The organism is uncultured Victivallis sp. (assembly GCF_944391105.1).
Lineage (GTDB): Bacteria > Verrucomicrobiota > Lentisphaeria > Victivallales > Victivallaceae > Victivallis.
This window is the reverse complement of record NZ_CALXSK010000034.1, coordinates 1-42,650: the sequence shown is the minus strand read 5'-3', so window position 1 is coordinate 42,650 and position 42,650 is coordinate 1. Positions and strand designations below refer to the sequence as shown.

General features: G+C 58.8%; 33 protein-coding genes and 1 tRNA gene. 14 read left to right on the top strand and 20 right to left on the bottom strand.

All coding sequences use genetic code 11. The features are described from left to right. The 3 genes from Q0K10_RS10965 to Q0K10_RS10955 all read left to right on the top strand — a co-directional run. A partial coding sequence (locus tag Q0K10_RS10965) for a terminase gpA endonuclease subunit (RefSeq protein ID WP_294506911.1) occupies positions 1-2,270 on the top strand: 2,270 nt, incomplete at its 5' end. 138 nt (positions 2,271-2,408) lie between these two features. Further along, entirely contained in the window at positions 2,409-2,834 is a 426-nt protein-coding gene (locus tag Q0K10_RS10960; RefSeq protein ID WP_294506909.1) for a DUF2924 domain-containing protein, read from the top strand. Further along, a complete protein-coding gene (locus Q0K10_RS10955; protein ID WP_294506907.1) occupies positions 2,834-4,756 on the top strand; it encodes a recombinase family protein in 1,923 nt (640 codons plus the stop codon). The genes Q0K10_RS10960 and Q0K10_RS10955 overlap by 1 nt, the downstream gene beginning before the upstream one ends. Before the next feature lie 360 nt (positions 4,757-5,116). On the opposite strand, the gene tnpA is transcribed toward Q0K10_RS10955, so the two are convergent. Further along, entirely contained in the window at positions 5,117-5,584 is a 468-nt protein-coding gene (gene tnpA, locus Q0K10_RS10950) for an IS200/IS605 family transposase (RefSeq protein WP_294506905.1), read from the bottom strand. Between the two features lie 66 nt (positions 5,585-5,650). On the opposite strand from tnpA, the gene Q0K10_RS10945 reads away from it, so the two are divergent. After that, positions 5,651-6,313: a DUF2971 domain-containing protein gene (locus Q0K10_RS10945; protein WP_294506903.1), complete on the top strand. Its 663-nt coding sequence runs from the start codon at positions 5,651-5,653 to the stop codon at positions 6,311-6,313. Between the two features lie 706 nt (positions 6,314-7,019). Here Q0K10_RS10945 and Q0K10_RS10940 read toward each other — a convergent pair. Both Q0K10_RS10940 and htpG read right to left on the bottom strand, forming a co-directional pair. Further along, positions 7,020-7,107 (bottom strand) — tRNA-Ser (locus Q0K10_RS10940). Between the two features lie 51 nt (positions 7,108-7,158). After that, a complete protein-coding gene (gene htpG / locus Q0K10_RS10935; RefSeq protein WP_294506901.1) occupies positions 7,159-9,066 on the bottom strand; it encodes a molecular chaperone HtpG in 1,908 nt (635 codons plus the stop codon). Between the two features lie 267 nt (positions 9,067-9,333). On the opposite strand from htpG, the gene Q0K10_RS10930 reads away from it, so the two are divergent. The 5 genes from Q0K10_RS10930 to Q0K10_RS10910 all read left to right on the top strand — a co-directional run bounded on the left by Q0K10_RS10930 (position 9,334) and on the right by Q0K10_RS10910 (position 15,601). Beyond that, positions 9,334-11,424, top strand: coding sequence for a DUF349 domain-containing protein (locus Q0K10_RS10930; protein ID WP_294506899.1), 2,091 nt, complete (start codon positions 9,334-9,336; stop codon positions 11,422-11,424). 77 nt (positions 11,425-11,501) lie between these two features. Beyond that, positions 11,502-12,527 (top strand): N-acetyl-gamma-glutamyl-phosphate reductase, encoded by a 1,026-nt coding sequence (gene argC, locus Q0K10_RS10925; protein ID WP_294506897.1) that lies wholly within the window; start codon positions 11,502-11,504, stop codon positions 12,525-12,527. Between the two features lie 51 nt (positions 12,528-12,578). Beyond that, positions 12,579-13,454: a sugar phosphate isomerase/epimerase gene (locus Q0K10_RS10920; protein WP_294506895.1), complete on the top strand. Its 876-nt coding sequence runs from the start codon at positions 12,579-12,581 to the stop codon at positions 13,452-13,454. 263 nt (positions 13,455-13,717) lie between these two features. Beyond that, the gene (locus Q0K10_RS10915; RefSeq protein WP_294506893.1) at positions 13,718-15,133 is read left to right on the top strand and encodes an MATE family efflux transporter; all 1,416 of its coding nucleotides are present in this window, start codon (positions 13,718-13,720) and stop codon (positions 15,131-15,133) included. A gap of 6 nt (positions 15,134-15,139) precedes the next feature. Beyond that, the gene (locus tag Q0K10_RS10910; protein ID WP_294506891.1) at positions 15,140-15,601 is read left to right on the top strand and encodes a MarR family transcriptional regulator; all 462 of its coding nucleotides are present in this window, start codon (positions 15,140-15,142) and stop codon (positions 15,599-15,601) included. 54 nt (positions 15,602-15,655) lie between these two features. Here the strand turns inward: Q0K10_RS10910 and Q0K10_RS10905 are convergent, their stop codons facing one another. The 6 genes from Q0K10_RS10905 to adhE form a co-directional block, all read right to left on the bottom strand. Next, complete coding sequence (locus tag Q0K10_RS10905; RefSeq protein ID WP_294506889.1) at positions 15,656-17,047, bottom strand: monomeric [FeFe] hydrogenase; 1,392 nt, start codon at positions 17,045-17,047, stop codon at positions 15,656-15,658. Continuing rightward, positions 17,044-17,316, bottom strand: a complete 273-nt coding sequence (locus tag Q0K10_RS10900) for a (2Fe-2S) ferredoxin domain-containing protein (protein ID WP_294506886.1) — start codon at positions 17,314-17,316, stop codon at positions 17,044-17,046. The genes Q0K10_RS10905 and Q0K10_RS10900 overlap by 4 nt, the downstream gene beginning before the upstream one ends. 13 nt (positions 17,317-17,329) lie before the next feature. Continuing rightward, complete coding sequence (locus Q0K10_RS10895) at positions 17,330-18,517, bottom strand: SpoIIE family protein phosphatase (RefSeq protein ID WP_294506884.1); 1,188 nt, start codon at positions 18,515-18,517, stop codon at positions 17,330-17,332. A gap of 8 nt (positions 18,518-18,525) precedes the next feature. Then, positions 18,526-20,241 (bottom strand): [Fe-Fe] hydrogenase large subunit C-terminal domain-containing protein, encoded by a 1,716-nt coding sequence (locus tag Q0K10_RS10890; protein WP_294506882.1) that lies wholly within the window; start codon positions 20,239-20,241, stop codon positions 18,526-18,528. A 65-nt stretch (positions 20,242-20,306) separates the two neighbouring features. Beyond that, positions 20,307-20,564, bottom strand: a complete 258-nt coding sequence (locus tag Q0K10_RS10885) for an NAD(P)H-dependent oxidoreductase subunit E (protein ID WP_294506880.1) — start codon at positions 20,562-20,564, stop codon at positions 20,307-20,309. A 160-nt stretch (positions 20,565-20,724) separates the two neighbouring features. Continuing rightward, positions 20,725-23,379, bottom strand: a complete 2,655-nt coding sequence (gene adhE, locus Q0K10_RS10880; RefSeq protein ID WP_366942997.1) for a bifunctional acetaldehyde-CoA/alcohol dehydrogenase — start codon at positions 23,377-23,379, stop codon at positions 20,725-20,727. 245 nt (positions 23,380-23,624) lie between these two features. Between adhE and Q0K10_RS10875 the strand changes: the two genes are divergently transcribed. Further along, positions 23,625-23,984: a hypothetical protein gene (locus Q0K10_RS10875; RefSeq protein WP_294506875.1), complete on the top strand. Its 360-nt coding sequence runs from the start codon at positions 23,625-23,627 to the stop codon at positions 23,982-23,984. 12 nt (positions 23,985-23,996) lie between these two features. On the opposite strand, the gene Q0K10_RS10870 is transcribed toward Q0K10_RS10875, so the two are convergent. From Q0K10_RS10870 to Q0K10_RS10830, 9 genes are read right to left on the bottom strand one after another with little or no spacing between them, the layout of a single operon-like run. Further along, positions 23,997-25,748 carry an AarF/ABC1/UbiB kinase family protein gene (locus Q0K10_RS10870; RefSeq protein WP_294506873.1) on the bottom strand — a complete coding sequence of 584 codons (1,752 nt, stop codon included), beginning with the start codon at positions 25,746-25,748 and terminating at the stop codon, positions 23,997-23,999. Further along, the gene (locus tag Q0K10_RS10865; protein WP_294506871.1) at positions 25,742-27,859 is read right to left on the bottom strand and encodes a DUF4962 domain-containing protein; all 2,118 of its coding nucleotides are present in this window, start codon (positions 27,857-27,859) and stop codon (positions 25,742-25,744) included. The genes Q0K10_RS10870 and Q0K10_RS10865 overlap by 7 nt, the downstream gene beginning before the upstream one ends. Then, positions 27,856-28,413: an acyltransferase gene (locus tag Q0K10_RS10860; RefSeq protein WP_294506869.1), complete on the bottom strand. Its 558-nt coding sequence runs from the start codon at positions 28,411-28,413 to the stop codon at positions 27,856-27,858. Before Q0K10_RS10860 ends, Q0K10_RS10865 begins: the two co-directional genes overlap by 4 nt. Positions 28,414-28,447: 34 nt before the next feature. Continuing rightward, complete coding sequence (locus tag Q0K10_RS10855; protein ID WP_294506867.1) at positions 28,448-29,089, bottom strand: hypothetical protein; 642 nt, start codon at positions 29,087-29,089, stop codon at positions 28,448-28,450. A gap of 19 nt (positions 29,090-29,108) precedes the next feature. Then, entirely contained in the window at positions 29,109-30,944 is a 1,836-nt protein-coding gene (gene dnaG, locus Q0K10_RS10850) for a DNA primase (RefSeq protein WP_294506865.1), read from the bottom strand. Between the two features lie 20 nt (positions 30,945-30,964). Next, a complete protein-coding gene (locus Q0K10_RS10845; RefSeq protein ID WP_294506863.1) occupies positions 30,965-31,729 on the bottom strand; it encodes a hypothetical protein in 765 nt (254 codons plus the stop codon). Between the two features lie 27 nt (positions 31,730-31,756). Next, positions 31,757-32,596: a metal ABC transporter permease gene (locus Q0K10_RS10840; protein WP_294506862.1), complete on the bottom strand. Its 840-nt coding sequence runs from the start codon at positions 32,594-32,596 to the stop codon at positions 31,757-31,759. Next, on the bottom strand, positions 32,593-33,405 hold the full coding sequence (locus Q0K10_RS10835; protein WP_294506861.1) for an ABC transporter ATP-binding protein: 813 nt from the start codon (positions 33,403-33,405) through the stop codon (positions 32,593-32,595). The genes Q0K10_RS10840 and Q0K10_RS10835 overlap by 4 nt, the downstream gene beginning before the upstream one ends. Further along, positions 33,402-34,421, bottom strand: coding sequence for a zinc ABC transporter substrate-binding protein (locus tag Q0K10_RS10830; RefSeq protein WP_294506860.1), 1,020 nt, complete (start codon positions 34,419-34,421; stop codon positions 33,402-33,404). The genes Q0K10_RS10835 and Q0K10_RS10830 overlap by 4 nt, the downstream gene beginning before the upstream one ends. Positions 34,422-34,612: 191 nt before the next feature. Between Q0K10_RS10830 and Q0K10_RS10825 the strand changes: the two genes are divergently transcribed. From Q0K10_RS10825 to Q0K10_RS10810, 4 genes are all read left to right on the top strand, one after another. Then, positions 34,613-35,776, top strand: coding sequence for an SDR family oxidoreductase (locus Q0K10_RS10825; RefSeq protein WP_294506858.1), 1,164 nt, complete (start codon positions 34,613-34,615; stop codon positions 35,774-35,776). Next, positions 35,725-36,654, top strand: a complete 930-nt coding sequence (locus Q0K10_RS10820; protein WP_294506856.1) for an amidohydrolase family protein — start codon at positions 35,725-35,727, stop codon at positions 36,652-36,654. Before Q0K10_RS10825 ends, Q0K10_RS10820 begins: the two co-directional genes overlap by 52 nt. Further along, complete coding sequence (locus tag Q0K10_RS10815) at positions 36,651-37,610, top strand: hypothetical protein (RefSeq protein WP_294506854.1); 960 nt, start codon at positions 36,651-36,653, stop codon at positions 37,608-37,610. The genes Q0K10_RS10820 and Q0K10_RS10815 overlap by 4 nt, the downstream gene beginning before the upstream one ends. An 87-nt stretch (positions 37,611-37,697) precedes the next feature. Then, entirely contained in the window at positions 37,698-37,940 is a 243-nt protein-coding gene (locus Q0K10_RS10810; protein ID WP_294506852.1) for a hypothetical protein, read from the top strand. Positions 37,941-38,338: 398 nt separating this feature from the next. On the opposite strand, the gene Q0K10_RS10805 is transcribed toward Q0K10_RS10810, so the two are convergent. Beyond that, complete coding sequence (locus Q0K10_RS10805; RefSeq protein WP_294506850.1) at positions 38,339-41,773, bottom strand: sugar-binding protein; 3,435 nt, start codon at positions 41,771-41,773, stop codon at positions 38,339-38,341. Between the two features lie 10 nt (positions 41,774-41,783). After that, the gene (locus tag Q0K10_RS10800; protein ID WP_294506848.1) at positions 41,784-42,569 is read right to left on the bottom strand and encodes a prepilin-type N-terminal cleavage/methylation domain-containing protein; all 786 of its coding nucleotides are present in this window, start codon (positions 42,567-42,569) and stop codon (positions 41,784-41,786) included. Between the last annotated feature and the right edge of the window lie 81 nt (positions 42,570-42,650).

Below are 42,650 nucleotides of genomic sequence, written 5' to 3'. Positions count from 1 at the left end.
TTCTGGCGCAGGCGCGGCTTTACCGCGAGTTCAACCGCGTCGGCTTCCGGATCGGCTCCTCGGAGAATCCGCGCAACGTCAACCTCCTGAAATACATTGCCTGGATGTTCGACCGGAAACACACTCTGGAGGAGACGTCCGGCGCGCGCAGCTATGAGGATCGGCGCAATGCCGAGCGCGACCGTCAGGCGGAACAGTCGCTCGCCGGACGCGACATCGGCCAGCTCCCGGAGGTCGTGAATCCCAACAGGAAAGCCGCCTGCGAACGCAATTTCCAGCTTTTCTGCGAGAGTTACTTCCCGGAGACTTATTCTCTGGAATGGTCGCCGGACCACCTGAAGGTCATTGAGCGGATCGAAACGGCCGTGCTGTCGGGCGGACTGTTCGCTCTGGCGATGCCGCGCGGTTCGGGCAAGAGCACGCTCGCTGAAACTGCCGCCATCTGGTCGATGGTTTACGGCCATCGCGAGTTCGTTACGCTGATCGGCGCGACGGAATCCGCCGCGCTGGAAATGCTCGACTCCATCAAAACCGAACTGGAGGTCAACGAGAACCTCGCCGCAGACTTCCCGGAAGTGTGTTATCCCATCGAACAGCTCGACGGAATCGCAAACCGCTGCGCCGGTCAACTCTTCCACGGCGAGCGCACACGAATCACGTGGACCAGTAACGAGATCGTGCTGCCCACGATCAAGGACAGCCGGGCTTCGGGAATCATCGTCCGGGTAGCGGGAATAACCGGTCGAGTTCGCGGCATGAAATACAAACGGGCGGACGGGCGGAGTGTGCGGCCGAGCCTCGTCATCATCGACGACCCGCAGACCTCGGAGTCGGCCGGTTCCCTGGAACAGACCCGGAAACGGGTGCGTGTTCTTGCCGGGGATATCCTCGGTCTGGCCGGACCGGGGCAGAAGATTTCCGGCATTATGCCGTGCACCATTATTCGGCCCGGAGATATGGCAGACATTATCCTGAATAGAAACACACATCCGGACTGGAATGGCGAGCGAACCAAGATGGTATATAAGTTCCCGAAGAATATGAAGCTCTGGGAGGAATACGCAGACATTCGCTCGGAAGCGCTCCGGACAGATGGAAACTTTGAAGCCGCCACCGAGTTCTACCGGGCGCATCGCGCTGAAATGGACGAGGGCGCGGTCGTGAGCTGGGAGGCGCGTTACAATCACGACGAGATTTCCGCGCTCCAGCACGCGATGAACCTCAAACTTCAGGACGAGGCGGCGTTCCAGTCGGAATATCAGAACGACCCGCTCCCGGAGGACACACAAGATGACGGTATTCTGTCTGTGGACGAGATCGCCGGGAAAGTCAACGGTCTGGCGCATGAAAAAGTGCCGATTGCCTGCGACAAGCTCACGATGTTCATCGACGTCCAGAAGGCGCTCCTGTTCTATGTAGTAGTTGCATGGGCGGACGACTTCACCGGCGCTGTGATCGATTACGGCGCGTGGCCGGATCAACATCGGCGGCAGTTCTCGCTCGCGGACGCAAGTCCGACCATTCAGTCCAAGTTCCCGAAAGCGGGCTTCGAAGGGGCGCTTTACGCGGCGCTGGATGCGCTGACGAAAGAGTATCTCTCCCGCGAGTGGGAGCGCGAAGACGGCGCGGTTCTCAAAATTGAAAAAGCGCTGATCGACGCAAACTGGGGTCAGTCCACCGACATCATCTATCAGTTCTGCCGACAGAATGTTCACGCCGGAGTTCTGCTGCCATCGCACGGGCGATATGTCGGCGCGAGTTCGAAGCCGATGACCGAATACCGAAAGCAGCCCGGCGACCGGCTGGGTCTGAACTGGATGATGCCCAACGTGGCAGGCAAACGCGCGATCCGGCACGTCATCTATGACTCGAACTACTGGAAGAGCTTCATTCACGCCCGGCTCGCGGTCCCGCTCGGCGACAAGGGCAGCCTCTCACTCTACGGCAGGCTCCCCGGCATCCATCAGCTTTTCGCCGAACATCTCACGGCCGAATACCGGGTGAAGACCCAGGGGCGCGGCCGGTGGGTGGACGAGTGGAAGCTGAAGCCGGAGCGGAGCGATAACCACTGGCTGGACTGCACGGCCGGGTGCGCGGTCTGTGCTTCTATGCTGGGCGCGACGCTCCCGGAACTCCCCAGCACGGCGCGGCCCGCCCCCAGACCGAGGATCAAACTCTCCGACCGGGTCAGCGGCGCTCCCGCGCAGGAGAGCGTCCCGCATACCGGCAGGATCAAACTTTCCGAACTCAGGAGCAGGAAAAATGGATAATGAGACCATCAGACAGATCGCGGCGATTCTGGCCGCCGCGATTATGCAAAAAAAGTTGCAAAATTGAGCTCAGAATGAGTTGCTATCCCGCTCGACAAGAGCTTATATATAGCGCAAGATTCTGAGCAGGAGATCATTATGGCGAAAGCGACTCAAAAGAAAAACAATATCCGCGTGGAACTCGCCCGTCTTCAGGTCATGGAGCTGGACGAGCTGCGGACCAAATGGCGTGAGCTGTATGGAAAGGAGCCGCCCGACTGCGGCAAACTTTTAATGCGCCGCCAGCTGGCATTCCGAATACAGGAGATGCAATACGGCGGCATCAGTGAATCGGCGCAGACGGCGCTGACCGAGATCGGCAACACGCCGAAGCCGCGCAAGAATGCGGGCGGCATCCTCCCCGGAACCCGCTTCGAACGGAACTGGAAGGGCAAGGTCTGCGTGGTCGTGGCGACTGCGGAGGGCTTTGAATATAACGGACAGCTTTACAAATCCCTTTCCGGGGCGGCCTTCGCTATCACGGGGACGCAATGGAACGGGAAGAAATTTTTCGGGGTGAAATAATGCAAGAAATCATCAGATGCGCGTGCTACACGCGGAAATCCGTCGAAGACGCGACCCTTGACCGCGACTTCAATTCGCTGACCTCGCAACGGGAAGCCTGCGAGAATTACATCAACAGTCAGAAAAGCAAGGGCTGGGTCTGCCTGCCGGAACATTACGATGACGGCGGCTTTTCGGGCGGCAACATGAACCGGCCCGCGATGACCCGCCTGAAAGCGGACATCGAGGCCGGGAAAATCGACATGGTCATCTGCTATAAGATAGACCGGCTTTCTCGCTCAATTATCGACTTCGCCGAGCTCCAAAAATTCTTCGAGGAACACAACGTCCACTTCGTCAGCGTCACGCAGGACATCAACACATCCAACAGCTCCGGACGGATGCTGCTGAATATTCTGATCACATTCGCGGCATTCGAGCGGGACCTGATTATAGACCGAGTTCGCTCGGCCATTGAGGGCGGCAAGAAGCGCGGAAAATTCTGTGGCGGCGTCCCGATGCTGGGCTACCGTTCCGATCCGTTCACCAAGAAACTGCTCATCGACGAGGAAGAAGCGAAAACCGTCCGGCTGATCTTCGAGAAATACATGGCGCTTGAATCCATTCAGGCGACAGTCTCCGAGATCAACCGGCTCGGCCTGAAAACCCGCGAATGGGTGTCGGTCAGCACCGGCAAGAAGCATACGGCGAAACCGTGGAACAGCACATCCATCCACCGGATTCTCACAAGCCCGATTTACGCCGGGTATGTTTCGCATTACGATACCAACTATGAGGGCGAGCACGAGGCCATCATCCCCCGGCCGCAATGGGAGAAGGTCCAGCAGATGCTCACCGCCCGCAGCCCGTATCCGCGCGGGCAGAAGCACCAGCGGCATTTCCATCCATTCGACGGCCACGTCATCTGCGGCCACTGCAACTGCGCTCTGACCCCGACTTACACCCGGAAGAAGGGCAAGAGATACTGCTACTACATCTGCTCGGAATTCAACAAGAATTCGGATCATTTCTGCCCGGTGAAGCGGATTCCGGCCGGGGATCTGGAGCAGGCCGTGATTTCCCAGCTCGCGGGGCTGTTCCAGGCTCCCGCAATCCTGCGGGAGACCCTGAAGGCCGTCCGGCAGAAGGAGGAACTCCTGCGGAAAAACTGCGACCGCGACTGCGAGATGCTGCAGGCCCATCTGGACGAGCTGAAACAGAAGTCGCTGAAAGAGGAAATCGACTACGACGAGGTGAAGAAGACCGCGACCTTACTGACGGAGGCGCGGCACAAACGCTCGCTTCTGCGCGAGCCCACGACCGAGGACGAGATCATCGCCGCGCTGGGCGACGCGGCCGGGCTGTGGGAGTTCATGTTCCCCGGAGCGCGGCAGGAGCTCATCCAGCTGGTGGTCGGCGAAATCGTGGTCTTCCCGGATCGGATCAGTTTCGTGTTGAAAGTGGACGGACTGAAAGACCTGGCTTCCGAGATGGCGGTCGGCGGTTACTTCAACCAGCCCCACGGCAATCCCGCCGAGATCCCGGAGAGTCGGCAGGATATTTTGGACGACGGTTCCATCCGGATCACCATGAAACTGGAACTGAAACGGGTCGAGGGGCATCGCCGGGTGGTGATCCCGGCTCCCGGCGCGGAACGCCTGAAGCAGACCTCGCTCCTCCGGGCGATCAACAACGCGCGTCTCTGGATGGACAAGCTGATCAACGGCGAGGCCCAGAACGTGACCGATCTGGCAAAGCAGCTCAGCCTGAAAAACGGCTACGTTACCCGCATTCTTTCCCTGAACAGCCTTGCCCCGGACATCGTCGAGGCGATCCTCGCCGGGATCGAACCTGATGGGCTGTCCATCGCAAAGCTCACCGAGCAGCCGATCCCGGAGGACTGGAACGAACAACGGCGGCTTTACGGCTTTCCGGAACGGTGATAGCGGGAACCGCTTGGCGGCAGGAGAAATCTTGCCGCCTTTTTGCGTTTCTGGGGGCCTGCCGCGCGAGTTGGCCCGAGAAGGGGATGACGGGAGGGGGAGCAGGAAACGAGGCCGAGTGGAGCCGGGTGACAGGAACACAATCACAGAATCCATCGAAGAAAAGGATTAAAACTCTGGGGGCTCACCCAGTTAATTTGATTTGGGGCTTTGATTTTATGGAAGAAAGAATCAAAACCACCGGCTGAGCCGGTGGTATGCACCACGCCTTCAAGGCGTTTGTACCGGCAGCCCGACACGGGCGTTGAGCGATTCGCCAATCGCAACAATTCTACTGGCTTCCGCTAAAGCGGTTTTTAGTTATGCCTTGGGGGTCTTGCTACCCGTAAACGGGTCTATGTATTCTCGGAATGTCAGTTGTTCCAGTGCCTGATCTTCTGCCAACTGGTTTTGGATATATGCTGTTATTGCATGGGTATCGGCTCCAGCGGTATTTACGTAATAGTCTCGACACCCAAAATGGCGATTTCCATACTTGTATTTCAAATTCGCATGACGATCAAATATCATCAGCGAACTTTTCCCTTTCAGATATCCCATAAATTGCGATACGCTGATATTGGGCGGAATACTCACCAACATGTGAATGTGGTCTGGGCATGCTTCTGCTGCGTGAATTTCTACTTTCTTCAATTCACACAATTGTCGCAATATTTTTCCTATATCCGCTTTAATTTGGTTATATACCACTTGACGGCGATATTTCGGGGCAAATACAATATGATATTTGCATTTCCAACTTGTGTGTGATAAATTGTCACTCTTCATAACCAAAATGCTAATATAAAAATGGTAAAGTCTCATTCGAAGATTTTCAAATTTAGGAGAGGTTAAATGCCACAGAAATTCCCTTTTACATTGTATTGGTATCGCTCAAGCAATAACTTCGCAAAATACATTGATAGTTATCTTCAAGGAAAGATTCATTTTTCTTCGTGGAAAGCTGTCAATGATCCAATGGAAGGGTATTTCCTATATTGTCCTCACCGCGATAGTATTTCAACACTAATTGGCGAGAAGAGCAAGATTAAGATCTGCTGTTTTTCAAAGTGTTACTCAAATTATCTATTATGGTCTTACTATGCCGAAGATCATTCTGGTGTATGCATAGAATATGAAGTCAATGAACTACCAGAAAATGTATTTAAAAGATGTGTGAAATACAGGAAAACCATACCAACATTCGACCGCACTAAAACGGATAAAATGCAGGCAATTGATTGTTTGATTCATAAGTTATCTTTCTGGAGAATGGAAGAGGAAATTAGACTCCTATCATATGATATTCCCTGCTCTGATATGAAAATAGGCGAAATGAAAAGTATAACCATCGGCAGGCGATTTTTTGATCGAATTGGAGATCAAGATCACAGCAAGATTTGTAACCATTTACGCGACTTTATGAGAGATAATCCTGATTTTCCAATTTATCAAATTATGGACATAAGTTCCGATGGGACAATGGAAAGAGCAATAACGACGAACTTTTCGCTGTAAGGAAGGTTCAAGTGTCACAGAATAGATCACTCGTGGGGAAAAACTCGACCGTGTTTTATTTTTCCCACGTCCCAGAGATGCTTTTTTTTGCTTTGGGGCCGTTTGGCCGCGATCCATCCGCGCCAGCGGCCATCGCCGGGTCCGGCCGCAGGCCGCCGACTGCGGCCCCGCTAGGGGCTTTTTCTTCAGATTTTTTGTTAGACTCCGAAAAATGGTAGGAGAGTTTTTTCCTGCCACCCTTTGGGTAGTGATAATACAGCCGATTTTGAGGTCAGCGGGGCGCTATTATCACCAGTTAGACCGTGGGTGGCGGTTCCAAACACGACCGTGTTTCAAACCGCACCCCGCCAATTTCCGCGCAACTGGGTAGGATTGCTGACCTCAAAACTCGGCCGCATCCAACCCCGAGTTCGAATCCCTCGCGGGCGAGTTTTTAACCGCCACCCGGCTAGGTATAATTCAAAACAGAATTATTGTTGATTATGAACAACTTACATAAAAGCACCAGTTTTTGAGGGGGCGGCAGGAATTCTCAGAATTCAGACTGAAAGAGGGCAAAAAACTGGAGAAAACACTCTGATTTTGCGGTCTGAGTGTGTTTCAAGCACACGGGGATATATTTTGTAAAACCCTTTGACTAAGCGGGTTTTAGCGATTACGGGACAAACTGACTCTGATTTAAAGAATCTTGAGGGTACAAAAAAAATGGCGGAGAAAGAGGGATTCGAACCCTCGGTGACTTGCGCCACGGCGGTTTTCAAGACCGCTGCCTTAAACCACTCGACCATTTCTCCGAGTTTGCATAATATGCGCCCGAAAAATCGATTTTTCAAGCGCATCAGCAATTATTTCGCCGAAGATTCCTCCTCCTTGCCGCCGCCAAGACCGCGCAGAAGCAGATTCGTCACCTCCTTCGCAAACGCCGCCGGATCCGGAAGCGGACTGCCTTCCGTCAGCAGCGACTGGTCAAACAGCAGCCGCGCATAGGTCTTGAGCTCCGGCGCATTCTCATTGGCGGTGTACACCTTGAACAACGCCTCAATGAGCGGATGTTTCGGATTCAACTCAAGAATCCGCTTGCTCTCCGGAATCTCCTGGTGCATCGCCTTGAAAAGCCGCTCCAGATGCGGAGAGAGCGCATTCCCTTCCGTAATCAGACAGCACGGGCTGTCCGTCAGCCGCGCCGAAAAACGCACCTCGCTGACCTTGTCCCCGAGCGTGGTCTTCAGGAACTCCAGCAGCTTCGCAAACTTCTCCTGCGCCGTCTTGAGCAGATCCGCCGCTCCCTCGACTTCGAAATCACCCTTCGCGACCGACTTGAAGTTCTTCTTCCGGTACTGGAACATCTGCTGCATGATCCAGTCGTCGATCGGGTCGGTCATGAACAGCACGTCGTATCCCTGCGACCGGAAGTACTCCAGCGCCGGCGACGAAGCGACCGATTCGCGCTTCTCTCCGGTGATGTAATAAATCTCCTTCTGGCTCTCCGGCATCGCCGCGACATACTCGCCGAGCGTGATCATCTTGCCGGGCTCCGTGTTCATCGACTCGTACATCACGAGATCCTTGAGTTTCTCGGCATTCGCGTAGTCGGTATGCAGCCCCTCCTTCAGGATCCGGCCGAATTCACGGAAGAATCCCGCGTACGCCTCGCGCTCGTTCTCCAGCATCTTCTTGAGTTCCGAGAGCAGCCGGCTCACAATCGCCTTCTCGATCCGGCGCAGCTGCGGATTCTCCTGCAGGATTTCCCGCGAAACATTCAACGGCAGATCACTCGAATCAACGACGCCCGCCACGAACCGCATGTAGTCCGGAATCAGCTCCTTGCACTCGTCCGTGATGAACACGCGCTTCACATAGAGCTGCAAGCCGCGCTTCTGGATCTCCGGCATCAGGAGATTGAACGGCGCCTCCTTCGGCAGGAACAGCAGAGCCTTGAATTCGCTCGTACCTTCCGCCGCGATATGAATCGCCTTCAGATAATCACCGCCCATATGCGAGAGATGGCTGTAGAAGCTCTTGTACTCCTCCTCGGTGATCTCCGACGGCTTGCGCAGCCAGATCGCCTTCTGGGAGTTCAGCACCTTGTCCTCGACGGTTTCGCTCTTGTCTTCGTTGATCTTCTTCGTCGGCAAGACGATCGGATAAGCGATGAAGTCCGAGTAACGGCGCACGACTTCGCCGATCTTCCAGCTGTCGAGATACTGAAGCGCATCATCCTTCAGGAAGAGCGTGATGGTCGTGCCCTGATCGTCGCGGGTCGCGGCATCGATCTCGTAAGTGCCCTCCCCCGTGCTCGACCACTTTACGGCCGGGAGGTCGCTGCCGGCCTTCTTCGTGACCAGCTCGACCTTCGAAGCAACCATGAACGCCGAATAGAATCCGACACCGAACTGACCGATCAGCTCCGGCAGCGGCTCCTTGTTCTCCTTCTGCTCTTCGAGCATCTTCAGGAACGCCTTCGTGCCGCTCTTGGCGATCGTGCCGATGTTCTCAACGACCTCCTCCTCGGTCATGCCGATGCCGTTGTCGCTGATCGTCAGAGTCTTGGCATCCTTGTCGACCGCGAGCCGGATCTGCCAGTCACGCGCGAGTTCCGGGCGGGTCAGGCTTTCGAAATGCGCCTTGTCGATCGCGTCGGCCGCGTTCGCAATGAGTTCGCGCAGAAAAATATCGCGGTTCGAGTACAGAGAGTGAATCATCAGATTCAGCAGCTGCTGCACTTCCGTCTTGAATTCCATGTTCTTTGCCATATCGTTTCATCCTCTTTCGTAAAATAAATTTCAACAGCGGGTAAATACCGCCACTTTACAACTGAATTATGAAATATAATTTTTTTTGCGGAAAAATCAAGTCCGGACACCGTTCCCGGTTGGAAAAAAACGGAATAAGGGATTATAATCTATGAAGTTCATTAATGAAGGAGCTTTCTTTGCGGAATCGGCGTTCCGGTTCCATACATGCAAACCGGCCGAGTCCGTCCATCGGGCCCGGCCGCGAAAACGGGAAAAGATGGAGTCATGAGCGAACAAATCGAAAATCCCCGGGCCGCAACCGGCGGCATGTCGGACGTACTGCGCGAACAACTTCACCGGCGGGAGGAAGTGTGCTGCAAGCTGGAAGCACTGCCGCAAAGCGCGGCGGAGGATTACCCGGCTCGACTTGAAGCGCTCCGGACCGAATGGAACTCCCTCCCGGAGATTCCGCCTGAATACGCCGAGATCCTCGACAAGCGGTTCGCCGAGGCCGAGAAGGCGGCGGAACGCGGGGCAGCCGAGGCCGAACAACGCCGCCGGGAGCATCTCGCCAAAATCAACGAATCGGTCGAACTGCACCAGAAACTCGACGCCCTGCTCGCCGCAGGCGAACTCGTGACCCCGGCCGAAGTCGAAGCTCTGGGAAAAAAATGGGAGGCGTGCACCGCCGAACTCACTGCTGAAGAGTCTGCCGCAGAATCATTTCTGGCAAAATTCACCCCGCTCAGAGAGCGGATGGAGGCCGAACAGGCCGAGGAAAACGCCCGCTCCGAAGCCGCGGCAAAACTCACCGAAGAACTCATTGCCCTGACCGCGGGCGAAGACATGAATCTCCTGAAGGAGCGCAAAACCGCCATCGAAGCGGAATACACAGCCCTCGGCAAGGTCGCCAAGGCCGCCGCGGACAAATACAACGACGCCCACCGCAAAGCGGCGGCGAAGCTCGCACAACATTATGAGACACTCGATCTCGCACGCTGGGAAAGTTTTACGCTCAAGCAGGATCTCTGCAACGAACTCGACCGCCTCATCGAACTGCCGGAAGCCGAACTGCCGAAAGCCGCAAAACGGCTTCAGGAACTTCGGGAGAAATGGAAACAGCTCGGAGCGGTTCCGAAAGCGAAGGCCGACGAAATCAATCCGCGTTACCTCGAAGCGACCCGCAAACTCCAGCACCGCGTCGACGAATATTACGCCCATCTCCGGCAACAGCACAAGCAGGCCGCCGCCGCCAAGCAGGAGCTCTGTGAAAAAGCCGCGGCTCTCGCCGATTCGACCGAGTGGAATGCGACTGCGGCCGCGTTCAAAGAGCTGCAGGCCGCCTGGAAGACGATTCCGGGAGCAGGCGCTCAGGAGAAGGCGCTGTTCGCCGCGTTCCGCGCCTCCGCGGACAAATTTTTCAACGCCCGCAGCGCCTGGTTCGATGAGCGCAACGCGAAATTCGAAGCGATTGCGGAAATCAAGCGCAAACTCCTTGCCGAAGCCGAACAGCTTGCGGGTGAATCCGTCGACTCCCCCGCCGCCGTACAGCGCGCCAAACAGCTCCGCAGCGAATTCATGACCGCCGGTCGCGCCGGACGCGCCGAACAGGAGCTTTCGGAAAAATTCAATGCCGCGCTCGACAAGTTCTTCTCCGGCCGACGCGAAGCGTTCGCCAACCGCGAGGAGCAGGCCAGAAAACTCATCGCCGAAATCGAAGGGCTCGCCGCAGACATCACCGACACGGCGGCGGCCGATTCGCGCTACCGGGCAATCCGTCGCGAACTCAAGGAACTCGGGTGCCGGAAGACCTTCCAGCAGGAGATCAAGGCGGGGGAGAAATTCGAAGCCGCCCTCGGCTCCGCCAGATCCCGCGTGCTCGCGGACAAGCTCACGCTCGCAAAGAGTGTCGCACGCTCGCTCGCCGCAGCCTGGGAGGAGGTCAAAGCCGGGACTCCGCTTGCGGAAGGACGCCTCGCGATCGAACATCTCGACCGCTTCCCGAAACTCGCCGCAGCAGCCGCCCTGATCGGTCAGGCGGCGGCAGGAGATGAAAAAGCGAAGGAAAAACTTGCGAAATCCTTCGAACACGCAGCGGCGGAACATAAGCGGATCACCTCCGAGCTTGAGAAACTCGTCGGCATCGAGTCGAAGGAAGAGCCGAAATCCGCCGCGGACGACGCACTCGCGCTCGCTGCCGAACTCACGGCCGCGATCGCCGGAAACTTCGCCGCGGCGAATGCGCACGAAAGCCGCTCGAAGAGCGTCGATCCGAAGCAGCTTCTTTCGGAGTTTACCAATGCCGGACTGCTCGAAAGCGATGCTCTGGAAGCCTCGTTCAAACGGTTCGACAACGCCTACGGCAAGATCCGCTGAATTCAACCACGTCAACCGGCCGCCTGCCATGCGGCCTTTTTCTCAAACAGAGTGAAAAAGTTGAGGATACAGAAAAAATGAAAGTCAGAGTTGCAGTTTTCGGAGCCTCCGGTTATGCGGGGGAGGAACTGCTGCGGATTCTTCTGCGGCACAGAAACGCCGAGGTGACGGCGATCACCTCCCGGAAAAGCGCCGGAGAGCCGGTCTCGACCGTGTTCCCCCGCTTCACGGGTTCGAATCTGGTGTTCTGCGAGCCGAACGTCGAGGAGATCGCCAGAAAATGTGACGCGGCGATTCTTGCGCTGCCGCATGGACTTGCAACCGAATATGCGATTCCGCTGCTGAACGCCGGAATCAAGGTGTTCGACATCTCCGCCGACTTCCGGCTCAAGAGTCCCGAGAAGTACAAGGAGTACTACAAGGTCGACCATCCCGCTCCGGAACTGTTGAAAAAAGCGGTCTACGGACTGCCCGAACGTTACCGGGAGCAGCTCAAAACCGCCGACCTCGTCGCCTGCGCGGGATGCTACCCAACCAGTTCGATCCTGCCGACCGTTCCGCTGCTCGCGGCAAAACTCGTAAGTCCGAAGGGAATCGTCGTGGCGAGCTGTTCCGGCGTGACCGGCGCGGGCCGCAAGGTCGATCTGCCCTACATCTTCCCGGAGTGCAACGAGAGTTTGAAAGCCTACGGCGTCGTCGGCCACCGTCATCTGCCGGAGATCGAGCAGGAGATGGCCTTCGCGGCCGGGCAGCCCGAGATGGCGATCAATTTCATCCCGCATCTCGCGCCGATGAATCGCGGCATCAACTCGACCATCGTCATGGATGCCATGCCGGGCACCACGCTCGAGAAGATCGGCGAAGTCTACCAGCAGGCCTACGGCAGCGAACAGTTCGTCCGGATTCTGCCGCCGAAACGCACGAGCGACACGAAATATGTGTTTATGACCAACACCTGCGAAATCGGTTATAACCTCGATCCGCACACGAACAAGGTCATCGTCACAAGCTGCATCGACAACCTGACCAAGGGGGCTTCCGGACAGGCGGTTCAATGTATGAACATCCGGTTCGGACTCGATGAAGCCGAGGGACTTATCTAACAATATGCGGGCGGATCAAATTCCGCCCTTTTTTCATTCGGAAGGATAATCATGAAATCAATACCGGTTTCTCATTTTTTCAGTTGGCAGGAGTGCTCCGACCGTCTGCGTCCGCTGTTGATGCAGGAATTCTCGGTGAATGGAGCCGACCATCTGGTTCTGGCCGACTGCCTGCTGCGCAGAGTCATGCAGCAATTTGAGTTCGCTGAAACACTCCGGAAAGAAGCCCGGGAAGCCGGACTGACGTTCTGCGGCGCACATGCGCCGTTCGGCATCCATGAGGATCTCGACAATCCGCTTGCGGACGAACGCCCCATGATGATCGACCGTCTGAAACTCGTGCTCAAAATCGTGCGCGACTTCGGAGCAGAGAGCTGTACGATCCACGTCGGCAACGTGCCGTTCCGGGAATATTCGCTCGACGATTATCACAACTGCATTCTGCAGTCGCTCGAGGCGCTGCTGCCGACGGCGGAAACGTGCGGAGTCGTCATCGCGATCGAGAACATCTGGTTTCCGACCAACACGCCGGAAAAACTGCTTGCGATCCTCGACCATTTCCGCTCACCGTTCCTCGGAATCTGTTACGATGCCGGACACGCGAACCTCATGGCGAAGGGAAAGGAGTTTCCGGTATCGGCCGCGCGGGATGGCTGGGATGGCTGGGCGGATGCGATTCCGTGGGACAACCGGGTTCTGGAAAAACTCCTGCCCCATATCGTGACCTGCCATCTGCATGACAACTTCGGGCAGTACGACGATCACAATTTGCCCGGCAACGGTAACATCGACTGGCAGCACGTCATGTCGACACTCGCCGGCGCCCCGAAACTGCAATGCATTCAAAACGAAGTCGCTCCGATCGGCTACAGAATTCCGATTGCAACGCTCTGCCGGACCTTCGACCGGCTCAAATCCATGATGTAACCCTGCAGCCCGCAGACTGAAAGGGAGCGGAGCACGGTTTTGCGTGCACGCTCCCTTCCTGTTTCCCTGCGCTCAAAGGATTCCGTTTCCCTTCCGTCTCTCCCACCTCCTCCTGGCAGACCATTTTTTCTTCGCAATTCCCCTGAAATTCCGGACGACTTGACTTTTTCCAGAAAAGATGTATAGTTTCATATAATACCAAATGAGATTATATCATACGGTACTTCATAGGGAAGTTCCGTAAAATCCTGCGGAGGTTCATCATGGTACGAAACGACAAAACAACCAGAACCGGAAAACTTTTTTTCCGTTACGTGGTTCCGTCGACAATCAGCATGCTGACCGCCGGAGTGTACACGTTGGTCGACGGATTTTTCGTCGGCTGGGGGGCCGGGGATACCGGTCTGGCCGCAATAAACGTAGCATTCCCGCTGTCACTTCTGATCGTCGCCTGCGGCGAAATGATCGGCACGGGAGGTGCGGTAGCCATAGCCCTGGCCCGCGGGCGCGGCAATCTCCGGGTGGCAGACAGACTTTTCGGCAATATGCTGATTCTGCTGGTTCCAGCTGTGCTGCTTCTAATTCTGCTGCTGCCGCTGCTGGACCCGATACTGATCGCGGCGGGAGCTGCGCCGGAGCTGCTTCCGGCGGCTCGGATTTATGTACAGATCACGATGGGAGGTGGTTTCTTCATGATGGCTACCGTCTGTCTGGTTGCCGCCATGCGCAATGATGGAGCTCCGCGTCTTGCCATGGGAATCATGGTTGCCGGACTCATTGCGAACATTCTTCTGGACTATCTGTTCGTACTGGTATTCCGGGGGGGAGTGGCGGGTTCTGCATGGGCGACGATTCTGGCGCAGATGATCTGCTTTCTGCTTGCGCTCTGTTACTTTGGTTCAGAGCGCACGCACTTCAGAATCCGTCGAACCATGTTCCGGCTTCAACCGAAACTGGTGCACCGCATCGTCACGGCGGGGATCCCATCATTCGGCGTGCAAATCTCTGTTGCAGCAGTCATTTTTCTGCATAACCGGCAGACGCTTCTTTACGGCGGCGTCGCCGCAGTGGCGGCTTATGCGATCATCAGTTATGTCGAATCGACAATCCTCATGCTGCAACAGGGGATCGGGACTGGAATACAGCCGCTGATCAGCTATCTGCAGGGGGCCGGAGAAACGAGACAGCGCAATTCCATTGCGCATCGCGGTCTCTTTGCCGCAGTTCTGATCGGGGTCGGCGGCGCAGTACTGTCCGCCGGCGGGAGCAGAATCATTCCGGATCTCTTCAATGCGGGAACGGAAACGCTCCATTTCGCCGAACGGGGACTTCTGATCAGTGCGCTGGTCTACCCGTTTCTCGGGATACAGAAGGTATCGGAATCCTATTTTCAGGCGATTGGCCGTCCGGGAACGGCCTCTCTGCTGGTCTACCTGGACTGCTTCGTCGTGCTGCCGATTTCTCTGCTGCTGCTGCCGCATCTATTCGGAACCGACGGAATCTGGGCGGCCATGCCGGTTTCAAAACTGTTCATGGCGGCCGTCGTACTGCTTCTTCAGCTGTTGTACAAACGGGAGGAAGAATACCGGAAAAATCCGGCCGTCCGCCAGCTCCGGTTCAACTCCGCTTTGCTTTTGCCTTCAAGCGGTGATATAGTAAAAAAAGCGACCAACACATGAGGGCAAATGAAAAACGACAACGATATTGCGGCGCGCATGCAGCGACTTTTCGATCTGTGGGGAAAATTCGACCGGGTCTATTTCAAGATCCTGCATCGCTGGAATCTCTCGTACAACTCCTATCTGCTGCTGGAGGAGCTGTACCACCATCCGGAAGGCCTCGAACCCGCCGCGACGGCAGACCGTTTGAGCATTCCGCGGCAGACAATGACCTTCGTGCTGGATTCCCTCGAAAGGGACGGGCACCTCGAACGTCTGCCGCATCCGGCGGACCGGCGCCGCAAACTGATCACTCTCACCCCGGCGGGGCGCCGTTTCGGCGAGGAAGTCGTCAACACGATCTTTGAAAAGGAACGAGCGGCCATGGACGCGCTTTCCCCTGCGGAACAAGAGCAGCTCCTGGAGATGTATGAACGTCTCCAGCGCGGATTCGAGCGTTCCTTTCTCAGCGAAACGGAACACTCATGAAAAACGGGGGCGGCACACCTTTTTCCGGTACGCCGCCCCCCAGTTTCTTTTCTGTCACCGCGCAAGTGAACAGGGGCCGCCGACGCAGCCGCCCGTGCAGGCCATGACCTCCACGAAGTTGCCGGGCAGCTTGCCCTTCGCGTAGAGCTTCAGCAGATTCACGGACTTGCGGTCGAGACCATTGATGAATTTCTCATCGATCTTCGGACGCGTGTCATCGGGCTTTTCTTCGCCGATCTCCTGCAGAATCGCCTGGGAAACACCACAGCTCTTTGCGAAGTTGCGCGCATAACTCGCCGCAGGATGTTCCAGCGGCGGCGCTTCAAGCGAAATCACGTCGATCTCCTTCGCGGCCAGCAGTGCCCCGAGCTCCTCAAACGTCATGACGAAATCGACGTTCGGATCGGCCTGCGCTTCGCGCCGCTTCGCGATGCACGGCCCGATAAACACCTTCACCGCATTCGGATGCGCCTTCGCCGTGATCTGCCCGGCGTAAGCCATCGGACTCGGCGTGGACGAAACAAAACGCACAATATCCGGAATGTGACGCTTCGCCGCCTCCACCCAGGCCGGGCAGCAGCTGCTGGTCATGAGAATGTCGCCGCGCTCCATGCGCTCGAAAAACTCCTCAGCCTCGTGCGCGGTGGTCATCTCCGCGCCGAGCGCAACCTCCATGATATCCGAAAAACCGGCGAGCTTCAGCGCAGCAAACAGCTGCTCGATCGTCCCCGGGAACTGATCCGTGATCGACGGTGCAACCATCGCAATGACCTCCTTGCCGTCGACCATCGCCTGAAGGATCCCCGCAAGCTGTGAACGCTCCATAATCGCGCTGAACGGGCAGGACCGGAAGCACTTTCCGCAATAAATGCAACGGTCGAAATCGATCCGCACACGACCGTCCTCCCCCTTCCCGATCGCCCCGACCGGGCACGCATCCTCGCACGGCAGCGGATTGCGGATGATCGCATGATACGGGCAGACCGCCATGCACTTGCCGCAGTTGATGCACTTCGTGCGGTCGATCGTCGAGCGCTGGTTCACCACCGAAATCGCCTGCTTCGGACACGCGCCGACGCAGGGCCGCGCAAAGCATCCGACACAGCTGTTCGACACCTGCACGTGGCTGTCCACACAGCCATGGCAGCCGACCGAGCAGACCGAAAGCACCGGCTCGGTGTGGTTGTTTCCCGCCTTTGCGTCCGCCAGATAGTCCGAAAGCCGACGCGATTCGTCGGTCTCCTCCTCCATGCCGAAGCCCATCAGCGCCATCAGCCGGTACTTCAGCATCGCCCGGTCCTTGTAGACGCAACAGCGGACGGGTTCCTCCGTCCGCGGCCGCATCTCCACCGGAATCCGGTCGATATTTTCACCCAGGTCACCGCTGAAAAACTCCTGTATGAAACGGATCATCAGTTGGCGGCGCGTCCGTTCCGCATTATTCATTCATTACCTCCAGACAGATACTCATCCCGCAGAATGTCAATCACCTTCTCAATCGTCGCATTGTCCACGATGCGATCTTCGTTGATCCGGACAAACGGCGCATTGCCGTAGTTACGGTCGTGGCAGACGTCGAGGCAGGCGCAACCGACCACCTCTACCCGCTCCTTGAGCTCAGGCGGCAGCTGCTCCTCAAGTGCCGACAGCCGGAACGAACCGAGAACGTAACATGTTGTTCCGAGACAGATTTCCACTTTGATCTTATTGGCCATCTTCTTTCCCTTTCTAAAAAAACCGCATCAGTACGCGTTTCCGATACTTCGTTTCCAGCACCGTCTTGAGCCGGCGGACGATGTTGCGCCGAATTTCGAGATCCACAGGCAGGCTCGGATCCTGGTGCGCCTCGTTGACTTTCGTCCCGACCACGAACTCGATCTCGTCGCTCTGTCGGAAGAGCTCGATCATCAGCCGGGCCGCAAGCGGCACATCCCCGGACAAACCGGAACCGGACTCCAGACGCTGAGCCACATCGGTCAACGTCAGAATTCCCTCCGTCACAAGATCAACCCCTTCCAGCTTCGCCGGCGGCGGCAGAGACCCCGCTTTCATCATCAGTTTCATATCGACCTCGACCGGCCGCTTGAGTTCGCGCGAAACGATGTTCGCGGTCGTACCGCCGCAGAGCACGCATTTGCCGTCGAAATTCCGCACAAGTTCCGCGTAGGCCGCGTCCGATTCCGGCCGGAACGGCGGCCCGGTCAGCAGCCGCAGCCGCCGCGGCTGACGCAGGTAGATCACCATGCAGCTGATATCGTCGATGCAGCGGCTGTCCCGGTTGCGCAGCCGCGCGGCTGAAACCACCGCCTGCGAGAGATCGCGCGCGGAAATATCCGGACACTCCGCGACCTTCTGCTGAATGAATTCCAGACACCCTTCACGCCGCCAGCCGAACTTGTATCCCGGCTGCCCGAGCCCCGCCTGCGTCACCCCGTCCGAAAACGCGATGAGCCGGTCGCCCGTGATCGCATAAAGCTCAGCCAGCTGCACGCGCCGGTCCGGCCACCGCTCGGAAACCATGCTCTGACGCTTGACCTGAAGATCCTTGTTGTTGCGCAGATGGATGAACGGCGGATTGTCCATTTCGATGATCCGCGACTTTCCGCCGATCTGGAGATCGAACACCGTGAAGGTCGCGTAGCTGATCTTGCGGATCTCGCACACCGGCAGCGTATCCATGATGATCTCCGCCGACTGCAGCACGTCCATGTCCGAGCGGATGAACTTCATCGCCATCGTCGTGGTCATCGACGCGAGCAGATTCGCCTTGATCCCGCTGCCGAGTCCGTCGGAAAGCACCGCAAGATGACGGTTCTCCGCCTCGAGACGCTCGAACAGAAAATCGTCGCCGCAGACATCTTCCCCGTCGTGGATGAGCTGGCTGCACTCCATTTCGACAAATACATCGTTCGGCATTTTCAGGCTCACTTCTTGATTTCGGTGTAACTTCCGGCGACTTCACGCAACAGGATTTCGGTCTCGGCCATATGTTCGCCGAGATCGCGGGCGATCTTCTGGCAGGTGATGATGTTCTTTTGAATCACCTTGCGCGCCTTTTCGGAAACCTGCTCGCGATGAAGTTCGAGACTCGTCACATCCTGGATAATCGCACCGACGCTCTGGTTCTGCGCGATGCAGAAAACGCTGACATTCAAAATCTTGTCGCCGCACACCTGATTGTGCCGCTCCACCTCTCCGCCGGAGATCAGCGCCGCCGCCACCAGATCGCTGAAATCCGCGAACGCCCCGAGCTCCGCCCCGGTCAACCCGCCGCAGGAGTCGTAGGCGAGCACCGTGTCTTCGTCGAAGAGTTCCGCAAAGCGGCGGTTGCACTCGACGATCTTCATATGACGGTCGACAATCACCACCCCCGCCGGAATGTAACGGATCAGCGCATTGCTCTTCTTCTGCGCAAGCTGCCGCAGATAAGAGACGCACATACCGATCTCCGCCTTGTTCGCCAGCAGCGCCTTCGCGAAGTCGCGGCAGCTGAAGTACCCGCAGCCGCCGCAGTTGAGTTCGTCCGCCGGCGTGAACTTGCCGACCGACGCGAGTGCGTTCTTGATATCCTCCTCGGTCACTTCCGCGTCACTTTGGGGTTCGGCGACAATCCGTTCGTCGATCGGGACTTCAACTTTGCGCGACAGGCTGTTCGAACCGTCGTAACCGCGCGCGACCTGGAAGATCGACGAGAGCGTTCCGGCATTCTCCTGCGGCATCACCGGCCCGTTCACACAGCCTCCGGAACAAGCGAGGCACTCGATGAAGAGCCGGCAATCTCCCATCTCCTCCCTGGTCGGTGACTCCTTCAGCAGCCGCGCAAGATTCTGCAGCCCGGAAACCGCGTGAAAACGGATGTTCCCGCCTTTCGGATCGCGCAGTGTATCGTTCATGCCGCCTTCAACGGCGTAGATTTTTCCCTCCCGCGCCCGCTCCGGAACCATTTCGACGTAGTCGCCGCGGTTGATCTTGCCGGGATCGATGTTCTCGGACGCAAGCCATTCGGCCAGATCGCTGAAGGTCAGCGCCAGATCGAGCAGCTGCTCGTGGCGGTCCGCCTCATTCTTCTTCGCCGCGCACGGGCCGAAAAACACAACTCCGATGTCGTCTCCGAACTCCCTGCGCAGCAGCTTCGCATGGGAAAGCAGCGGCGAAAGCACCGATGTGATCTTTGGAACATACAGGGGAGCGTACTTCTTCACATAATCGACCACCGCCGGACAGGCGCTCGAGAGATAAATGCCCGGCTCGGCAGTCGCGAGGAACGCTCCGGTTTCGGCGCTGACCGCCTGCGCTCCGAGCGCCGTTTCACTGACGCCCGCAAATCCGAGACGTTTGATCGCCGCAGCCAGAGCCCCGGGCTCATACTGCTTGAAGTAACTCACAAACGACGGCGCAAGCGAAGCATAGACCTTCTTTCCGCTGCCAAGCAGATAGCGGGCGCGTGCGAGGTCCGGCCGGATCTTCTTCGCATGGGCGGGGCAGACCTTCACGCACATGCCGCAGGCCACGCAGAGCTCCTGAATCACCCCCGCCCGGCCGTCAACGATGCGAATGGCCTTGCACGGACAGTGACGAATGCATTTGTAGCAGTCATGACAGATGTTTTCCGTCGTATATACCGGGAAATGCAGATTCATGGTCGATGTTCTCCGTAGTAAGATATAGAAGGATTACGCGGGCATTCGCAATCGTTTCCATGCGCTCAGGCGCGCGGCGGAAGCAGCTTCTTCAGCAGATCGAGCATCACACCCGGATCGATTTTGCTGTAGAATTCCCCGTTGATGATGACATTCGGGCCGTCGGCGCACTTTCCCTGGCAGAGAGTTCCCGAGAGCTCCACGTCGACCTCATCCTGATAGGAGTTTCGCGTGAGGTAATCCTCCACGACTTTGATGTTCTCCTCGTTCCCGCGCGCAAAGCACGAGCTTCCCAGACAGATCACGATTTTCGGTTTTGCCATTTTCCCGCCTTGAATTGAATTCCGATGCAGTCTATGCAATGTACTGGTGTGAGCGGCGATTTTCAAGACCCATGGAGAAAAAATCGTGAGATATTTCCGACGAAAACGAAAAAACGGATGCGGGAAACTCCCTTTTCCCGCATCCGTGTTGAACGGTGAATTACATCGCCATGGACTTTTCACCGGACAGCGCGGCCCGGTGTCCAGTGTATTCAGCTCCGTAATAGACCTTCAACAACATCTCCTTGATCTCGGAAACCAGCGGATACCGCGGATTTGCGCCGGTGCACTGGTCGTCGAACGCCTTGAGCGCGAGCTCGTCGAGCTGCGCGAGGAAGGTCGCCTCGTCGATGCCGTACTCCTTGATGCTCTTCGGAATCTCAAGTTCGGTCTTGAGTTTTTCGATCGCTTCGATGAGCTTTTCGATCTTCTCATCGTCGGTGCGCCCGCCGAGTCCGCAGTAGGTTGCGATGTTCGCATAGGCCGCCTTCGCATTCGGATACTTGTACTGCGGGAACGTGCCCTGCTTGGTCGGGACGTCGGTCGCGTTGAAGCGGATCACTTCGCAGATCAGCATCGCGTTCGCAAGACCGTGCGGAATGTGGTACATGCCGCCGAGTTTGTGCGCCATCGAATGGCAGACGCCCAGGAACGCGTTCGCAAACGCCATGCCGGCCATGGTCGAGGCGTTGTGCATGTGCTCCCGCGCCTCCTCGTCCATCGCGCCGTTGCCGTAGCAGCGCGGCAGGTATTCGAAGACGAGCCGGGCCGCCTCGTTCGCAAGCGAATTCGTGTAGTCGCTGGCCATGACCGAGACGCGTGCCTCAAGCGCATGAGTCAGGGCGTCGATGCCGCTGTACGCGGTCAGCCGCTTCGGCATCTTCATCACGAGCTGGGTGTCGATGATCGCCATCTTCGGAGTCAGCGCGTAATCAGCAAGCGGATACTTGTTGCCGGTTTCGGCGTCGGTGATGACCGCGAACGGCGTCACTTCCGAACCGGTTCCGGAGGTGGTCGGAATCGCGACCATGGTCGCCTTCTTTCCGAGTTCCGGCAGCTTCACGATCCGCTTGCGGATATCCATGAACCGCATCGCGACATCCTCGAAGCTGATTTCCGGCTGCTCGTACATGAGCCACATGATTTTCGCCGCGTCGATCGGGCTGCCGCCGCCAACCGCGATGATCGCATCGGGCTGGAAGGAGTTGATCCGCTCGAGTCCCTTGCGGGCGAGCTGGATGGTCGGATCCGGCTCGACGTCCGCAAACACTTCGGTCGCAATGCCCATCTTGTCGAGCGCATGCAGCAGATCGTTCAGGATGCCGGTCGAGTAAAGGAACTTGTCCGTTACAATGAACGCCCGCTTGCGTCCCGCAAGGTCGCCGATCGCCACCGGCAGACAACCGTATTTGAAATAAACCTTTTCCGGAATCCGGACCCACAACATATTCTCTCTCCGTTTCGCAATCGACTTGATGTTCAAAAGCTGCATCGGCGTGACGTTCTCACTGACCGAGTTGCCGCCCCAGCTGCCGCAGCCGAGCGTCAGAGACGGATTCAACGCGAAGTTGTAGATGTCGCCGATCGCTCCCTGGCTCGATGGCATATTGACCAGCGTCCGCGAGGACATCATGACGTGACCGTAATATTTCGCCCGCTCGAAATTCTGGGAATTCGTGTAGAGCACGCTCGTGTGTCCGAGACCGCCGTACGCGAGCAGCTTCTTCGCGTTCTCGACCGCCGCCTCAAAGTCCTTGGCCTTGTAGAGCGCGAGAACCGGGGAGAGCTTTTCGCGGCTGAACGGGTAATCCGGACCGACGCCGTCGGTCTCGGCGATCAGCACCTTCGTGTTGGACGGCACGGTCACACCGGCCATTTCCGCAATTTTGTAGGCGCTCTGCCCGACGATCTTCGGATTGAGTTTGCCGTCGATCTGGATGAGGTCGCCGACCTTCTTCGCCTCTGCCTTCGTGAGGATGTGGGCGCCGCGGTAGGCGAACTCCTTCTTGACCGCATCGTAAATCGCCGCAACCGCCGTGACCGACTGCTCGGATGCGCAGATCATACCGTTGTCGAAGGTCTTGCTCTGAAGAACCGAGCTGACCGCCATCTTGATGTCGCAGGTTTCCCCCATCACCACCGGAGTGTTGCCGGGGCCGACGCCGACCGCCGGGGTGCCGCTCGAATAGGCCGCCTTCACCATGCCCGGGCCGCCGGTCGCAAGAATCAAACTGATGTCCGGGTGGCACATCAAATGGTTCGAAAGCAGTACAGAAGGTTCCTCGATCCAGCCGATGATCCCCTCCGGAGCTCCCGCCTTCACCGCCGCCTCAAGGACGATCCGTGCCGCTTCAATCGTGCTCTTCTTGGCCCGCGGATGGGGACTGAAGATAATGCCGTTCCGGGTCTTGAGCGCGAGCAGGGACTTGAAAATCGCCGTCGACGTCGGGTTCGTGGTCGGAACAATGCCGGCGATCACGCCGACCGGCTCGGCAACCTTCGCGATTCCGTAGGCCTCGTTCTCCTCGATGACGCCGCAGGTCTTCATATCACGGTATTTGTTGTAGATATACTCGGACGCGAAGTGGTTCTTGATGACCTTGTCTTCCACCACGCCCATTCCGGACTCCGCCACCGCCATCTGAGCCAGCGGAATCCGCGCGTTGTTCGCCGCGAGCGCCGCAGCCGCAAAGATCTTGTCGACCTGCTCCTGCGTGTACTCCGCGTACTTGATCTGTGCCGCCTTCACCCGCCCGATCAGCTCGTTCAGCATCTCACGGTCGCGCTCTTCCTTCAACTTCTGCTCCTCAGTCATCGGAACTTGTTTCTTTTCAGCCATGATCCAGCCCTCCTGCCTCTATCTCAAGTGTCGTGTTTCCGCCTTTTGGATAACGCAATATCGATATTTTAACATCGATATTTTTTTATCTAAACCTAATATAAACCTTCTTTATAAAATTGCAAGCGGAATTTCTCAGATTTCCGGGAAAAAAATGTTGCTTTTCCGTGAAGGGGTGATTATACTATGAAAAAAGGAAACCGGAACAGGAGATGGGAACGATGCCGGGAACGAAGGAACTGACCGCGAAAGCGCGGGAACTGCTGGAAAAGGACGCCGTGCTGATTACGGCGGCGGAGTACAAAAACGGTGTGATGGAACGGGTGCAACTGTACTTCCGTTCCGAACGTGAAGCGGTGATGGACATCGTCAACAAGGACGACCTCGTCCAGAATTTTCCGGACGAAGGCGTCTATGTCCTGACCGACCATGGCTTGAAGCGGGTCGAGATGTTCGAGGGCGAAGAGGACATGTATTTCCGCATCGACGGCACGCACGAGGAGAAGGATGATTTCGGTCCGATCCCCTCGGTGCGATTTCTGGAGACGGTGGAAGCGGTCTGCGGCCTGCGCTTTTCCTGAAGCCGCGGCGGATCATTTGTGAAGTTTCTGCGCATCCTCGCGTCTGCGGCGTACGCGTTCCTTGAGGAAATTGCGCCGCTGGCGGTGGTCCGCGATGAGAATGACCAGACTCAACCCGCCTGAGATCAGAAACCCGAACATGCCGATGACCGAGGTGTTTTCCCCCCAGTAGGGCGGAATCTTCGCGACGACCAGGAGGGCTGAACCGACCAGCAGCGCCGAAACGAGCATCGACCGCGACAACCGTTCGCCGGTGACGTAGAGCGTCTCTTCGATATCGTTGAGCCGGTGATGCTCAACCCGCAGCGTGAGGCGTCCCTCCTCAAACTTCGACATGACGTCGCGCAGCGAAACCGGCAGCCGCTCCAGTGCGGTGAGGTTCTCCCCGAAATTGTCGAGGAACCGGCGCAGATGGTTGCGCGGATCAAAACCGCGCAGCTTCATCTTCCGGATGAACGGCTCGACCATCTCGACGATCTTGAGTTTCGGGTCGAAGCTCCGCCCGATCTGTTCGATTGTGATGAGCGCCTTGAACATCATGTAAAGGTTCGGCTTGAGCGCCATGTGGTACTTCTCGAACAGTTCGAGCAGTCGTTCGAGGATGCGCGCAACGCTGATTTTCTCCAGCGGCAGGTTGATGTTTTCGCAGATCAGGTCGGCGGCATCGCGTTCGAGTTCATCGCGGCTGCCGGCGTATTTCCCCGTGATCGTCATATGCAGCGCGCAGTCGATCATCAGCGAAATCTCGTCGCGAAGCAGATAATCCATCACCTTTACAAAATCGTTGCGCTCCTTCATACTGACCCGGCTCATCATCCCGAAATCAATGAAAACCAGAATATTGCCCGGCTCTATGAAAATGTTTCCGGGATGCGGATCCGCATGAAAAAAACCGTATTCGAAAATCTGGCTCAACAGCGAATTCACCCCCGTTTCCGCGAGAAATTTCAAATCGTATTTCTCCCGTTTCGCCGGATCGGCCAGAATCGATGCGACCGAGTCTCCGTGAATTCGCTCCATCGTGAGCACCCGTTCCGAAGAGAGTTCGTCGATGAGCGCCGGCACCTTCATGTGCGGTGTGCCGGCCATGTTCTTGCGGAAAAGCAGCAGATTCGCCGCCTCGGCCCGGTAGTTCAGCTCCCGCTTGAGTGAATAGGCGAATTCCGACACGATCCGGGAGGGTTCCATCCGTGCAAACCCCTCGGAATACTCCTCCATCTTCACCGCGATGAAGCGCATGATCTCCAGATCGGTGTTGATCGTTTCGACAATCCCGGGACGGCGCACCTTGACCACGACCTCCATGCCGTCCGGAAGTCGAGCGCCGTGAACCTGTCCGATGCTCGCCGCCGCAATCGGCTCCCGGGAAAACTCCAGAAACAGCTCCCCCACGGATCTGCCGAACTCCTGCCGGATGATCGATTCGACCTCCGAAAACGGAAACGGCGGAACATGTTCGGTCAGTTTGGCAAGTTCATCCGTATACGCCTTCGAAATCAGGTCGGTACGGGTCGAGAGAATCTGCCCGAGCTTCACGAACGTCGGCCCGAGCTCCTCAAAAAGCATCCGCAGCTTCTCCGGGCGCGAATAGCGCACCGAACCGCTCCCGCCGCTCTTCTTCATCCAGTGAAACCGGTGGTTCGGATAGATGTTCTCCGCCAGATCGCAAAATCCGTAACGCCCCATGAGTTCCACGATTTTGAAAAAACGGCGCACCGTCCGGTAATCGTGGCTCAATCCATTCGGCATAAGCAACTTCAGCATTTCCGCCTGCCCTCCTCTTCAACAAAGATGTGAAATTCGGCCCGCACAACAAGCTCCCGGCGCGGAGCAAACCGCCAGTTCAAATGAAACTGGCGCCCGCGCTCCCGGCGCGGAACCGCCTCTCCTGCGCTCCCGTTCGGATAGCTGTAACGATCCCCGACTGTGAACTCCGGTTCCTCCGGGCCGGTCACTGCAAAGCGCACAAAACAACGCGCATCCCCGATGCGAAACTCCTCCCCTTCCCGCTGCGGGGCCGTGTCGGCATGCAGACGCCAGTCGACCGAAACCGGATGATCCGCTTCGATCTCGTCAGTCACGACCAGAACGCCGGTCACATGGTTGAACACAAGCGTCCGCAGATATTTCGTCAACATCGGATAAGCCGGTTCCAGATGCAGTTTCAGACGGGAAACGTCGCCGTTTTCGAGCTCCGGCTCGATGCGCCCGGTCGCCTCGGCGCTCTCCTTCTTCTGTCCGCATCCATCGACCAGGATGCAGTTCGCCGCGACCGTCTGCTGCGTCCAGACCCGGTGGTGCTCCTCGCCGAACTGATAGCCGAAACTCCCGGAGGGGATGATCAACCCCCTGCCCCCCGCAAGAATCGCGAAATCCCCCTGATCTGCATGCTGGTGACTCGGCGTCCCGTAGCGGCTCGCGCGCGCAAACACCGCGATGTCACGCTCCGGATGACGCAGATCCGTGTGCAGACTCGCAAGTCCGGCATCGAGCGAAACATAGCTGCGGTCGCTCCCGACCCGCGGCAGCTCGTGCAACTTTGCGCGCGGCGCCGGAACGATCACATCGAGCAGATGCAGTTCGTAGTGATCGACCGCCTCATCGCAGCGGCGGGAGAATTCGCGCGCCGTCTCCGGCCCGAACCGTTCGGCGTAAACCCCGAATGGATTCTGCGCCTGAAACCCCGGCCACTCTCCGCGGGTATCCCAGTGACCGTCCCCGAACGGATGAGACTCCATCCCCGGCGCCGCGAAATGGGTGAAAAACTCCGCCACATGCCGGTAAAACGGCTTTGCAAAGAACGAAAAACCACTGAGTCGCTCAACCGCAAAGAAGAACGGCAGAAACCACTTCGTGTAGCTCGAGGCGTAAAACACCCCCTCGGCCCAACCCCCGTCCCGTCCGCCATAGTGCGGAAAAATCGAACCGTAAACATCAAGCGCATACGCAAGATACCGCTCACACTCCGCCTCCGGAATCATACCATGCAGGACAAGCGCGAGCTCTCCGAGGTAGGCCGGCAGCCGCCCGGAGTGGGAAAATCCCGGATTCCCCGCGAAATTCCCGTTCACCAGAAGCTCATACACCTGCCGGGCATACTCCCGGAGCGTCGCCGCAACCCAGTTCCGCTCCTTCGGTGAAAGCAGCTCATACACCCAGTCGAACACCGCCGGAAGCGTCCGCACGATCGACAGTCCGATCTCGTCTCCCCACTCCCCTGAAACCGAGCACGGCCCGGCCGGATTCCACTCGCAGACCGTCAGCAGCGCACTGCGTGCAAACTCCCCCGCCTCGCGATCGCGCCGGAAAAGCCACAAAAGCGCACACGCAACCGTATCGCGATCGAGAAAACGGCGCACCTCGTCAAGGGCGCTGCGGTAGTCGATCCGTCCCCCTTCCGGTTTCCAGAAGTCGGGATAACGCATGAGACCGTCCGCGAACGCGATTTCCCGGTTGCGTTCAAGACGGTCGAGCTGCCTCCGGCATGCGTCCGCAAGCGGTGCGAGATCCCCGGGAAAATAGATGTGTCGCGGCCGCTCTTCCGGCAGCGCGTCGAGCAACGCCCGCGCGGTTGGAGGCAGAAAAAGCTCCGCATTCTCCGGAATGAGGAAAGACCATTCCCCCCGTTCGGCATCGCCGGCAAACACATTCCACGAGTAGCGTCCCGGAGCGAACGGGACGGAAAACCGCAGGAAGTTGACCGGGGTCTCACGCTCCACGACAATCCGCCCGGCCGCGTTCCTCACCACCACCCGGTAACACTCCGCCCCCGGCTCTGGAACCCATTGCAGCGAAGGGGGATTCAACAGCACGCACTCTCCCGGCTCAGGAGCGGGAAACACCGTACAGGCCGCTCTCTGCTGAGGAAGTCTCATTTCTCCGCTCCCTTGTGGAACCAGTGGTACTCTCCGGTTTCGGGATCGATCCTGCCGATCTGCCGAGCCGGAGTTCCGGCCATGATCGCAAAATCGGGGGTGTCCCGGGTGACAACGGAATTTGCACAGATCAGATTCGCGCATCCGATCGTCACGCCGTTCGTAACCGTACAGCCGGAGCCGAGCCAGCTGCCGTCGCCTACGGTAATCGGCCTGGGCGCATCGCGTTTCACGGCGAAACTCCGGGTCTCAGGATCGAACCGATGGTTCCCGGCCGGGAGCGAGCAGTGCGGCCCGATGAGCACGTTTCGACCGATCCGGACGTTGCCGTTCAAATAGCAGTAAAGCCCGATGAAACTGCCCGCTCCGATCCGGTTCGAACCGATCCGGACGACCGCCCCCGGGGCGATCTGCACGTCGTCGCCGAAGCCGAGCAGCCGGGCACGGCGGAGATTGTCCTCCCGGTTATCGGACAGACAGCAGTAGCGGGTGAACCGCTCAAACTCCTCCTCGTCGATGCCGCAAACGCAACGCTCTTTCGAATCCGTCCCCATATCACCCTCCGTTGTTCCGCCGGCCTGTCCGGGTCTAGCGCTTCTTCTGCGATTTCTGCAGCGCCTCCTCGGCGGCGGGGGAGTGAACCGTCACGGCAAAGACCGGACTCTCGACATTCACCGACTTCAGATTCAGCCGCGCCTTGATGAAGAACCTGCGCTCCATGTCATCCGGAACCTTCAACGCCCGGACAATCCGCAAACTTCGACTGATGAACACCTTGTTCCCCGGGGAGAGTTCCAGCGGGAAGCGGAAGTCCGGCGCATTCGGATCGGCATAACGGGTCATGGCGCTCTTGAGCTCCTCGCCCTCCAGATCCTGCCGCCAGTCATAGTCGATCGGGACCCAGAGATCTTCGTTCGGATCGGTCATTCCTTCAAACCACGGCTGGCAGAAGAGTTCAATGTTCTTCGGCTCGTCGGCATACCATTCGGGAATCCGCACGGGCTGCGTGTCGGTGTTCGTCAGCGAAAAGTTGAGCCGCCCGGAAGTGCCGGCCACGAGATCCCGCCGCCCTTCAAGATCGAGCTCAAGTTTATAACGTTCGATCGGAGCATATTCCGGCAGCGGCAGCGAACCGGCCACAAATCTCTGCTCCTTTTTCTCCTCCTCCACGCGCACGCAACCGGAGAGCGCAAACAGCACCACCGCGGCAACCGGAATCCACCTTGTCATATCAAAAAGCTCCTTTCCCTTACCTCAATTTTGAAATCGCTTTCAGAATCTCCATGCGCTCGGCCGGGTCGGCGGAGCCGCGCAGTCTTCTCATGAGTTCAGCCCGGCTTTCGCGACTGCGCTCGCGGTGCAGCTGTGCGACGGCGTCGCGCAAAGCCTTTTCCGGATCGGCGAACTCCCTGCGCTCGACCAGAACCCGGCTGATTTCCGGAGCCGGCTCCTCAAGCTGCAGATCCGCCAGAAGGGAAGCGGCATGTTCATGCTCGCCGTTCAGCGCGGCGCCGATCACAACGTTCAAAGCCTTTTCCACCGGATTCGACTCGTCGAGCGTCTCGTTTTCCCCATCGAAAATCTCCCCGAGACGGCGCGCCGCATCCTCCGACAGAAGCGCGAGCTCAAGCAGAGTCAGAAGAGCAGCTGAAAGCCCGGGCGAAAGCGTTTTCCCCGCCGCGACATCGCGTCCGGACGCCTGCGGACGGGAAGAGACCTCTTCCGACTCCCGCGCCGGACGGAACGCCTCGGCTCTCCGCGCTCCGCTCTGCACGAGCCGCAGTTCGGAATAAAACGCCTCTTCGCTGACCTGCAACAGTGTCGCCGCCTGGCGGATATACAGTTCGAGTTCGACCTGGTTCGTAACTTTCAGCAGATAACCGGCAACCTCCGCCGCCGCCTGGCCGCGTCCGGCGGGCGAATTCATATCATAACGTTCCGGCAGCGAACCGGCCAGAACCTCAAGCCACGGAACGGCAGCGTCGACCGCAGCCACGACCGCCGCCGCTCCGCCGTTTCGGAACAGTTCGTCGGGATCCTTGCCGCCGGGAATCCGGATTACCCGGACCTCCATCGAGAGCGGCAGCAGAATCTCCACCGCCCGCAGAATCGCCTTCTGCCCGGCGGAATCCGCGTCGAACGCCAGATACACCCGGCTCGCATACCGCTTGAGAATCCGCGCCTGTCCCTCCGTGAACCCCGTTCCCTGCGGCGCAACCGCGCATTCGAGCCCCGCCCGGTGAAATGCAATCGCGTCAAGCTGCCCTTCGCAGAGAATCGCCATGTTCCGCTCGACCATCATCTTGCGCGCGAGCGGGAGCGCGTAGAGCAGATTGCCCTTTTTGAACACCGGGCTCTCCGGCGTATTGATGTATTTTCCGGCAACGGGTTTCGCCTCAAGCGAACGGGCGGAGAATCCGACCACGCGCCCCTGCTCGTTCGTGATCGCGAACGTGAGACGCCCCTTGAAGTGATCGAAGAGCCGCCCGGTCTCCTCCTTGCGCCGCACGATGCCGGAGACGACAAGCTCTTCATCCGTATATCCGAGCGAACGGCCGTAGCGAAGGCAGGCCGTCCAGTCATCCGGCGCGGCGCCGATGCGGAAACGTCCGGCCACCTCGCGCGGGATTCCCCGTCCGGCCAGGTAACGCGCCGCAGGCGAATCCGGATTCGACTGGAGCGTCCGCTCAAAAAAACAACACAGATCCTCGTTGATCCGGTAGAGACGTTCCCGCGCGTCGGCGCGCCGCCGCCCCGCCGCAGGGTCCGCGTCCGATCCGCTGTTTTCCGGAATCACGACCCCGACCCGGGCCGCAAGCATGTGCAGCGCGTCGGAGAAACCGACATTCTCCCGCTCCATGCAGAACCGGAACACATCCCCCCCCTTGCCGCACCCGAAACAGTGATACATCTGCCGGGCCGCGTCGACATGAAACGACGGTGTCTTCTCCTGATGGAACGGACACAGTCCTTTATAGGTGTTCGTCCCGGAACGCTTCAGCGGCACAACGCTCCCGATCAGATCCACGATGTCACACCGTGACCGGATCTCCTCGATCACATCCTTGGAAACGCCGAAAGCCATTGCGAACCGCAACCCTCTCTTCAGCGCATCTGCGTGAGTTGCGCGGAAACCCGGCTCTTCAGATCCGCATACTGCGGATCATCCCCGGCAAGACGCAGGAACGCCTGATAGAACTGCCTGCCCGCGCGGGGATTCGCCGCGTAACGGTCGAAGAAGACCCCGATGTTGTAAACCACCATCGGATTCGAACGGTCCTGCTGGTACGCCTGTGTGAACTCCTGCCGGGCGGAATCGAGCTTCCGCGCGCGAGTCAGAACAATGCCGAGCAGATTCCGGTAAGCCGGATCACTGCCGATCTCCGGAGCCACCCGGACCAGGAAGTTCAACCAGTTCCCCGCCGACGGCGAACGCAGTGCCGCAGTGGTGTTCGCAAGCAGAATGAGCGTATTCCGGTCCCGGAAATTCCGCAGTTTCGCAGCGCGGGTCAATGGCGCGAGCGCATCGGAGTAACGTGTCGGATCAGCCGCATAAAGCCGCCCGAGCGTGTACTGCGCGACAAAACTTTCGGGATTGAGCGTCGCCGCCTGCCGCGCCGCGTCAAGCGCAAGATCCCGTTCCCCGAGCTTTTCATGCGCGATCGCGCGCAGCACAAGCGCCGGAACGCTGTTCTCCGAAAGCGATTCCGCACGTTCGGCCATTTTGAGCGCCTTCTTCCAATCCCCGTTCGCACCGTATGCGGCTCCGGCATTCAGACATTCGTCCACCGTATTCGGTCCGCAGCCGGCGGCGAGAATCAGCAGTGCGGCCGCGACGCCGCAGCAGAGGATCCCGGTCATTCGTTTCATTGTCCCACCTTCCTGTAAAAAAATTGCTCAGCAGCGTTTCCGCCACGCATTGAATCCGAGTCCGAACAGATAAACCGTCGAAGCCAGCACCACGATCGCCGGACCGGACGGCAGATTGAACCAGTAACTTCCCAGCAGTCCCGTCACCACAAAAAGACAGCTCAGCACCGTCGCGAGCACCATCATCGACCAGAGATGCCGCGTGAAACACCCCGCCGTCGCCGCCGGCAGCGTCAGAAGCGCAATCACAAGGATGATGCCGACCACATTGATGAGCAGCACAATCGCCAGCGCCGTCAGAATCAGCAGCGCGAAGTAGATCAGCTTCACACGCACCCCGCGCAGTTCCGCGAACGTCCAGTCGAACGACATCGCGAGAATGTTGTTGTAAAAAAACAGCGTCGGCGCTAAAATCAATACGTCCAGCCCGATCATCATGTACACTTCGCTTCTCGTAAGCAGGAGAATGTTCCCGAACAGATATCCCTGCCAGTCGACGTATCCGCGCGTCCAGTTCAGAAACAGCAGCCCGATCGACATCCAGAGCGCCCAGACCACGTTGATGATCGTATCCTCCCGCTCGCGGGCGTAAAGATTCACCGTGCCGACCACGAGTGCAGCGGAGACCGCCCCGACTACCGCGCCGATCATCGGAGAGAGTCCCGGCAGCGCAAGCTGCTGAAGAAACAGTGCCGCGCCGATCCCGCCGAGAGCGGCATGAGACGCCGCCCCCGCCAGCGAACTGATCCGGCGCGTGACCACCATCGTCCCGACGATTCCGAGCGCCACGCTCGAAAGCGCCCCCACCAGCAGCGCATACCGCAGAAACGCCATTTCCGGGCGGAACAAATCGGTAAAGAGGTTCATTTTCCCGCCTCCTCGCCCGCGGCATAAGGCTCGCGCCTGCGGTGTTCACAGTTGCAGAAACAGGCATGGTCGTGCTTGATGAGGTTGACCTGATGGTGATAGACCTCGTTCGCCGTCTCCGCCGAAAAGGCCGCCGCCTCGTGAACCGTCACCCGGCGGTTCACGCAGATCACAAGGTCGATTTCGCGGTTCACGAAGCCGAGATCGTGCGACACGGTCAGCACGGTCATGCGGCGGCGCAACACGTCGAGCGTGGAGTAGAACTGTTCCTCGGCACCGGGATCGATATTCGCAGTCGGCTCGTCCAGCAGCAGAAGTTCCGGCTCACACGCGAGCGCCCGGGCGATCAGAACCCGCTGCCGCTGGCCGCCGGAAAGCTCGGAGAACCGACGCGGCCCAAGGTCCGGAATCCCCATTTCGCGAAGCGCATTCCGCGCCGCCTCCCGGTCGGCGGCCCCGTAACGACCGAAGAACCCCCGGCGCATCCGCCCCATGAGCACAACCTCGAACACCGTGACCGGAAACGCGGCATCGAGCTGGTGATACTGCGGCATGTAGCCGATCAGCGGTCTGGCCGCGATCGGCGTTTTTCCGAACACCCGGATCTCCCCCTTCTGCGGGGTCAGGAGCCCGAGCAGCAACCGCATGAGCGTGCTTTTTCCGCCGCCGTTCGGTCCGACGATGCAGCCGGAGCGGCCGCGTTCGATCCGGAACGTCACATCCTCAAGCGCCGGAACGCCGGGCTCGTAACCGAAACTCACGTGCGAAAGTTCGACAATGGTCTGCGCGGAGGAATCCATCGCTCTCATTTCCCCTTTTCCGCGGAAAAACCCTCTTTGAGGGCGTCAGTCATCGCACGGATGTTTGCGGGAATATCCGCGGCGAGCGCGTCAAGTCCGGCGACCTTGCCGCCGATCGCCTCCCCGAGCGCGCGGGCGCTGGCCGGATTGAACTGCGGCTGAACGAAAACGACCCGGACGCCATGCTCCCGTGCCAGTTTGATGATCTCGGCAAGGCGGCCCGTCGTGGCCTCCCGTCCGCCGAGTTCGATCGCTTCCTGCCGGAGCCCGGTCATCTTCGCGAAATACCCGAACGCGGGATGGTAGACGAAAAAACCTTTTCCCGCATAAGGTGCGAGCTCGTTCCTGGCATACGCGCCGCTCTCGGCGAGCTTCTTCTTCAAAGCCGCGAGGTTCGCTTCGTAGTATGAGGCGCCTTCGGGATCGGCCTCTTGAAATGCTTTTGCGATGTTCCCGGCAATGACAGCCGCATTGTCAGCGGAGAGCCAGACATGCGGATCGAACGCCCCGTGGGCATGATCCTCGGCACAGGCGGAACAGGCGGCCTCCTCTCCGGAGTGGTCATCGGTGCAGACCTCGCCGGGCTTGTGATGATGCGCACACTCGTGATCATGAATCACCGCCCCCTCGTGGCGGTGTGACGGATCGTCGCAGCCGGCGCCGTCGAACGGGATCCGCTCGACGCCCTGACTGACGTCGACCACACGCGTCCGGGACGAATCGAGCGGCCTGCTGACCGTATTCTCGAAACTCATTCCGGTCGTGAAGAAAAACCGGGCTGACGCCGCGCCGCGAATCTCCCGCGGGCCCGGCGAATAATCGTGCGGACTGCGCCCCTCCGGCAGCATTGAGCGGGAGTCCACCCGCTCGCCGCCGACGGCGGAAGCGAGGTAGGCGACCGGCGGCAATCCGCTGTACACAAGCATGCGCCCGGAGGCGGCGGAACCGCTCTCGGACTCCCCGCAGCCGGCGAGAAACAGCGCAGCAAGCAATACCGGAATCCGATCGAAAAAATGAAATCGCATAAATCAACACCTTCCTTCAACTGTAATTATAATTAAGATACGCGCTCCCCCACTCAAAGTCAAGCGAAAAAACGTCCTTCCGTCGTTACAGGAGACTTTTTTTCGCCTGTCCGCTTGCAATAGATATCTTTCAGGTGTATAGTTTAAAGCCATTTATATTTGGTTTTCACAAAAATAAAAGAACAGGAACCATGAAGAAAATCTTTTTGACCGGCATCACCGGTCTCGTCGGCAGTGCTTTCGTTGTGGCTTTGCTTCGGGAGCGTCAGGATTGCGAGTTCGTCTGTCTCGCACGGAAAAGTCCGGTAAAGAGTGCGAAACAGAGAACCGAGGAGATTATCCGCGACGAGTGCAAGTTCGACGGCTGTCCGGAACTGGCGGATCAGATTCTCTCCAGGGTTCAGGTGATCGAAGGGGACGTCGTCACCATCAACCCGGCCGAGCTGGCGAAAGATCCGCTGCTCAAGGGCGTCGATGTGATTTTCCACTGCGCGGCGGATGTGAACCTCGGCCAGGATCCGACCGGAAAAACCTTCCGGATCAACTACGAGGGGACCAAAAACATGGTCGAACTCGCGAAGCTGCTCAAGGTGAAAGAGTTCCATTATGTCGGAACCGCTTATATCGCCGGGAAGCTGGCCGGGACCGCGCTGGAGGACAAGCCGGTCGACAACGGATTCAACAACCCCTACGAAGAGAGCAAATTCAAGGCGGAGATGCTCGTGCGCGAATCGGGAATCCCGTTCACGATCTACCGTCCCGCGATCATCACGGGCCGCCGTTCCGACGGACGGATCCGCAAGCCGCTGGCGTTCTACCGCATTCTTGAATTCCTCGGCAAACTCAAGAGTCACCGCTGCACGAAACTTGGAATTCCGCATGTGCAGCCGGTCGACCTCGGAATCAACTTTGCGACGATTCCCTCCGAGCACGTCTACTTCGTGCCGATCGACTATGTGCAGGAGGCGATCACGGCGCTCTTCCAGCAGCCGGTCACGAACACCGCCTACCATGTCACCGGCGACAGTCCGCTTACGACCCGCCAGATCCAGGACGCGGTCTGCGGCGTGCTGCGGCTCGAAGGGGTGTCGATCGATCCGAACGAAAATCTGCCGAACCGCGACAACAAGCTCATGAGCCGGTTCCTCGGCGATCTTTTCCCGTACTTCTCGTCGGACATCGTCTTTGATCAGAGCAATGTCCGCAAGGCGCTCGGCGACAAGATCCTCGACTGGGAGTATGGCACGAAGGGGCTCGAAATTCTGATCCGCTCCTACTACAAGGATTACTTCCCGAAGGTCGAGTGGCTGCAGAAGCTCGCGAACACTCCGATGGGCGCGCCGGTCGAGGAGTAAACCGGAACAGGCACAGGACAATCGGAGCGGGGCGGAGCCGGAGAGACCGGACCGCCCCTTTTCGTCAGCAGATGGTCATCGATTTTCACACACACTTCTACCCGGACAAGGTCGCGGAAAAGGCGATTGCATTCTGTTCGCAGAAGATCGGCTTCTTCGCGGACGGTACCCGTTCCGGGCTGGAAGAGTCGATGCGCCGGGCCGGGATCAACCTGGCCGTGGGGCTGCCGGTCGTGAACACCCCCGCCAACAGTGCGAACATCAACGCCTGGGCCGCGCGCGAAAACCATCCGCCGATTCTCATGCTCGGCGGAATCCATCCCGATGAGCCGGATCCGCTGAAAACGCTCGACGCGATCGCCGCGGCGGGGCTGCCTGGCATCAAGGTTCACCCGGAGTATCAGCAGTTCCGTTTCGACGAGGAGCGGCTCTTCCCGGTCTGGGAGAAGTGCGAAAAGCTCGGGCTCATCGTCGTCACCCACGCGGGGTGGGATGCGATGTACGAGCCGCCTTACCACAGCGACCCGGAGTCGCTCGCGAAGTTTCATCGCCGTTTTCCGGGGCTGCGGCTCGTGCTCGCACATCTCGGCGGCATGGCGATGTGGGATGCGGTTGAAAAATACCTCGCCGGCATGGAAGTCTACCTTGATCTGGCCATGGTGGCGCGGGAATACATCACGCCGGAACAGCTGACCCGGATCATCCGGGCGCATGGTGCAGAGAAGATCCTCTTCGGCACAGACTCGCCGTGGTACGACCAGAAGAAGCAGCTCGAATTCATCCGTTCGCTGCCGCTCTCGCCGTCGGAACAGGAGCGGATCTTTTTCCGGAACGCCGCGGAACTTCTGAAACTCGATCTGCCGGGAGACGGACAATGAGGCGTTCGGAATTTGCGGAGGAGGTGAAACGGTTCAGAAAGCAGGGGAGGACACTCCTGCTCGGCGCGGGCTGGTTCTATGCGGCATGGCTGCTCGGACTCGCGACTTCCACCTCTTTGAATCCCGCATGGCTGGCTGTCGCGCTTCTGGCACCGCCGGCCGTTTTTCTGGTTCTGCTGACTCTGTTCCGCCGGAATTTTCTCAGGCGATACCGTTGTCCGAGGTGCGGCCGGGCTGTTCCGGGGCGTCTCCGGCAGATCGTCGCGACCGGCCGCTGCCCGCGCTGCGGAGAAATGGTGTTCGAGCCGGATGCGGCCTCAACCACTCCGCCGGAAGAGTTGAATCTGCACAGCGGGAAACGATTTCTTCCTCCGGCCTGTCTGGGGGGCGCCATCGTTTTGATTCTGTTCCTCGGAAGCGTCTGGAACCTGGAAACAGACGATGCCTCAAACGTGCTGTTCTTTGCCGGAGTCGCGCTCGCGGTATTGCTTGCGCCGCTCACGTTTCTGCGCGGATTCCACCCTTTCCCGCTCCGGTGTCCGCACTGTGGAGGAGAAATGAGTCTCACGCTTCTGCGGCACACGGCCCGTTGTTCGGAGTGCGGGCGGCAGCTCTGCGCGTTTCACCGGAATCCGCATGTCCCGGAGCTGCCGCCGGAATCGCATTATCTCGCCGTCCTGCGCCGGAACCGGCAAACCCGGATTTGGGCGGCGGCATGGTTTGCGGCAGTTGCGGCGGCGGCGCTCACGACGACACTCTGTTTTCGGAAGCCGTTTCTCTTGTTTCCGTTCGCGCTGACGGGAATCCTGATACTGAGCACGGCGTCGTCAAGAAACGGCAGGCGGTTGCGGGCGATCGGAGTTCCGGCGCGCTGTTCTTTCTGCGGAACGCCGTTGCGCCGGACGCAGACGCGCTGTGTATTCTGCGGCGAACGACCATTCCGCGAGGGAAAGTGACGAAAAAATTGTTTCATTCCCCTTGCGGAAACAGCGCAACCGTATTATAGTAAATCAGCAATTTCAACCGGAACATCATCGAAACCCATGGATCTTCAAGCCATCGACCCCATGACCGTTCTCTTCGCCGCGGGCGCGGCGCTGGCGCTGGTCGTCATCATCACGCTCGGGATCAAGATCGCGGGGTGTATCTTCACGCTGATGATGATCTTCCTGCCGGCGGCGATCGCGGGAAGTGTCTGCGGCTGGTACTACAACGAACAGGCGGGGTTCGCGGTGGCGGTGATCGTCGCGCTCATGATGCTGCTGCTCGTCCGGAAAAAGAAGTAACTGAGCTCACAGATTGACCGAACGAAATACGGGAGGTGGTGATGGGGAGTTTGGAACCGGTTTCCGCAAGAGTTCACGCGATTCTCGCCCGCGAATCCAATCGGGCGGTCGTCTTCCGCCGATAGTTCGACGGTAAAAAGCAGCGCTCGATCACGAGGTCGCAGGTGCGTTCAAAGGTCTCCGGCGTCACTCGCCCAGGACAGTCCCCCCGCGGCCATTCTCCCGGCCGCGGGACCGACACCAGTCGCGATTCGCCCACATGAGGGCGAATTTCATCCGTTCCCGATTCGGGGCATACAGCTTTCTCCGTTGTTCCTTCGACGCTCCTGCAGAACTCCCGGGGCGTAATACGGCGGAGATCCGCATCGATTGCCAATCTCCGGCTGCGCGCCCGGAATTCAACGCTCCACAAGCCGGATACGGCGGAATTGAGCGGGATTTTTGAAGGGGGAAAGTCCCGGCGACATCGCCGCGAAGTAGTTTGTCACTCCTTCGTCACGATCGTGGAACACCGCATTGAATCCCGCAATCGCACCGGGGCGAGGCCCGAAGGGAGTCAACTCGCTCCAGGGAACTCGAATCCGGTAGAGTATCCGCCCCTCTTCCCGGGTCACGACTGTTTCGAGCCTCCGGTCGGCCCGCCCGGTCTCCTTTTCGGCAACGGCCTGATGACACCACGGCAACTGTCCGCAGGCGACGGTAAATTCGCAATCGTTGTTGTCGTAGCCGCCACGCGGGCGGGCGTCATTGCCGCAGTCGAAGGCGAACTGCATCGAGTCACCACGCCAGATGTTCTCTCCGGAGTACGGCTGCTCGAAATGATCGTCCCGAACCAGCGCAAAGAGATACATTCCCTCCTGATCCCACGCGAGCGAAAGCCGGGCGGAGAGATCGTCCGGTCCCTGCCAGTTGATGAACGGATCAGGCGGATAGATCTCGTTGCGTTCCTCCAATACCACCTGCACGGGAAGTTCCTCGAAGGGGACGCTCTTCCAGTCACGTTTTCCGAGCGGCGCGACATCGAGCATCGGCGGCGCGGCGAAACGCATCGGAATCCCCCTGCCCCCGTCTGAGGCGCGAAACTCGATTTCCAGGTTTCGTCCGCCGACCGGCAGCGGCGCGGCGAGTTTGAGCTGCATCTCGCGCAATTCGTTTGGTTTGAGCATGAGCTTCTCCTCCGGAACTCCGTCGCCCCGGAGTGTGCCGCTCCACGGTTCGGAAAGGTTGTTGCGAACCGAAAGCGCGAGCGTCCGGTCATCGGGGAACCGTCCTTCGACAGTGAGGGGTTTGCGCTGCGCAAGCTGACGCAGTATCTGTTCCCGCTGCTCCGGAGAGGCCAACTCCAGATAATGCGGAGCCTCCCCCGGAACAAACCCGCCGGAGACGGACATTCCATAAAGATCGCGGACTTTTGCACCGCACGGATCAACCGGCTGTGCGGCGGGATCGGGCTCCGGCGCCCAGATGGCGAGATACTCCCGCCCGCCGTTCTTCCAGCCGACGGCCCGGATCTCGTCGTCGAGCAGAATCTCACTCTTCTCCGTTCCATCGAGGATCTCCCGCAACGCGGCGAAGGCACCGACCGCCGGAAGAGGACGCAATCCGTTGTCATTCCGCCAGATTCCGTATTCATAACGCCCGCCCTCCAGACATCCGGCCCCGGTGAACCAGATCATGTGCCTGAGCTGCGGGAGCGTGCGGCAGAGCAGAAAACAACGCGCCAGATACGCGGCCTGCCGTTCCGCCCAGACCGAATCGGGTTCGGCCTCGTAATCGAGTCCCCATCCGAGCTCTCCGATCCAGAGTTCGCGCCCCTTTCCATACTGTTCGAGCAGTCCGGCCGCCGCCTTCAGCTGGTCGAGCACCTTGCCGTCCTCCGGTCCGGAACAATATCCCGCCCGCGGCCCGATGTATCGCGGAAACGTGTAGGGATGAGAGGCGAGCCCGTCGATCGACTCCGCGGCAAGCCGGAACATTTCGCGCGCGAATTCGATTCCTTCGCCGGAGATATTCAGCAGCAGCGGTTTGCCGGTCGCGGTAATCTCCGAATGGAAAACCTTGTAGAGCGAGGCCAGATTTGCCGCCGCCGTTTCGCGGCCGACCCCGGCGGGTTTCAGCATGGTCAGGTCCGGTTCGTTCTGAAGTTCAAACGCTCCGGCATACGGTCCGATGTTTCCGGCCGTCCAGCGCGCAAAGGCGCGGACGGACTCCGGATCCGCCACAAGGCCGTTCTTCTTCTCCACCCAGTCGGGAGTCCGGATCATATCGGTGATCGTGAAGAGCTGGTTGAGCGGGGAACGACGTCGCGACCCACCGGCAATCAGTTCCCTGCGGCGCGGTTCGGCCGTCTGCCAGGAAGTGGAATTTCCGCGCGTCCAGGTCGATCCGAGCCTCCGCATTGCATCCTGCGGCACATAGTTGATCGAAATTCCGAACAACCCGTCCGTATGTTCCGGATCGACCTGCGGAACCACGACGAACGGCGCATACTGCCGGGCAAGCAGCTCACCGCGCTCATCCCGAAGTGTGATGCGGATCGGATAATAGCCGCACTCCCGGGCAAATTCGCACGGAATGCGCCACAATTCGGTTTTGTCCGGCGCAAGATCGAGCTTCCGCTGCAGGGAAACCTTCGCTCGGTTCAACTCGACGGAAAGCCCGGCGCGTATCGCTCTTCCGGTCGTGTTGCGCATCCGAATTTCCAGAACCGGAGTTTCTCCGGCGGTGACGATTTCGCCGCTCGCTCCGGTCGTCGCATAAAGCTCCACCTCGGAACTTGCGCGGTACGGGCCGGGCTGCGAACCGCGTTCGAGCTGAATCGCATCGATCCGCACATTCCCGCCCGCAGCCCTCGGAACGTCAAACGCGATGAAACTCCTGCGGTCCTCTCCGGTCGCCGGAATATGGAGCGTGTAACGCTCCCACTCCTGAGAAAGTTCAAACTCCCGATTCGCCAGATAGTTCCAGTTGAGATCAATCACCCGCGCCATGAGTTTCTTCCCCGGCGCGGCCTTGGCGTAAAAGCTCAGGACATACTCGTTCCCCGCCCGGATTGCATCGTGCATCAGATAGTTGTTCACCCAGGAGACCGTTTCGGCCCCCCCCTTCAGTTCGAGACAGTTCGTCCCGAAAGCGCCGTCGGTGCGGCAGACGTCGAGCGCTTCCGGCGCATAGTAGTAGATCCATCCGCCGATTCCGGTCTCGAAACTCGTGTCGCCCGGCACGAGGTTGACGCCCACGGGCTGTTCCGGCCGGGACTCCTCCGGGTTCGCCGGCTTCGCCGCGCTCCACCCCAGATTGTCGAGACGGAAGACCCCGGCAGGCTGCCGGTAACCGATCAGAATCAGGTCGAACTGTCGCGAACGATCCGGCCGGAGATTTTTTTCGTCCCGGGCCGGGCCGTTTTTCGTATAGGCATAGGTGAACTTGTCAAGCGGAATCGAAACCTTCCGCCAGCTTCCCGCCGCCGTTGCGGGCAGCGTCGCCCGAAACACATCGCGAGGTTCTCCATCCCCGGCGACCGTTTCCAGCAGAAGCGTCCCCGGAACCGCACCGCTCACCGGCTTGATCCAGAATTCGAGCGCCGCCGCGTCCGAAGGAATCGTCAACCGATTCCGTGTCACGCCACCGTAAGTCTTTGAACCGGGAAATGTGAATTCCAGCGAATGCTTCCCCCCCACCGAATCATCGCAGAGGCGGAAAACAGGCCGCTCCGACTTCGCGTCGCACCAACCGCCCCAGCTGCGCACCCCGGATTCGAAATCATCGATCAGCCCTGCTCCAAAGAGAAAAGTTCCGCAGAAAAGCGCCGAAAACAGCAAGACCAGTTTCATCGCCCATCCCCTAATTTTCCCAGAACCAGATGACGCGCGTCGGAACCCGCAGCAAGCCGAAATTCTCCACATGCCCGTCGAGCATCAGGAAATTCGCGGAGTTGTTGTGGTTGTAGCGAAGGCGCGAACTGCCGCTGTCACTTCCCTCGTTGGCCGTGTTCAGCGAAAAAAACGCCACGCCGCTGTTTATGGTGTCCGCCATCATCGCGAGGGAAGAGTGGCGTTTCGTGAAATGCGTCTTGCGGTATTTGCGGAAGGTCTCGCCGTTCATCCCGTAATGCGTCTGCGCACCGTCCCAGTCGTTCTTCGCCGGAGCTCCTTCCGGACAGCGCCAGATTCCCGCCGGAAGTGTCCCCTGGCGCCACATCGTCGGCGCGGGCTGCGTGTTGTTCAGCCCGTCCCCCGTCGTCACCAGTCCGGCACGCAGCAATGCAACCGGCCAGCGCGGCATCGCCGGATCTTCCGGCCACGAGTCCGAAACCGGATAGTAGCCGTCGGAAACATCCGTGTAAAGAGCGAAAATGGTTCCGGCCTGTTTCAGGTTGCTCACGCAACTCGCGGTCCGCGCCCGCGCCCGCGCCTGGTTCAGCGCCGGCAGCAGCATGGAGGCCAGAATCGCGATGATCGCAATCACCACGAGCAACTCTATTAATGTAAAATAGGCATTGCGTGTTCTGCGCTCACAGGAATTGGAGAAAGCCTCCGTGACCTCGGGCCGGAGCCGCCGGTCGGCGCAGGGAACAAGCTCCGCTTGCGGAAGCGGAAAGACGGTGTTGCTGAATGAATGACGTGTCATTTGGCATCTCCTATGATAAAATTCCACTTCGATGCCGGGAAAAACTCAATTTTTTACGAGTTTGAATTGAGTAAAATCCTC

Bases quoted from the DNA above. Each gene is read 5' to 3' on its own strand.
- Q0K10_RS10890 (WP_294506882.1), bottom strand. From the start codon at position 20,241: ATGAATCTGCATTTCCCGGTATATACGACGGAAAACATCTGTCATGAC.
- Q0K10_RS10885 (WP_294506880.1), bottom strand. From the start codon at position 20,564: ATGGCAAAACCGAAAATCGTGATCTGTCTGGGAAGCTCGTGCTTTGCG.
- tnpA (WP_294506905.1), bottom strand. From the start codon at position 5,584: ATGAAGAGTGACAATTTATCACACACAAGTTGGAAATGCAAATATCAT.
- Q0K10_RS10955 (WP_294506907.1), top strand. From the start codon at position 2,834: ATGCAAGAAATCATCAGATGCGCGTGCTACACGCGGAAATCCGTCGAA.
- dnaG (WP_294506865.1), bottom strand. From the start codon at position 30,944: ATGGCTTTCGGCGTTTCCAAGGATGTGATCGAGGAGATCCGGTCACGG.
- Q0K10_RS10920 (WP_294506895.1), top strand. From the start codon at position 12,579: ATGAAATCAATACCGGTTTCTCATTTTTTCAGTTGGCAGGAGTGCTCC.
- Q0K10_RS10900 (WP_294506886.1), bottom strand. From the start codon at position 17,316: ATGGCCAATAAGATCAAAGTGGAAATCTGTCTCGGAACAACATGTTAC.
- Q0K10_RS10840 (WP_294506862.1), bottom strand. From the start codon at position 32,596: ATGAACCTCTTTACCGATTTGTTCCGCCCGGAAATGGCGTTTCTGCGG.
- argC (WP_294506897.1), top strand. From the start codon at position 11,502: ATGAAAGTCAGAGTTGCAGTTTTCGGAGCCTCCGGTTATGCGGGGGAG.
- Q0K10_RS10905 (WP_294506889.1), bottom strand. From the start codon at position 17,047: ATGAATAATGCGGAACGGACGCGCCGCCAACTGATGATCCGTTTCATA.
- Q0K10_RS10810 (WP_294506852.1), top strand. From the start codon at position 37,698: ATGGATCTTCAAGCCATCGACCCCATGACCGTTCTCTTCGCCGCGGGC.
- Q0K10_RS10945 (WP_294506903.1), top strand. From the start codon at position 5,651: ATGCCACAGAAATTCCCTTTTACATTGTATTGGTATCGCTCAAGCAAT.
- Q0K10_RS10805 (WP_294506850.1), bottom strand. From the start codon at position 41,773: ATGAAACTGGTCTTGCTGTTTTCGGCGCTTTTCTGCGGAACTTTTCTC.
- Q0K10_RS10865 (WP_294506871.1), bottom strand. From the start codon at position 27,859: ATGAGACTTCCTCAGCAGAGAGCGGCCTGTACGGTGTTTCCCGCTCCT.
- Q0K10_RS10830 (WP_294506860.1), bottom strand. From the start codon at position 34,421: ATGCGATTTCATTTTTTCGATCGGATTCCGGTATTGCTTGCTGCGCTG.
- Q0K10_RS10835 (WP_294506861.1), bottom strand. From the start codon at position 33,405: ATGAGAGCGATGGATTCCTCCGCGCAGACCATTGTCGAACTTTCGCAC.
- Q0K10_RS10825 (WP_294506858.1), top strand. From the start codon at position 34,613: ATGAAGAAAATCTTTTTGACCGGCATCACCGGTCTCGTCGGCAGTGCT.
- Q0K10_RS10870 (WP_294506873.1), bottom strand. From the start codon at position 25,748: ATGCTGAAGTTGCTTATGCCGAATGGATTGAGCCACGATTACCGGACG.
- Q0K10_RS10910 (WP_294506891.1), top strand. From the start codon at position 15,140: ATGAAAAACGACAACGATATTGCGGCGCGCATGCAGCGACTTTTCGAT.
- Q0K10_RS10875 (WP_294506875.1), top strand. From the start codon at position 23,625: ATGCCGGGAACGAAGGAACTGACCGCGAAAGCGCGGGAACTGCTGGAA.
- Q0K10_RS10860 (WP_294506869.1), bottom strand. From the start codon at position 28,413: ATGGGGACGGATTCGAAAGAGCGTTGCGTTTGCGGCATCGACGAGGAG.
- Q0K10_RS10960 (WP_294506909.1), top strand. From the start codon at position 2,409: ATGGCGAAAGCGACTCAAAAGAAAAACAATATCCGCGTGGAACTCGCC.
- adhE (WP_366942997.1), bottom strand. From the start codon at position 23,379: ATGACTGAGGAGCAGAAGTTGAAGGAAGAGCGCGACCGTGAGATGCTG.
- Q0K10_RS10915 (WP_294506893.1), top strand. From the start codon at position 13,718: ATGGTACGAAACGACAAAACAACCAGAACCGGAAAACTTTTTTTCCGT.
- Q0K10_RS10895 (WP_294506884.1), bottom strand. From the start codon at position 18,517: ATGCCGAACGATGTATTTGTCGAAATGGAGTGCAGCCAGCTCATCCAC.
- Q0K10_RS10845 (WP_294506863.1), bottom strand. From the start codon at position 31,729: ATGAAACGAATGACCGGGATCCTCTGCTGCGGCGTCGCGGCCGCACTG.
- Q0K10_RS10855 (WP_294506867.1), bottom strand. From the start codon at position 29,089: ATGACAAGGTGGATTCCGGTTGCCGCGGTGGTGCTGTTTGCGCTCTCC.
- Q0K10_RS10800 (WP_294506848.1), bottom strand. From the start codon at position 42,569: ATGACACGTCATTCATTCAGCAACACCGTCTTTCCGCTTCCGCAAGCG.
- htpG (WP_294506901.1), bottom strand. From the start codon at position 9,066: ATGGCAAAGAACATGGAATTCAAGACGGAAGTGCAGCAGCTGCTGAAT.
- Q0K10_RS10930 (WP_294506899.1), top strand. From the start codon at position 9,334: ATGAGCGAACAAATCGAAAATCCCCGGGCCGCAACCGGCGGCATGTCG.
- Q0K10_RS10815 (WP_294506854.1), top strand. From the start codon at position 36,651: ATGAGGCGTTCGGAATTTGCGGAGGAGGTGAAACGGTTCAGAAAGCAG.